This window comes from Halobellus sp. MBLA0158 (genome assembly GCF_041477585.1).
GTDB lineage: Archaea > Halobacteriota > Halobacteria > Halobacteriales > Haloferacaceae > Haloquadratum > Haloquadratum rubicundus.
Genome location: NZ_JBGNYA010000001.1, coordinates 222,454 through 276,786 on the forward strand (window position 1 = coordinate 222,454; position 54,333 = coordinate 276,786).

Below are 54,333 nucleotides of genomic sequence, written 5' to 3' on the forward strand. Positions count from 1 at the left end.
CGTCCTCGCCCTTTCCCGCCCGGTAATCGATGGCGTGGCCCGTCGAGACGTCGATCTCCGGTTCGATCTCGTAGCCCGCCTTGACGAGGAGGTGGCCGACGTTGAACTCGCCCATCGCGGCGGTCATCCGCGTGAGATCGAGGTACTCGGAGGTGCCGAGCTTGCCGGCCATCACCTCCCGCCAGTCGTCGAGCGCGCGGGTGCGGAAGAACGACTCGTAGAACTCCAGGGCCTCGTCGCGGTCGGCGTCGGGAAAGCCCGCGGCATGGTCGCGGAAGAACTCCCGGGTCGTCTCGCGGCCGTCCTTCGAGAGGAAGACGGGGAGGAAGAACCACGAGAGGTGCGGGTACGGTTCGAGCCAGGGGCTCTCCTCGTGCAGTTGGGCGGTGAGTTCGCGCGTCGCCCACCGCGAGACGTCGCTCGGGACGTGCTCGAAGCTGTACTTGTCGGTGCGCCAGAGCGCCTCGGGCGTCTCGGTGTTGCCGAGCCAGTAGGCCTCGTCGTCGGACCACAGAAAGAGAGCGACGTCGCCGTTGTCCATCTCGAAGCGCTCGCCGGTGTAGCCCTCCGGGGGACGGAACCACGGGGAGCGGCGCGTCGCGCCGAGATTCCGGTCGAGATCGCGGTAGATCTGCCCGACCACCCGGTCTTCGGTCCAGCGACCAGGGGCGTATCGAAAGCGTAGGGGGCGTGCCACGGTCGTACTAACGCGTCGACCCGTTTATACTGTCGGCTCTGCGGCCCCAGAATCGGCACCGACGTACGGAGCGGCGACACATATATGTGGGTAACACTCTCACGGTATGGTGTATCATGTCGATGGGCGCATACGACGATGACGAACACGAACGTCGTGAGCGGAAGAACGGTGCGGTCGATACGGACTTCTCCGACGACCGAACGGTGTATCGGGGATCCGTGGAGTACGAGGCCGGCGAGTCGGCGGAGGCGCTCCTCGACCAGTTCAAAGAGCTCAACGGGAGCTGAATCCGGCTCTTCTAGCCGCGCACGCGGAGCGTCGCCATCGCCGCCACGGAGACGACGGCGACGGCGACGACGTGGCCGCCGACCGCGACGAGCAGCACCGGCCGGTCCAGGAGGAACGGCACCATCGCCAACTGGAAGAGGCCGAACGCGACGTTCGTCGCGTCGAGCCGGCGGAGCTGGCGGGCGGTCTCCGGGTCGACCTCGAACCGTAGCGAGCGCCACAGCGCGACGACGGCCGCCCACCACGAGGTCCCGATCCGGTAGCAGAGGTCCCAGAGGATCAACAGCGTGAGGTACACCGCGGGCACGGGCGGCTCGGGGCCGAACAGCCCTTCGAGGAGCCCCGGTCCGGCGGTCTGCGGGTCGAAGACGAATAGGTGCGTCACCAGGGCGACGAACGCGAGCACGCCGAGGACGACCTCGATGCTCGACCCGAAGAGGAGCCGTCGGTACGGCTCGGGCAGGTCGAGTCGTCGCGTCCGCCGCCCGAACCGCCGCATCACGACGCTGCCGGCGGCGGCGACCGCCACCGCGACCGTGCCCGGGAGGACGGCGTTCCAGAGGTCGTACGCCCACGCGAGGACGAGTACGCCGGTCTCGAAAAGCACGAGCTGGATCGCCATCGCCTGCAGGTCCGTGAGGTCGACGCCGGGGACCGCGCCGACGATGCTCTCGTAGACCCAGGTCTCGCCGTACGGCTCGGCCTCCGACCGGAGTTCGGGGCGGGCCATCAGCGACCGACCCGTCCCGAGGCGCCGGCGTCGGTCTCGCGGGGCGATTCGTCGCCGAGCGCCCGCGCCACGGCCTCGTCGAACGGCGTTCGGTCGACGTCGATCAGCGACTCGATGCGGTGGTCGCGGACGACGACGGGGTTTTTCAGCCCCTCGATCAGCGGGCGCGCGACCGCGGCGGGGACGTCGGTGACGAGGTCGACCCACAGCGAGGACAGGCGCGTCGAGAGCACGGGCACCGGGAGGACGACCGGCCGCCGGCCGCGCTTGGCGCCGACCCGGAGCAGGATCTCACGGTAGGTGAGGACGTCCGGCCCGCCGATCTCGTAGGTCTCGCCCGCGGTCTCGGGGAGGGAAAGCACCCCCACGAGGTACGCGATGGCGTCGTCGACGAAGATGGGCTGGCACTTCGTGTCGACCCACCGCGGCGTCACCATCACCGGCAGCCGCGAGGAGAGTTGCCGGATCATCTCGAAACTCGCCGACCCCCGGCCGATCAGGATCGCGGCCCGGAGCGTCGTGAGCGCGTAGTCGGCGTCGCCGAGGATCCGCTCGACCTCGCGGCGCGAGCGCAGGTGCTCGGAGAGCCGGTCCCGGTCCTCGCCGAGGCCGCCGAGGTAGATCACGCGCTCGACCCCGGCCGCGGCGGCCGCGTCCGCGAAGTTCCGCGCCGCGCGGCGGTCGCGCGCCTCGAAGTCGGCGCCGGCGCGCATCGAGTGGACCAGGTAGTAGGCGGCGTCGACCTCCAGCGCCGCGTCGAAGCTCCCCGGCTCCAGCAGGTCGCCCTCGACGGTCCGAACGCCGTCGGGGGCGTCGTAGCGCCCGGCGTCGCGGACCAGGGCGGTCACGTCGTGGCCGGCGTCGAGGAGCGCCGGGACGAGCCGGCATCCGACGAACCCCGTCGCCCCCGTCACGAGCACGTCCATAGCGGCGGGAGGGCCCCGAGCCTGTTAACGGTTCTCGCCGGGGGACGGATATACGGGTATATGGGCGTCAAAAGCACTCAATAGGGCTCTTAGTTACGCTCATACGGCGATCGGTCGACCGACCCGTATGGACGCGCTCGCGGACGCACAGACCGAAGCGTCGCTCGCCGATCGGATCATCCCCTCCCGGGCCTCGATCCCCGAGGAGCCGCCCGCGGGGAACTACGTCGTCATCGACGTGACGCACTTTTCGACCACCGTGGTGGAACTGTTCGCCAACGGCGCGGAGTACGTCCACGTCACCGAAGAGCGGGGCGACGAACACGCCTTCAAGGAGTCGACGCCGCGGGCGCGGATCGGCGGCGGCAGCAGCCCCGAGTACACGCCCGAGCCGGGCTATGACTTCTTCAACTCCCCGAGCTACGTGCAGGACGTCGACGTCGAGGGGCGCCCCACGGCGATGACCTCGACGAACGGCGGCAACGCGGTCACCGACCTCAGACGGCGCGGGGGCGACGACGTCTCGATCTACGTCGGCGGGCTGACGAACGCCGCCGCGGTCGCAGACCACCTCGACGGCGCCGAGCGGACGTACCTGGTCGCCGCCGGCTCGAAGGGCAAGCCCTCGCCGGAGGACACCGTGGGCGCGACCGTGATCGCGCGCCACCTCGACGGCGATCCCCCGAGCGCGGACGAGCAGGCCCTCTACGAGCAGATCGCCTACCTCGGCAAGGCCCACAAGTACGAGCGGAAGGCCGACGTCCGGATGACCGATCTGGTCGAGTACGACCTCCGCGCCAACTCCCGGGAGATCGTCCCGGAGCTTCGAGGACAGAAGCTCTACGACGCCGCGGAGTGATGCGGGCGGACTGCCACGCGCACACGACCTACTCCGACGGGGCCGAGATGGGAGCGATGCTCGATGCGGCCGACCGGGCGGGTCTCGACGCCGTCGGCCTGACCGACCACTGCATCGTCGTCGACGACGACTTCGGCCGGCGGGAGCGGTACGACCTCGTCGAGACCTACGAGGAGCGCCGCGAGGAGATTCACCGCTACCGCGACCGGATCGACGTCGACGTGCTCGACGCCGCCGAAGTGAGCTACGTCGCCGACGCGGAGGCGGAGACGCGGCGGTTCCTCGATTCGGCGGATTTCGCGTACACCATCGGGAGCGTCCACTTCGCGGGCGAGTACGACTACACGAGCGGGTCGCAGTACGCGGCCGCGAGCGACGAGGAGCGGCGGGCGGCGGTCGAGCGGTACTACGACGCCGTCGTGTCCGCCGTCGACGCGGGGCTGTTCGACGTGCTCGGTCACCTCGACCTGCCCGAGCGCGTGCCGCAGCTCCGGGGGCACTCGGCGCGGCGCGACTACGAGCGCGTCGCCGCGGCGCTGGCCGAAAGCGACACCCTCCCGGAGATCAACGCCGGCCGCCTCCACGACTCGCTGGGACGAGTCCACCCCGATCCGGCGATGATCGAGTGCTTCCGCGCCGAGGGCGTCCCGTTCGTCGTCGGCTCCGACAGCCACGCGCCGGCGGAGCTCCGCGAGCGAGTGCCCGCGCTTCGGGCGTTTCTGGACGACGCCGACGTCTCGGTCGTCGACGTCGATGCGGTCGTCTCCGGGTGATCCGAGGGTCTACCCCTCAGAGGAACACCCACAGCGCCGCGACGAACAGCAGGGAACCGAAGACGAACGAGACGTCCCGCGGCGCGAGCTGCATATGGCCGGTGCGGAGCCGGCGGCTGTCGGGATCGCCAAGGGAGCGGGAGAACCCCTTCGTCTCCATCGCTTCCACGGTCACCCGCGCGCGCTTGGCGACGTTGAAGATCAGCGGGTAGAACGCCTTCGCGGAGAGCTTCAGGAGGTACGCGAAGTACCGCCACTTCAGGAACCCCTTCTTCTCGGGGACCTTGCTCCGGAGGCGGAAGGAGTTGATGAGGTTGTGGTACTCCTCGACCAGCAGCGGCATCATCCGATAGCCGTACGTGATCGCGAAGGTGAGCTGGCGCGGCACGCCCAGCCGGAGCATCCCCTGGCTGATCTTCTTCGGACTCATCGCCGAGAAGACGGCCAGGCTGATGACGGAGATGATCGTGAGCTTCAGGAAGAACGGCACGACGGCGCCGACGGCGTCGATACCGACCTCCTGGCTGGTCAGGGCGGTGTGGACGCCGCGGCCGACGGCCGTCGCGACGATGTCGGCGGACTCGGCGAACACGTCGGGGTTCAGCGTCACGACCGCGTCGGCGACGCGGGAGGCATTCGCGCCGACGTAGCCCACCGCCCGGACGAGGCCGCCGACGAAGGGGACCATCACGACGAAGAAGCCGACGTTCGTGAGCTGGCCGAAGAGCAAGAGCGCCAGGAGGTACTTGCTGACCTGCGAGAGCGCCGCCAGGACGAGCGCGGCCGCGAGCATCGCGACGAGCGGGAGCGTGTCGTAGAACAGCCACGGAATGATGACGAAGAGGACGCTCCAGACCAGCACGACGCGCGGATCGAACGTGTTCAAGAGCGCGTCGTCGTTGTCGTAGGCCGTCCGCATCAGATCGACCTTGATGTCGTTGATCGAGATGTCCGAGAGGGCGTCGACGTACTTCACGAGGACCCCTCCGAGAGCACCTCGACCATCGCGTCGGTCGTCAGAGCCGGCGGGGCGACGTCCAGTTCGTCGCAGAGTTCGACCACCTGCGGCGGGCGGAGGTCGGTCTCGGCGAGGAGTTCGGGGTCGTCGAACACGCGCTCCGGCGGCGCGTCGGCGAGGATCCCGCCGTCGGCCATCACGATCACCCGATCGGCCCACGAGGCGACCAGTTCGAGGTCGTGGGAGGCGATGACGACCGTCTCGACGCGGCCCTCCGCCTTCCGGAGCATCCCGGTGACCTCGCGGCGACTCTGGAGGTCGAGGCTCCCGGTCGGCTCGTCGAGCAGCACGACCGTCGGGTCGGTGGCCAGGCCGATCCCGAGCGAGGCCCGGCGCTGCTGGCCGAGGCTCATCAGCCGGCCGTCGCGGTCGGCCAGATCCTCCAGGTCCAGATACGCGATGATCTCCTCGACGCGCTCGTCGACGTCAGTCGCACCGCGGTTCCGCAGGTAGTACGCGACGTCCTTCCGGACCGTGTCCTCAACGAACATCTCCTCGGGGTTCTGGTGGATGTAGACGGTGTCGTCGGCCAGCTCCTCGGGGAGGCTCTCGCGCGTATCGTGGCCGAGGACCGTCACCGTTCCCTCGTCGGGCGATTCGAGGCCGGTGATGAGCCGCAGCAGCGTCGACTTGCCGGCGCCGTTCGCGCCGACCAGGGCGACGCGGTCGCCGGCGTACAGCTCCAGGTCGAGGCCGTCGAGCACTCGGTTGTGACCCTCCCGGAGCGTCGGGTATCCGTGACCGACATCGTCAAGCGTGACGAGCGACTCGTCGGCCGCGTTCCTCATCCCTCCGCCCTCCGCGCCGCCGTCGGCCGCCGTCCGCGGCGGGCCGTGCGTCGCGCCGGCGTCGGGGAACGCCGCTCCCGCCTCCGCGACCGTGACCGGGTACCGGCCGTCGGGGAGGGTCCCCATCTCGGACGGCAAATCGGCCGCGATCTGGGTCACCTGCGGCGGGTGGATGTCGTGTTCGAGCAAGTCGTCGAGGCGGTTCAGCCCGACCTCGACCGGCTCCGTCCAGGCGACGCCGCCGTCGGAGACGAGCGCCATCCGGTCGCAGTAGTCCGCGATGAACTCGGAGTGGTGCTCGATGACGATGATCGTCTTCCCGTGTTCGTCGTGGAGTCGGCGGAGCTGCTCGTAGGTCGCGCGGGCGTTCTGCGGATCCAGCTGGGCGGCCGGCTCGTCGATCAGGATGTACTCGGGATCCATCGCGAGCACGCCCGCGAGCGCGACCAAGTGCTGTTGGCCGCCGCTCAGCTCCCAGACGAAGCGGTCCTCGTGGTCGAGCAGGCCGACGGTCTCCAGCGCCCGCGTGGCGCGCTCGGCGTAGTCGTCGAGGCCGTGATTCAGGGGGGCGAACTCCACGTCCTCGCGCACCGTCGACTGGACGAGCTGATTCTCGAAGTCCTGGAACACGTAGCCGACCTCGCGCGAGAGCTCGGCGACGTCTGACTCGCGGGTGTCGGTTCCGTTGACGGTCACTCGGCCGTCGAAATCGCCCTCGAAGAAGTGCGGAATCAGCCCGTTGAACGTCTTGCACAGCGTCGTCTTCCCGCTGCCGTTGCCCCCGACGATCGCGGTGAACGAGCCGGACTCGATCGTGAGCGAGGCGTCGCGCAGGACGGGCTCGTCGCTGCCCGGATATCGAAACGTCAGATCGGCTACCTCGATGCTGTTGTCGCTCATAAAAACGGGAGAGGACTCAGACCTCGGTCTTCTGCTGTCGGTAGAACACGAGCCCGAAGGCCAGCAGCGCCGCGATGACGATCGGGACGAACAGGAACGACTGGCCGTAGGTCTCGACGAACTGCGGCTGGAACGTGATGAGCCCGCCGCTGGTCTCGCTGAGCGTCTCGAAGACGAACGCGACCGGCAGGAGGAGGACCCAGGCGACGAGCCGCTTCATCGCCGTCCGATCGAACATCGGGCCGTCACGACCGCTCAGCGGCTCCATCCCGAGGAGCGGCTCGATCTTCCCGCGGAGCCGCGGGTACAGGAAGTACGCCGGGACCGCGCCGAAGACGATCCCCGCGACGATGATCTGGACGAGCGCGCCCATCCCCTCGGTCGCCCAGACCGTCTCCGGGAGCCACTGGATCGCTTCGAGCTCCTCGACGCCGACGTAGAACTTCCCGACGTCGATGAGCCACGCGGCGAACTCCTCCATCGCCTTCGCGAGGAACCCGAGAGCGGCGATCTGCTTCGGGTCCGACGGGTCGGTCACGAGCGCCATCACGAAGAACCACGACGCCGTGATGACGACGAGGCCCTCGATCGCGCCCAGCGCGCTGAAGTCGCCGATCAGGATCTCCCCGAAGACGATCCCGCCGACCGGGATCGCCAGGCACGCCCAGAAGGACCGGAACAGCAGGACGACCGCCATCGCGACGAACCAGAAGGGGCCGATCGAGACCCCGAGACCGCCGATCGAGAACTCCGGGAGGAGTTCCGTGATCATACTCTGCAACCCGTGCAGGGACATCACCAGAATGAACACCATCATGTCCCTGTGGTCGAAGCTGAACACCCCGTCCGTACCGCTCGATGTATTCATCGCCATCCACGCGGGAATCGAGAAACCGACTACTTAACCGATAATATGAGTGATATTTCCGGGTCGGTTCCCGCCCCGTACGGTCGGTAGCGTTGCATACCGAACAGTAGTCTATAGACGGGTACGTTCCCGAAAGGTTCGTCGAGCCTCACCGCGCTCACTCCCCGACGGCGTCCCAGCCGGGCGTCTCCGGCGCGCCGCGGGCGACCTCGACGTCGTCGGCCGACGGCGGATCGGACGCGCGCGCTCCGACCTCGCTCGCGGCGTCGGCCCACGCCTCGACCGCGCGGCCGACCCACGAGTCGGCGTCGAGGACGTCGGCGGTGGCGGCCGCGGCGCGGTCCTCGTCGACCGCGAGCGATCCCGGTCGGGAGCCGGCGGCGATGCCGACGAACGCGGCCCGGTCGGTGGCGGTGAGGCCGTCGTTCGAGAGGCGGTCGACGACGCCGGAGAGCTCCTCGGCGTCGGGGTAGGCGAACACCTTCGCGCCGACCGCCTGAGGGCCGAGCAGGGGCCCGGCGCCATCCTCGGGGTCGTCGTCGAGGAGGCGGTCGCCGCCGAACGCGGCCTCGACGCGCTCGCACTCGGACTCGACGTCGAGGTCGAGGTTCCGCCCGGGGTAGGTCGCGCACTCGTCGGGGTACAGGTCACCGCCGTGGATCCGACACTGGAGCGTCTCGGGATCGAGGAACGCGCACGTTTCGAGCCAGCGCCGCTCGGTCCCGAACGGCGCGACCGGCTTCGGGACGTGGGCGAGCCCGACGAAGAACGCGGGCCGGCCGGCGATAGCGGCGAGGCGGACGCCGTCGACGACGACGCCCGGCGTGTCTTCGTCGACCCGCCAGAGCCGCGGTCGGAGGGCGTCGCCGAGGCCGCGCTCGACGAACCGCGCGACCTCGTCGCGGGTCAGGGGGACGAAGTTGTACGCGTCGTCGAGGGGCTCGCCAGGGCCGCGGCGCTCGTGGTCCGAGGGTTCCTCGGCGATCGGCCGCCAGTCCAGACAGCAGCCGGCACAGCCCTCGCAGTTCAGTTCCATCGTGACGTCACGTCTCCGGCGGGTCGGCGTCCGGCCCCGGGTGGGTCGGTTCGGTCGCCGCGTCGACCGGCGGTCGGTCCCGGAGGACGAGCACGGGCGCGACCGCGCCGGTGGCGACCCGCTCGGCGTCATCACCCAGGAGCGCGCCCACGATCGACTCCGCACCCTCGCGCATCGCGATGACGTCGACCTCGGCGGACCGGTCGACGATGTCGCGGAGCGGCGCGTCCGTCACCGACGTCTCGGTCGCGAGCCGCGCCCCGTCGAAACCGCGGTCGCGGAGGCGCGCGGCCGCCCGCTCGACGGCGCGCTCGGGGTCGAACTCGCTTCCTTCGGTGGCGACTCCCCAGAGCGTCACGCGCGCGTCGCCCGCCGTCGAGAGGGTCGCGATCAGGTCCGCGAGGCGGCCGTCGTCGATCGACCCGCGGATCGGGACGAGCACCTCCTCGATGGCGCCGGTCGGGTTCGGGATGAGGACCGCCGTCGCGCCCACCTCGTCGGCGACGCGGTCGATCGTCTGCCGGCGGTCGTGGGTGAACACCACCCGGGTCTCGGGGTCGCCGCCGGCGCCCCGGAACGTCTCGGCGACGTCGTCGACGGCCTCCCGAGCGCGGTCCTCGAACTGGAGGCTCGCCTGTTCCGTCGGCGTCTGCTCGGGGAGGACGTGGTAGCCGAGGACGATCACCTCCGCCGGCGCCAAGTACGCCGCGAGCGGCTCGGGGACCGTCTGGCCCTCCAGGACCGCGAGCGGCAGGAGCACCACGGGCGGTTCGCGGATCGCGAGGTCGTCGGGCTGCGTGTCGGGCATCGTCAGAGCGCCCCCTTGAGTCGGACGTCGTCGGCGTAGTACTTGTACCACCCGGCGGCCGCGAGCATTATCGCGAGCCCGATGAGCTGAGATTCCAGCTGCATAAACAGGATCAGGCCCGCGCTCGCGACCGCGCCCAGCCCCGCGACGAGCCGATAGGCGGGGACGCGGAACGCGGGGTCGTACCACGCGGGCTCGTCGCGCCGCATCGCGATGAGGGCGACGCACATCAGGCAGTACATCACCAGGTGGAGGAACGAGGCGACCTCCGCGAGCACCTCGACCTCGCCGAGCGCGACGAGCACGAGCACCGGCCCGCCCGCCATCGACAGCGCGACGTGCGGCGTCCCGTAGCGGAGGTTCATCCGCCCGGCGACGCCGGGGATGAGCGCGTCCTTGCTCACCGCGAACACGGCCCGCGAGGTCGAGAGGATCGACGCGTTCGCGCTCGAAACGGTGGCGAGCAGGCCGGCGACGAGGATCGCGATCGCGCCCGCCGCGCCGACGAAGTCACGGGCGACCTCCACGATCGCGGTCTCGCCGAACGACGCCAGTTCGGCGCTGGTGAAGGCGCTCGTCGCGACGAAGATGGTCGCGACGTAGAGGACGCCGACGATGACGACCGAGGCGACCATCGCCAGCGGGAGGTTGCGGCCGGGCTGTTTGATGTCGCCCGCGACGGTCGCGACCTGGGCGAAACCGAGGTACGAGGTGAAGACGAGCGCCGCGGTCGTGAACACCGGCGTCAGGCCGAACGGCGCGAACGTCTCCGGCGTGCTGGCGCGGCCGAACACGCCGACGGCGTCGAGGCCGCCGTAGCCGAGGAAGAAGACCAAGATGGCGAGCAGGAGGCCGACGACGTAGTTCTGGAGCGCCGCGGCGTTTTCGGTCCCGAAGAGGTTCAGCGCGGTGAGGAAGACGCCGAAGACGAGCGCCAGCGGGACCACGACGGGCACGCCGCCGACGGCGACGCCGGCCTCCGCGAGCACGGCGGCCGCGTAGTTGCCGAAGCCGACGAGGTAGAACGCGGTCGCGAACACGAGGCCGAGCCAGATGCTGATCCCCACGACCGCGCCCGGAAGCGCCCCGAGCGCCCGGGAGATGAAGTAGTAGCCCCCGCCGGACTTCGGCATCGCGGTCGCCAGCTCGGACGCCGGGAGCGCGACGAGCAGGGCGATCACCGCCCCGAGGCCGAACGAGAGCGCCGCGGCGGGCCCCGCGCGGCCGGCCGCCAGCCCCGGGAAGACGAAGATGCCCGCGCCGATCATCGTCCCGACGCCGATCGCGATGCCGCCCGAGAGACCGATCGTCCGCTCCAGTTCGGTGCCCGCCTCGGTGACCGACGGCTCGTCCGCCCCCTCGGCGGTCGTCACCGCCACCGTCTGCGGCGCCTCCCCGTCGCGGTTCTCCCCCTCGGGGGGCCTCGCAGGCTCCGAAGCTGTCATTCGATCGATCGTTCGACGTGGGGGTAGTAGAAACCCCGGGCCGACGGGTCGGGGGCGGAGCGGGATCGTTCCGCGCCGGAGGACGTTTCACTCCCGGACGCCCAGAATCGAGTATGACGAGCGAACCCTGCGAGGCCTGCGGCCGGTCGGTCCGGATCGCCGGCGGCATCGGCGACTTCTGGTCGTTCGAGGGGCAATCGAGCGGCGGGATGACGCTGGAGCTCGACGACGGCGGCGAGTACTTCCTGTGTCTGGACTGCATCGACCGCCTGCCGGACGACCGGGAAGTGACGAGCGAGGACGTCGAGTCGCTGTGAAGAAGCGGGGCAGTGACGTCCCGACGGCGTGACCGCCCGCCGTCTGAAGGGTTTTTATCCGCGTGCGGCACAGGGTCGGTGTGGACCCCGATCGGATCCCCGAGTCGTTCCCCGCCCCGAGCTTCCGCGGCACGCAAGAGCAAGCGCTCGCGGACATCCGCGACGCCTTCGCCGCGGGCAACGACGTCGTCCTCGTGCGCGCGCCGACCGGGAGCGGCAAGTCGCTCCTCGCGCGGGCGATAGCGGGCGCGGCCGCGACGACCGACGACGTGACGCCCGCCGAGGCGACAGACGCCTACTACACGACGCCGCAGGTCTCCCAGCTCGACGACGTCGCCGCCGACCCCCTGCTCGACGACCTGAACGTCATCCGGGGCAAGTCGAACTACACCTGCATCCTCAACGGCGAGACCGACACGCCCGTCGACCGGGCGCCCTGCGTCCGACAGTCGGGGTTCGACTGCTCGGTCCGGCACCGCTGTCCGTACTTCTCCGATCGCGCGATCGCCTCGAACCGCCGGATCGCCGCGATGACGCTGGCGTACTTCATGCAGACCGCCGGCTCCGACGTGTTCCGCAAGCGGGACGTCGTCGTGATCGACGAGGCCCACGGCCTCGCGGAGTGGGCCGAGATGTACGCGACCGTCGACCTGAACCCCCGGACGGTCCCCGTCTGGGACGACGTCGGCGTCCCGGACGTCGCCGGCGCCACCGACACCCTCGAACGGACGGTGCGCTTCGCCGAGACGCTCGCGGGCGTCTGCGAGCGCGCGAAGGACGACCTCCTGCGGAAGCCGGAACTGACGCCGGACGAGGCGGCGCGGCGGGACCGCCTCCAGGAACTGCGGTCCGAACTCCAGTGGTTCGTCGAGGACTACCGCGACCCCGAGAGCCCGACCACCTGGGTCGTCGACCAGCCCGACGGCGAGGGCGGCCCGATCACGATCAAGCCGCTCGATCCCGCCCGGTACCTCCACCACACGGTCTGGGACCGCGGCAACAAATTTGCCCTTCTATCGGCGACGATCCTCAACAAGGCGGCCTTCTGCCGCGGCGTCGGCCTCGACCCCGCGAACGTCGCCCTCGTCGACGTCGAGCACACCTTCCCGGTCGAGAACCGCCCGCTGTACGACGTCACCCAGGGGAAGATGACCTACGAGGAGCGCGACGAGACCCTACCCAAGATCGCGCGGACGCTCGTTCGGATTATGGCGAAGCACAGCGACGAGAAGGGGCTCGTCCACTGCCACTCCTACGCGATCCAGTCCGAACTCCGGAAGCGACTCGCCCAGCTCGGCCTCGGGGGTCGCGTCCGAGCGCACGACCGCGAGGACCGCGACGCCGAACTCGAATCCTGGAAGGCGACCGACGACCCCGACGTCTTCCTCTCGGTGAAGATGGAGGAGGCGCTCGACCTCGCGGGCGATCTCTGCCGCTGGCAGGTCGTCTGCAAGGCGCCGTATCTCAACACCAACGACTCCCGCGTGGCCCGCCGGCTGGAGGAGGGCCAGTGGTCCTGGTATCGACGGACCGCCCTCCGGACGGTGATTCAGGCCTGCGGGCGCGTCGTCCGCGCCCCCGACGACTACGGCGCGACGTACCTCGCGGACTCCTCCCTGCTCGATCTCTTCGAGCGCACGCGGGGCGATATGCCGGCGTGGTTCCGCGACCAGGTCGATCGGCTCTCGACGCCCGACCTCCCCGCGTTCGACCAGGTCGCGGCCGGCGGCCGCGGCGGACCGTCCCGATCGAACCGCGGGAACACAGGGGACGGAGGCCGGCAGGGCGCGCGGTCCCGCGGCAGGTCCGCGTCGCGCTCGGCGCGGTCCGGAGCGAACGGCAGTCAGCGCGACCGGAGCGACCGAAGCAGCGGCACCGACGGCGGAAGCGGGAGCGGGAGTGAGAGCGGGAGTGGCGGCGACGACCGATCGGATCACCCGCTCTCTGACGTCTGGGGCGATCGGTAGCGTCCGGCCGGCTCAGAACAGCAGCGCGGCGCCGTACGCGAACGACGACCCGACCATCAGGAGAACGAGGACGAGCGCGAGCAGTTGCTGGCGGTCCATACCCCCGGTAGCGGCCGCACCGATTCAATACTTTCGGCGCTCTCCGACCCCGTCGGATTGTGAGAGTACACGGGAATCGAACGAATTGCGAAACAGATACGTAATGAACGTTAATTTATGTTTACATCAGCAAACCGAATACGCGAGTAATCAACTGAACGTTTTGCATTATAGCGGATCGATATGTGTTTGGGACGGTATATCACAGAATACTTAACATCCCTAGTCGCGTTGGGTCAGGTGTCCCGCAATGTATACCCACGGGCTGAACACGGCGATGACGCTATACCAGACCGGCACACTGACACTCTCGCAGGCGGCGGCCCGCGCGGGTCGCTCGACGGAGGCGTTCGCGACGGCGCTCGAACGCCACGGGATCACGATCCGCGAAAAGCAGCTCCGGCCGGGACCGGCGAGCGGACCGGCACCGACCGACGGACCGACCCGGGCGGACTGACCGAAGGCCCGTTCTCCGGCTCTCAGGACGCGTCCGCGTCGTCAGTGTCCACCGCGTCCGCCGGGAGGACGTGGAGGCCCGCGCGGCTCTTTATCACGGGAACGGTATCGGCGTCGCCGTCGACGTACGACGGCCGTGCGATCGTTTTTGACTCGTAGGTCTCGGGGTCGAGCACCTGGATCGCGTACTCGTCTTCGACGGCGACGACGGTGGTCTCCGAAGCGTCCCCGACCGTGCCGAGCCGTCGCGCGTCGGGCGTCTCGCCCTCCTCGAAGGACGCCTCGTAGGGGTCACCGGTGGCGAGGCGGACCCCCTTGAGGTTGCCGCGGACGCTCCGGACGAGGACCGGACCGTCATCGTCGTCGGGGTCGATGACGTCGCCGGGCGTGAACTTGGGGAGGCGGACGGCGTAGGTCACGCGGTAGACCTCGTTGCCGTCGCTGTCTTCGGTCACGAGCGTCGGGTACTCCTCGACGTGGCCGCCGAGTTCGCGGACGATCCGCTTTGCGACCCCGCCGCCGATCTGGTTCGTCGAGAGCTTGATGTCGGTGCCGTCGCCCGTCTCTGTGACCTCCGAGACGAACGCGTTGCGGTCGCCGGTCGCCTCGCGCTCGGCGACGTACGCTTCGGCGATCTCGACCGCGCGCTGTTCTTCCTCGGCCGTGGGCGTCCGCTCGTCGGCCCGGATCTGGACGATGCTGGCGTAGTAGCCGCCGGCGATCCGGCCGCAGCGATCGCAGGTCTGCCGGGAGATGAAGACCGGGACGGTCACCTGCTCCTCGCGGTAGGTGTCGCGGACGATCCCCGAGAAGGTGCAGTGCATCCGGATGGTGTTTTCGTCCACCTGTTCGGGCTCGACGCCCCAGCGGACGTCCTCGGCCTTCAGGTGGACGCCGAGCGCCTCGGTCACCTGCTCGACCGCGACGTCGGTGTAGTCGCGGGCGCCGACGTCGACCCAGCGGTTGCCCTCGTGGACCGCCCCGCACTGGGAGCACACCCGGACCTCGATCCGGTCGGGGGCGTCGACGAGGTCGAAGTCCGCGAAGTAGCAGTCGTCACAGAGGACGGCGTCGCGCTCGCGGGGCTCGCCCGGGAGGGGCTCCTCGCGCTCCGGCACCGGATCCCCGCACCGCGGACAGAAGTCGCCCGAACTCATCGTCACACGTAGACGACCGAGGCGGTTAAGCGCGACGAAGCGGGGCGGTCGACGGCGACGGCGACACGAATCGGGCGCGTCCGTCGGCCCCAACACCGTTTATTAGCCCGAAGCCGTAGACGCGGGTATGGAGTGGAAATCCGACTGGGGACTCCGGGGCCGGATGGTCCTGACGATGTTCCTGCTCTTTGCCCTCTACATCGTGTTCGTCGGCGCGCTGTGGTGGACGGACTCGTTCGTCTTCCTCCCGCTTATGGGCGCGTTCGTCCTCGCGCAGTTCTTCTTCAGCGACCGGCTCGCGCTCTACAGCATGGGCGCGAAGACGGTCACAGAAGAGGAGTATCCCGAACTCCACGCGACCGTCTCGCGGCTCAGCCAGCAGGCGGACCTGCCGAAGCCGACCGTCGCCGTCGCCGATTCACGGGTGCCGAACGCCTTCGCGGCCGGGCGGTCCCAGAAGAAGGCGACCGTTTGTGTGACGACCGGGCTGCTGCGGACGCTCGACCGCGACGAGCTCGAAGGCGTGATCGCCCACGAACTCGCCCACGTGAAGAACCGCGACGTGATGGTGATGACGATCGCGTCGTTCCTCTCGACGGTCGCGTTCATGATCGTCCGGATGGGCTTTTGGTTCGGCGGCGGCCGCGACCGCCAGGGCGGGGGCGGGATCATCGTCGCGATCGTGGCCTCGCTCGTCGTCTGGATCGTCTCGTTCTTCCTGATCCGGGCGCTGTCGCGCTACCGCGAGTTCGCCGCCGACCGGGGCGGCGCGCTCATCACCGGCCAGCCCTCGGCGCTGGCGTCGGCGCTCTTGACGATCGACGGCCGGATGGACCGAGTGCCCAGGGAGGACCTCCGCGAGCAGTCCGAGATGAACGCGTTCTTCATCGTTCCCCTGAAGAGCGACTTCATCGGGAAACTGTTCAGCACGCACCCCGCGACCGAAAAGCGCGTCGAGCGCCTCCGCGAACTGGAACGGGAGATGGAGACCCAGTAACGGATGGGCCTCTTCGACACCATCAGGGCCGTCCTCGGCACGAGCGCCGAGGCGGACGCGACCCGCGACGCCGACCCCGAGGACCTCTTCGGGATAAGCACCGCCTACGTCACGATGGAGGCCGACCTCGGCTTTCGTTCCGTGGGCGCGGCGGCGCTCTGCTTTTCGGGCGTCGACAGCACCGACTTCGAGGCGACTGTCGACGACGTCGAGGCGATCCTCCGCGCCGGCGAGGAAGAGACCGGGACCACCTTCGACGTCCGCGAGGACAGCCACGGCTGGGAGTGGGTCGTCCTCCGCGACGACGACCCCGAGGACCTCGTCACCTCGGTCCACTTCGCGGCCGACGAGTTCCGCGAGCGCGGCTACGGCTCGCGCCTGCTCGCGGCCGTGTTCGGGTTCGAGCGCGAGGGCGACGGCGACCGCGCCTACTGGATCTACTCGTTCCGGCGCGGGGCGTACTACCCGTTCGCGCCCGAGCGGGGCAAAGAGCGGAATCAGCGCCTCGAATTCAAGCTCGAATCCGTCCTCGACGGAGAACTGGAACTCGAAGGCGACGAGTCCTACTGGTACCCGATGTGGCCCGACCGCGACGGCGGCCACCCCTGGGACTGACAGGCAGGGTCGCTGAAAGAGCCGACTGAGTCTCCGCGGGCTATTTACCCGTCGGACCGGTGGACAGAAGCGATGCCCTCCAGACAACAGCCGACGCGCCGCCGGCTGCTCGCCGCGGCCGGGTCCCTCCTCGGCGCGACTGCGCTCGCGGGCTGCGGCGGCAGCGGCTCGGCGTCGGGGTCCTCCCGGGTCGCGCCCGGATCCGACCCGCCCGAGGACGCGCTCGTCGACCCGCCGCACGTCAGCCTCCGGAACGGCGACAGAGAACCGATCGTGTGGAGCGAGACGCCGAGCGAGACCGAGTCCGCCGGCGCCGGCGGCGAAACGCCCGAGATCGACAGCTGGACGCATCACGTCGTCGCCAGCGACGAGGCCGCCGCGGCCCTCACCTTCGCCGACGTCGACGGCGTCGACGAGGCGCGGGCGTTCCTCGACGAGACGGACTTCGGCTCGGAGACGGTCTACGTCGAGCGGCACCTCGTCGGCGAGTGTTACCACCACCGGCTCTGTTGGGTCCGCTGGACCGACTCGGAGATCGAGACCGACTACGCGCGGGTGCTCCGCGACGCCGACGTCGCCTGCGAGGCCGACGCCCGCGACGTGGTGACGAACCTGATCCGCCTCCCCGCGACGCTGGAGCCGGGCCAGATCAACAGTTACGGTTCGAGCGGCGGCGGAGGCCGGTGCCGCCGGCCCGAGGGCGGCGAACCGACGGAGGTGGACGCGTCGTGAGCCGGGAGCGTTCGGCGATCGGCCGGCGGCGACTCCTGGCGATCTCCGGCACGGGCGCGCTCGCGGCGCTCGCCGGCTGTTCGGGCTTTCTGTCCGGGGAGAGCGAGCCGACCGTCGACGCCGACGCGCTGGCCGAGGCGGTGAGCAGCGACGCGCCGGCGGTCCCGGAGACAGTCCCTATCGACATCGAGGCGTCGTTCGTCGACGAACAGGAGTCGATCGCGCGCTCGGCGCTCGACGGCGTGCCCGCGCCGTTCGACCGCGAGGAGATCCCCAACGGCGTGATCCGCGAGCGGCTGAACGGCGTCTACGAGTCCGCGACCGAGTCGATCGACCGGGTCGACGAGGCGCTGACGCCGTACGACCGCCTCGACCGGGCGAACGGCGCCCGCGTCGACGCTCACGAGGTCCAAGCGGCGTGGCGCGCGATCGATACGGACCTGACGGTCTCGGAACTCACAGCCGAGGCGCCGGCCATCGCGGGGAGCGTCGACGAGGTCGACGCGCGGTGGTCCTACGTCGGCGACGATCCGGTCCGGGCGGTGGTCGTCCACGACGAGATCGGCACCGAGATCCGCGCCGCGCGGAACTGGCTCGACTCCCGGCACCGCCGCACCGCCCACGACGGCGGCACGGCGCTCGAAGTCGGGGCGCTCGCCTCGGACCACGAGCGCGCCCGGACGAGCGTCGCGGTCGCGTCGTACCTCTTCGATCGGTTCCGGGCGAGCCTCGACGCCAGCGCCGACCTGCGCCCGCGCTTCGAGGCGGCCCGCGCGACGCTCCGGACGCGAGTGCTCGACCGGATGGAGTCGCTGCCGCCCCGGGACGTCGACGAGCCGACGTCGCTCGTCGATCGGGACGTCGGCGAGACGGCGGGCGTGCGGGCGCTCGCCAGCCTGGGCTCGGACGCCCGGTTCCGCGCCGACAGCGTCGCCGACGCCGAAAGCGACGAGGGGCCCTCTCCCGCGAGCGACGTCCTCTCGCTGGCCGACGTCCTGGTGTACGTCCGCGCGTTCGCGTCCCTCCGCGAGCGGATCGAGGACGGCGACGACATCGCCGTCGAGGGCGTCGAGGACGTGGCCGCGGTCCGCGAATCGGCGATCGACGCCGTCGCCGAGGCTCGCGACGCGGACCGCGGAGCGCTCCTCGTCGACGCGATGCTCCCCGGGTTCGCCAGCGAGATCCGCTGGGCCGACGACCGCATGGGGCGGGCCTCGGGCACCGTCAGGGTCGATTCGGTCGCCTACGACGCCATCGACTACGTGGTCGCTGGCGCGACCTGTCGGGCGCTCCCGCCGGTGTGTGCCGAGGCCGCGACCGCGCTCCGGAACGGCTCCTCCTGAGTCTCGACCGCGCTTTTCACCGATAAACGTTCGCGCCCGCGATCGAGTCGCGTCGCCCGCGTCCGGCGCTTTCACTTTCACCACGGTGTTAACGAGGGTTTATGTGGGCGTGGGCCTCAGAGGAGGGTACGATGCCAGAAGACGATCTCGAGAGTCTCCCGGGAGTCGGCCCAGCGACAGCGGACAAACTCGTCGAAGCGGGATTCGAGAGCTACCAGGCGATCGCGGTCGCGAGCCCGGGCGAGATGTCGAACACGGCGGACGTGGGGGAGTCGACCGCCGCGGACATCATCAACGCCGCGCGCGAGGCCGCCGACATCGGCGGCTTCGAGACGGGCGCGGCGGTGCTGGAGCGACGCGAGCAGATCGGCAAGCTCTCCTGGCGGATCCCCGAGGTCGACGAGCTGCTCGGCGGCGGGATCGAGACCCAGTCCATCACCGAGGTCTACGGGGAGTTCGGGGCCGGCAAGTCCCAGGTGACCCACCAGATGGCCGTTAACGTCCAACTGCCCCCCGAACACGGCGGGCTCGGCGGCTCCTGTATCTTCATCGACTCCGAGGACACCTTCCGCCCCGAGCGGATCGACGACATGGTCCGCGGCCTCGACGACGAGGTCATCGAGGACCTGCTCGAACGCCGCGAGATCGAGGGCACTCCGGGCGACGACGAGACGATGTCGGACCTGCTCGATTCGTTCCTGGACCACATCCACGTCGCGAAGGCGTTCAACTCCAACCACCAGATCCTCCTCGCCGAGAAGGCCAAGGAGCTCGCCCGCGACAACGAGGAGGCGGAGTTCCCCGTCCGCCTGCTCTGTGTCGACTCGCTGACCGCGCACTTCCGCGCGGAGTACGTCGGCCGGGGCGAACTCGCCGAGCGCCAGCAGAAGCTCAACAAGCACCTCCACGACCTGATGCGGATCGGCGACCTCTACAACACCGCCGTCCTGGTGACGAACCAGGTCGCCTCCAACCCGGACTCGTACTTCGGCGACCCGACCCAGCCGATCGGCGGCAACATCCTGGGCCACACCTCGACGTTCCGGATGTACCTCCGGAAGTCGAAGGGCGACAAGCGGATCGTCCGCCTCGTGGACGCGCCGAACCTCGCCGACGGCGAGGCCGTGATGCGCGTCCAAGACGAGGGGCTCAAGCCCGAGTAACCGACCGGCGCACACCCACACGGGTCGTTGCAGAGCCGCGACAATCGGCGTCAGAATTTTATGATCATTATATTTATTTCCAAATATGTCGCCCGAGAACCTACAGGAGATGGTGGATGGCACCGATGACCTCGTAGGGACGTTCAGAGACCGGGACCTGGAGGCTTCGATCTGGGACTACCCGGACAAGCCCTACGACTTCCCGGCGGAGTTCAGCAACTGGATCCGCGAGCAGAAGGCCTGGCGCGAGCAGTGCGCCGTCATCGATCAGTCCTTCCACATGACCCACTTCAGGGTCACCGGAGACGACGACGAGGCCCAGGACCTCTTCGAGACGGTCGGGATCAACAGCTTCGCCGACTGGCGCGACGGCGAGCCGCCGCGGGCCAAGCAGTTCGTCGCGCTCAACCCCGACGGCTACGTGATCGGCGACTGCATCCTCTTTTGGCTCGAAGAGGGCCACTACCTGTTCGTCGGCGAAGAGCCCGTCAGCAACTGGACGACCTATCAGGCCGAGAAGGGGGGCTACGACGTCGACTGCGAGATGATCTACAATCCGCTCGGGCCGCGGGATCCGGAGTACTTCCGGTTCGAGATTATGGGCCCGAACGCGATCGACCTGATGGCCGAGGCCGTCGACGGCGACCTCCCCGAGATCCCGTTCTTCCAGATGGACGAGCTCTCGATCCAGGGCGTCGACGCGTACGCCCTGGGCCACCAGATGACGAGCGAGCGCGGGATCGAGATCTTCGGCGACTACGAGCACCACGACGAGGTGCTGGACCACATCTTCGCGGTCGGCGAGGACTACGGCCTCCGGCAGGTCGGCAACAAGGCCTACATCACCACCGGGATCGAACTGGGGTGGATCCCGCTCCCGCTGCCGGCGGTGTACGACAGCCCCGAGATGGAGGCGTACCGCGAGTGGCTCCCGATGGAGTCGATGGAGGCGAACTTCGTCCTCGGCGGGAGCTACGTCTCCGAGGACATCTCGGACTACTACGCGACCCTCGGCGGACTCGGATACGACCACATCGCGAAGTTCGACCACGACTTCATCGGCCGCGAGGCGCTCGAAGAAAACGAGGCGCTCCTCGACGGCGAACAGAAGGTGACCTTCATCATCGACGACGAAGACATTATGAAGGTCTGGGGCTCGCTGCTGGAAGAAGGCGAGACCTACAAGTTCCTGACGATGCCCGAAGTGCCGTACCGCTCGGAGCTCTCCCGGTACGACGAGATCCTAAAGGACGGCGAGACCGTCGGGATGGCGAAGCACATGGACTACAGCTACAACGAGCGTGAGTTCGCCGCCCTCGGGTGGATCGACACGGAGTACGCCGAGCCCGGCACGCGGGTCACGATGCGCTGGGGCGAGCCCGACACCGAGAAGTCCCAGATCGAACCGCACGCGATGACCGAACTCAGGGCGACCGTCGCCCCGGCGCCGTACATGAAGAAGGACCGCGAGAAGGCGTTCGCGGACTGATTCGAGCCGTTTCGAGTCTCCTGCGCACGGGTTTCCGTTTTTCGTCCGAGGCCGACGAATCAGGAATCAGGAATCAGCCGATCGGCCGCCGTTTGAACCTCCGAAGTTGAATAGGGAACTTCTATGAGAGATAGAGAAACATACATTTAGAAATACGATACTTACTGATCTATACACACAGAAATTTTATGAATACCTGGACGTATGATATACTGTATGACGCCGCTATCCAGCCTCGGCGTGTTCGTCGCACTCGCCGTCGCCGGGACCGCGATCGCAGCACACCGGGGACACGTCCCGCCGGCGAAGCAGACCCACCTCTTCGAGACGCCCGACGGCGAGCGGGCCAATCCGCTCGCGGACGTCGTGGCCGGCGCGAAGATGGCGACGGAGACCGGCCTGTGTCACCGGTGCGGCGCCACGCTCGGCGGCCCCTACGAGTACTGCGTCACCTGTCGCCCGAACGGGGCGGTCCACGCGGACTGAGCGCCCGCTCGTCGGGCCCTCCGACCGCGAGATCCGTCGAAAACGAACCGACGCTACCGAGCGATCGGAGACCGACACCGCCCGAATCCGAGCGGTGAACGCCGCCGACCGCGCCGACGCGTCAGTCCTCTTCGGTCGTCGTCCGGTCGATCTCGATGTCGCCGCGGTGGATGGCCGCGCCGTCCTGGGCCACCTGCCGGGCGAGGACGGCGCATTTGATCCGCATCGGCGAGATGTCGACGCCGAGCATCTCGGTGACGTCGTCGGTGTCCATCGCGTCGAGTTCCGACAGCGTCATCCCGCGGAGCTTCTCCGAGAGCATACTCGCAGAGGCCTGACTGATCGCACAGCCGTTCCCGGTGAACGTCACGAATTCGATGGTCTCGCCGTCGTCTTCGAGGCTGACGTTCACCGTGATCGTGTCGCCGCAGGAGGGGTTCTCCCCGGTGTGGGAGAAGTCCGGATCCGACATCTCCCCCTTGTTCCGGGGGTTCTTGTAGTGATCCAGAATCTGCTGGCGATACATATCCGAGCCCAGTCCCATTGTTGGGAGAGCGTACGACAGTCTCGCGCAAAAGGGTTCCGCCGGCCGGCGCGGGCGGTCAGAAGAGCCCGAAGCTCCGAGCGAGGTCCGCGACGGTGTTGATGACGACCCACTTCACGGCGTTGGTCGTGCCGACCCCGGAGAGCCGGATGTCGCCGGCGGCGACCGCGTCACGGAAGACGACCGCGGGGTTGTCGGCGGCGATGATCTCGTCGAACGTCTCACGGTCGAGCGACATCCGCAGGGTCGCGTCCGAGCGGGCGCCCTGGTCGAGTTCGGTCATCCGGAGTTGGCCGTCGAGGCGGAACGAGAACGTCGCCGTCGCGCCGTCGGCGTCGGTGACGACGAGGTTCACGCGCTCGTTCTCCAGTTGGTCGCCCGCGACGCCGAGGTCGACCGCCGTGATAGACTCGTTGTAGACGGCGACCATCCCCCCGAACTCCGCGAACGCCTCGTCGGCCCACTCGGGCTGGTCCGACTGGCCGACGGCGAGTCCGCTCGTGACGACGAGGAGCGCGAGGAGCGTCGCGAGCCACCGGAGAGAACCGACCGAACGTGCGGAATTCATACCCTCGGTACGCGAGCGACGGCAATAAAGCGGTAGTGAGCGGTGTTAGCACGAGACCCCTCAGGCGGGGGCCTCGGCGGCGTCGTCCGCGGCGAGGCGCGTCCACTTCTTCTCGACGTCGCGGTTCGCGACGACGACGACGTCGCCGTCGGTGTTCCGGAACCGGGTCTTCCGGAGTTCGATCGACTCCACGGTCCCAGTGACGGGGTCGGCCTTCACCTCGTCGCCGGGGTTGAAGTCAGGGTCACGGAGGAGATACACCCCGGCGACGGTGTCGGCGATCATGTTCGACAGGGCGTAGGAGACGCCGAGCGCGACGAAGCCGGCGGCGGTGCCGAGGCTCGCGGCGATCTCGCCCATCCCGAAGATGTTCAAGAGCGCCAGGGCGACGCCGAACCACAGGAACACGCTCGCGATCGTCACCCCGAGGTCGACGACGAGCCCCTGGTCCGCGGGGTAGACGGCGTCGAGCGTGCGCCGGAGCGCGCGCGTGAGCAGTTTGATCCCGACGTAGGCGATCGCGAGAAAGACGAGACCGGTGAGGAGCTTCGGGACGGCCGCCTGAATCCCGGTCGCGAACTCGCCGAGCGTCCGCTCGATCGTCTCGAAGAGGAATCGGGTCACGGTGGGCATCGCTGCCGGGAGGTCGGCGGTGAGCCACTAAGGGTTTCGGGAGGCCGAGAGAGAACGCCGCTCAGGCGAAGAGCTGCCGGGCGTCGTCGACGGCGTCGACGAGGGCGTCGATCTCCTTGGTCGTGTTGTAGATGTAGAACGACGCGCGGGTGGAGGCGGGCACCCCGAGCTTGTCGTGCAGCGGCTGGGTGCAGTGGTCGCCCGCGCGGATCGCCACGCCGTGGTCGTTGAGGATGCTGGAGAGGTCGTGGGCGTGGACGCCCTCCAGATTGAACGCGACGAGCCCGCCGCGGTCGTCGCCCGGCGGCCCGTAGATCTCGATGTCGTCGAACGCCGAGAGCCGGTCGTAGGCGTACTCCGCGAGCAGGTCCTCGTGGGCCTGGACGTTCTCCATCCCCACCGAATCGAGGTAGTCGATCGCGGCCTCCAGGGCGATGCCCTGGGCGATCACGGGCGTGCCGGCCTCGAACTTCCAGGGGAGGTCCTCCCAGGTCGAGTCCTCGTAGGTGACGCTCCGGATCATCTCGCCGCCGTAGAGGTACGGCTGCATCTCTTCGAGGAGGTGTTCCTTCCCGTAGAGCACGCCGATCCCGGTCGGGCCGAGCATCTTGTGGCCCGAGAAGGCGAGGAAGTCGGCGTCGATCTCGCCGACGTCGACCGGGCGGGTCGGGACCGACTGTGCGCCGTCGACGAAGATGTGCGCGTCGTGGTCGTGGGCGAGGTCGGCCAGGTCGGCCACGGGCACGACCGTCCCGAGCGTGTTCGAGACGTGGACGACAGAGACCATCGCCGTCGAGTCGTCGATGAGTTCGGCGGCGTGGTCCATATCCAGGCGGCCGTCCTCGTCGACGCGGACGTACTCGACGCTCGCGCCGGTCTTCTTGGCGATCTGCTGCCAGGTGACAAGCGAGGCGTGGTGCTCCATCTCGGTCAGGACGACCGTGTCGCCGGGGCCGAGTTCGGCGAGGCCCCACGCGTAGGCGACGAGGTTCATCGCCTCGGTGGTGTTCTTCGTGAAGACGATCTCCTCGCGGCCCTCGGCGCCGATGAACTCCGCGACGCGGTCGTGGGCCTCCTCGTAGGCGACGGAGGCCTCCTGGCTCAGATGGTGGATGCCGCGGTGGACGTTGGAGTTGTAGCCGCGGTAGTAGTCGACGATGCTGTCGACGACGGGCTCGGGGGTGTGGCTCGTCGCCGCGTTGTCGAGGTAGACGAGCGGCCGGGTGTCGTCGGGGCCCTCGCCCGGCGTCTCGATGTCGCCGCCGACCTTCCGGTCGAGGATCGGGAAGTCCTCCCGGATCGAGGCGACGTCGATCGGATACGATTCCTGAGTTCCCATTGGGGAGGCGTAACGGCCGCAGGACTAACACGGCTTCGGTATTGGCAGGAACGACGTCGAGCGACGACGCGGCGAGCGGGACGACGCTCCCCGCCGACTGCCTGTGTACCGGTCCGCCGTCGGTCAATCGTCGAAGAGGTGCGCGTCGTAGGCGTCGCTGGACTCCCGGACCAGCCGCTCCGTGCCGTCGTGGTCCGCCAGTTCGCCGTCGTCGAGGCCGGCGTTGATCTCCTCGATGGTGTCGGCGGTCACCTTCTCTGTGACCTCGAACTCCTCGACGGGGCGGAGGAGCCCCCACATCGCCCCCACGGAGTGGAGGACGACGGCCACGGGCGTGAGCACGAGGTACAGCGGCCACAGCACCGGATGCTTCTTGTAGGCGACGACGCCGAACAGCATATACACGAACAGAATGCCGAGAAGCCCCGTCGAGAGCAGGCTGTAGAGGTCCATCCCGGGTGCGGTTCCGGGCAGGAGGTACGAGGCGGCCACGAGCAGGGGGACGAACGGCGAGAACGACCACGCGACGACGCGGGTGAAGTACAGCGGCCGGTACCACGGCGGCAAGAGATGGTCGTCGCCGATCGTGCCCGACATCCACCGTCGCCGCTGCTTGAACATCGCCCACAGCGACGGCGGCGCCTGATTGCGGAAGCGCTTGTCGACCAGCTGATACTCCAGGTCGTACCTGTCCGCGGCGCGCCAGATGAGGTTCGTGTCCTCGGTGATCGTCGCCACGTTCCAGCCGAGTTCCTCCTCTATTTCGCGACGGATCGCGAAGCCGCCGCCCCACGCGTAGAGCGGGTAGCTCAGCCGGTGGAAGCCGAGCTGTTCGAACTGATAGCCCGTCCGGAAGATCTCACAGAGGTAGGTGAGCCGCGAGCCGGTGTAGATCGGCTTTTCTGTGAACTGCACGAAGTCGGCGTCCGGCAGCCCGGTCAGCCCGGTCACGAGCGTGTCCTCGTCGAGATAGAGGATGTACTCCGTGTCGCAGGCGACGTGTCGCCGCGCCCACTCGACGGCCCGGCCCTTGTTCGTCGCCTTGCAGTCGAACTCCTCGGGGACGACGTGGACGGTCGCGCCCTCGACGTCGATGTCGCGCTCGGCGACCACCCGAACGTCGGCGATCCCCTCCGGGAGCGCGTCGACGGTCTGCTGGACGACCGCGGCCGCGTCGATCGTGAGAATCCGGACCTGAATGTCGTCGAGCCCCCACGCCTCGTCGGTGGCGGGCGCCCAGTTCCGCGAGAGGAGCGCGGTCTCGACGAGCCACCAGATCGCGGAGAGACCGTAGACGGCGAGAGCGGCCCACAGGAGCACCGAGAGGACGGTCTGTGGCGACGTGAGATCGACCACGTTCCGACTCGCCCCCGGACCGAAAAAGGTCTGTCCGTTCGATCGCTCCGGCCCCGCCTACATCCAGAGCAGCTGCGCGTGGTAGGTGCCGTCGACGACGAGCACGCGCTCCTCGTCGACGATGCCGGCCTCGACCGCGACGCCCACCGCGCGCTCGCCGACGATGTTGGCGACGCTGGCGCGGGTGAGGCTGTCGATCACGGTCTCCGCGTCGGCCTCGGCGGCCTCCTCGCCGCCGTAGAAGTCCTCTGTGACCTCCAGGGAGACGTCGCCGTCGACGTAGGTCTCGCCGAGGCACTCGGGGTCGCAGACCGAGACGAGCAGGCCCTCAGGCGTCTGTCGCTCGCGGAGTAACATCACCGCTCTCGCTGTCTGTCGAGGGGCTCCTGGGCGTCCTCGACCAGGTCACCCAGGCCCTGCGGCTGGCCGCCCTGCTCTGGCTGGCCGCCCTGACCCTGCTCCAGCAGCTCCTGTTCGCGCTCCTCGCGCAGTTCGTCGGCCTGCTGTTGGGTCCGTTCGGCCTCCTCGTCGCGGCCGAGCTCTTCGAGCGCGCGGGCTTTCTCTTCGAGGACGTCGGCGGTGCGCATCCCCAGGCGGATGGCGTTGTCGAAGGCGTTGACCGCGTCCTCGTTGAGGCCGCGCTCGTGGAGGAAGAAGCCGCGGTTGTACCACGCCTGCGGGAAGCGCGGGTCGATCTCGACCGCGCGCTCGGCGTGGTGGAGCGCCTCCTCGACCTCGCCGGCGTTCCAGAGCGCGTACGCGAGGTTGGTCTCCGCGGAGGCGGCGTGCTCGGAGTCGTCGTCGATGCGGAGCGCCTCGCGGTAGGCGCCGATGGCCTCGTCCCACTCCTCCAGTTCGGCGTGGGCCGCGCCCTTGTTGACCCAGGCCTCCTGGGCCTCCAGGGAGTCCTCGTCGCCGAACCGCGCCGCGCGCTCGAAGGTCTCTGTCGCCTCCTCGAAGCGGTTGATCTGCATATACGAGAGCCCGACGTCGATGAGCTTCTCGACGTCGACCTGGTCGGAGGCGATGTTCCGTCGGTCGAGTTCGTCGGTGACGACGCGGGAGTCCACGGGGTCGACTTTCGTCGGGTCGACCTTCAGCTCCGGCGGGTCGAGGGTGAACTCCTCGTAGTCCTCGTCGAACCCCTGGCCGGAGGAGAACTCGTGGTCGTCGCGCTCGCCGTCTGTCATACCGTTCGATTCACGGTCAGGACGGTTAAGCACTACGTCACGGGAAGCGCCAGCGAGAACGCGAGCGCGCGGCGAGCCGGGCGCTCCGTCTATCGGGCGCTCCGACTACCGCTCGGCGTGCTCGTCGACGACGAGGACGGGCACCTGCGTCTCCCGCAGGACGTGCTCGGCGACGCTCCCGAGCAGCGCCCGCGAGAGGCCCGAGCGGCCGTGCGATCCCATCACGACGAGGTCGATGTCGTTCTCCTCGGCGAACTTCCGGATCGCACGGGCCGGCTGACCGGCGCGGACGTGCTCTTCGACCGTCAGACCGTGTTCGGCGGCCGCGTCGGCGACCTGGCCGGTCGCCCGCTCGGCGCTCTCTTTGACCTCGGGCATCTCGTCGAGGTGGCCCTGACGGATGCGGTCGACCTGTTCGGTCCCCAGCGAGTAGCTGGTGGCGTCGACGTCGATGACGTAGAGCGCGTGGATCGTCGCGCCGTACTTCTCGGCGAGGTCGATCGCGTGGTCGACGGCGACCTCGGCGGTGTCGCTTCCGTCGGTCGGAACGAGGATGGTGTCGTACATCAGTCGTCACCGGGGGCGTGACCCCCGTCTGTCGCCGCGACGTCTTCCGCGCTCTCGGTTCGGGACATCGGCTCGGGGCTGTGACACTGCCGGACCAGCCGCTTCGTCGACTCCGGCGGGTCCTCTGTCACGTACGAGACCGCGATCGTGATCGCGAACACGAGCGGCGTGCCGACCAAGGCGGCGCCGATCGCGGGGAAGACGTCCCCGAAGGCCTGGCTGAACGGGAGGATGAGGTCGTTGACGACGGCCGCGATCCAGATCGCGAGCCCGACGGACATCCCCGCGAGGGCGCCCTGGCGGTTCGTCTTCTCCCACCACAGCCCGAGGAAGAACATCGGGAACAGCACGATCGCCGCCAGCGAGAACGCCAGGGCGACGAGCTGACCGATGAGGGCCGGCGGGTCCAGCGCCGTGACCGTGACGATGACCCCCAGGAGGACGATCGTCCCGCGGCCGACGAGCACCTGCTCGCGCTGGGTCGCGTCGGGGTTGATGATGTTGGTGTAGATGTCGTGAGAGACCGCCGAGGAGGCGGTGATGAAGAGCCCGGCCGTGGTCGCGATGGCGGCGGCGATGCCGCCGGCCGCGACGAGGCCGACGAACCACGTCGGGAGGCTCGACAGCTGCGCCGCGAGCACGACGATGAGGTCGCCCTCGCCGCCGGACATCCCGCCGGAGGCGGCGTAGGTCGGGCCGTACTGCGAGGCGTCGTAGAGGTCGACGCCGAAGGCCGCCAGCGCCGGCGCGCCCCAGTACAGCAGCATGATGAAGAACAGCCCCCAGACGGTCGAGTGGCGGGCGGTCCGCTCGTTCTCGACCGTGTAGAAGCGGACTAAGACGTGCGGGAGCCCGCAGGTCCCGAAGACGAGCGAGAACGCGGTCGCGATCCACAGGAAGTACGAGGCGTTGGCGAACGGCTGGGAGAACTCGGCGTTGAGGTCGCTGATGAGCGCGCCGTACTCGATCTGCGGCAGGACGGTCGAGTAGCCGTTGACGATGCCGACGACGTAGACCGCCGCGAGGAAGGCGACGATGAGGATGACGTACTGGACGGCCATATTCTTCGTCGCGCCCATCATCCCCGAGAGGGTCAGGTAGGCGACGGTGATCGCCATCATCACGACGACCATCGTGACGTAGTCGGTCCCGAAGACGTAGAGGCCGACGAGGCCCATCCCGCGCGCCTGCCCGACGGAGTAGACGAACCCGATCAGGATCGTCGTCGCCGCGCCGAGCGCGCGGGCCGTATCGGAGTTGAAGCGGTCGCCCACGAAGTCGGGGGCGGTGTACTTCCCGAACCGGCGCATCTGCGCCGCGAGGAAGATCAGGAGGACGAAGTAGCCCGCGGTCCAGCCGATGATGAACGCCAGGCCGTAGAAGCCAGACAGCGCCACCAGCCCGGCCAGACCGAGGAACGACGCCGCGGACATCCAGTTCGCGCCGATGGCCATCCCGTTTTCGATGTTCCCGATCGAGCGGCCGGCGACCCACATCCCCTCGGTGTCGGCGACCTTGAACAGGTAGCCGACCACGAGGAACAGCGCCAGCATCGCGACGACCATCACGGCCGGGATCGGCTTGAACGAAATGTCGAGCGCCTCCGGCAGGAGATCGCCGGACTGCAGCAGGACCGACGCGGCGGCGCTCACTGCACCTCACCCCCGTCGGCGGCGGCCGTCTCGGCGTCGGCGTCGCCGCCCGCGTCGACCTCGGCGGTCGAGTGGTCGATGCCGTACTTCTCGTCGAGCCTGTCGCGCCGGCGCGAGTAGATGAACGCCAAGACCAGCGAGCTCGTCGGCGCGAGGAACGCGACCGAGAAGTAGTGCGCCGGGAAGTCGATGATCGGGATCGGCTGGGTCATCAGCCCGGGCGCCAGGTACGTCGCCGTCACCGGGCCCCACGTGAGGACGACCCAGGCGAGAAATCCCGCCCAGACCTGCTTCAGGTGGTCGCGCATAAACGGCGTGCTCGGCTTCAGGAGGTTGATTTCGGCCTCCAGGTAGTCGACGTCGCCGTCGGCGACGCCGCCGTCGGGGACGGCCCGGCCTCGGTCGTCGGTTTCGGTGCAGTCGTCCGTCGCGTCTCCGGCCCGGTCCGCCGCTACGCCCCCGCTGGGAGCGCCGGCCGCGCCGTGAGTGTCTGTGTCTGTCATAGATTCGCTCTCTCGGTCAGTCCTGTACCTGTACACGGATCTCCTCGACGATCTCGGGGTTGCGGAGCGTGGAGGTGTCACCCAGTTCCTCGCCGTTGGCGATGTCCTCCAGGAGCCGCCGCATAATCTTCCCGGACCGGGTCTTCGGGAGTTCGGGCGTGAAGATCACCTGCTCGGGGCGGGCGATCGGGCCGATGGCGTTCTCGACGCCCGCGACGATCCGCTCGCGGAGGTCGTCGTCGCCGGCGTGGCCCTCCTCGGTGATGACGTAGGCGTAGACGGCCTCGCCCTTGACCTCGTGGTCGCCACCGACGACGGCGGCCTCGGCGACGCCCTCGACGCCGACGATGGCCGACTCGATCTCCATCGTCCCCAGGCGGTGACCCGAGACGTTGATCACGTCGTCGACCCGACCCAGAACGGTGATGTAGCCGTCGTCGTCGATCTTCGCGCCGTCCTCGGGGAAGTACACCCACTCGTCGGGGTCGTCGCTGTCGGTGTCGGAGTACTCCGCCCAGTACTCCTCGATGTAGCGCTCGTCGTTGCGGTACAGCGTCCGCAACATCCCCGGCCAGGGCTTCTGGACGGTGAGGTAGCCCGCGCGGCCGGCGCCGACCTCCTCGCCCTCTGTGTCGACGATCCGGGCGTCGACGCCGGGGAGCGGCGGCCCCGCCGACCCGGGCTTCATATCCTTCACGCCCGGGAGGGTGGTGACCATCATCCCGCCCGTCTCGGTCTGCCACCACGTGTCGACGATCGGGCACTGCTCGTTCCCGATGTGCTTGTAGTACCACTTCCACGCGCGGGGGTTGATCGGCTCGCCGACCGTGCCCAGCAGACGGAGGCTGGAGAGGTCGTGCCGTTCGGGGTACTCCGAACCCCACTTCATAAACGCCCGAATCGCCGTCGGTGCGGTGTAGAGCTGCGTCGCCTCGTACTCGTCGACGATCTGCCAGAGGCGGTCCTTGTCGGGGTGGTCCGGCGTGCCCTCGTACATCACCGTCGTCGTGCCGAGCGCGAGCGGCCCGTAGACGATGTAGGAGTGGCCCGTGATCCACCCGATGTCCGCCGAGCAGAAGTACGTGTCATCGGGCTCGATGTCGAGGACGGCCTGGGACGTCCAGGCGGCCCACGAGAGGTAGCCCCCCGTGGTGTGTTTGACGCCCTTCGGCTGACCCGTCGTCCCCGAGGTGTACATCAGGAACAGCATGTCTTCGGCGTCGCGGGCGACGGGGTCGACCTCGGCCCCCTGGTTGGCGGCGACGAGGTCGCCGTAGTCGTGTTGAGTGCCTTTGAGATCGTGGCCGAAGCCGTCGCCGTTCGGGCCGAGACGGTCGACGACGACCGTCGCCTCGACCTCGTGGTCGACGCCCGCGAGGCCCTCGTTCGCCTTCTGGAGGTGGTCGAGCGGGTCGCCGCGGCGGTAGTACCCGTCGCAGGTGATCAGGTACTCCGAGTCCGCGGCGTTCATCCGGGTCGCGAGCGCGTCCGCCGAGAAGCCCGCGAAGACGACCGAGTGCGGCGCGCCGATCCGGGCGCACGCCAGCATCGCGATCGGCAGCTCGGGGATCATCGGCATATACATCGTGACCACGTCGTCCTCGCCGACGCCGAGGTCGCGGAGCGCCGCGGCGAACTCGTTCACCTCGCGGTGGAGCTCCGCGTAGGTATAGGTGCGGTCGTCCTCCTCGACCGGTTCGCCGACCCACTCGATCGCGGCCTCGTCGCCGCGCTCGTCGAGGTGGCGGTCCAAGCAGTTCGCCGAGGCGTTGAGTTCGCCGCCCGTGAACCACTCGTAGAACGGCGGGTTCGAGTCGTCGAGGACGGTGTCGTAGTCGTCGTCCCACGAGAGCAGGTCCGCGGCGGCCTGCCAGCACTCCGGCCAGTTCTCCTCGAACTCCTCGTAGATCGCGTCGTCCGCGACGTTCGCCTGTTCGACGAACGCCTCGGACGGCTCGAAGACGTCCTGTTCGGCGAGCCGCGCTTCCAGTTCTACGTCGTCATCTCCCATGGTCTATCACTCACAATCGGACACCCCCACATAAACGGCGGTTCTAAATATGCCAATTATTCACGCGGGAAAACGGGCCACGGGGGCTAACTGTTGCAAAGCGGGCGTCGCCTCGCCGCCCGGTTACAGCTCGGAGCGCGGCGCCGCGTCGTCGAAGAACGCCGTCAGAAGCTTCTGCTGGGCCTTTCGGAGGTGATTGTGGAGCGTCGGCGAGGAGACCTCAAGCGAGTCCGCCAGCTCCTCGGCGGTCGAGCCGCGGGGCCACTCGAAGTAGCCGCTGTGGTAGGCCGCCCGGAGGACGGTCGCCTGCCGGTCCGAGAGCCGGTCGGCGAGCCGCTCGCGGAAGCCCACGTCGGTCTCGACGGGGCGGTCCTCCTGCCGCTTCGCCGACAGCGACACCCCCGGGTACGCGTCGGTCACGGCGTCGACCGCCGCGCGGACGTCGGCGTCGCCGGGGATCTCGCCCGTGAGCGTCGCCGCGCCGTCCTCGGCGACGAGCGAGCGGACCCGCGCGCCGCGGTCGACGAGCGCCAGGGCGGGCGCGTCGGTCACGACGACCTCGACGGCGGCGCCGTCGCCGTAGTCCTCGATGAGCCGCGTGTCGGCGACGGCGTCGGCCGCGTCGGCGTGCGACAGCACCGGATCCGCGCCCGCGCCGCGCGTCACGAGGTAGTAGAGCAGCGACCCGTCGCCGACGGGGACCGCGCCGGAGAGTTCGACCCGGCAGTCGAGCGCCCCCGAGAGGTCGGCGACGAACGACGACGCCGCGGGACAGCGGAAGTCGAGTTCGACGACGGTGTCCGCGAGGAGGAGGCGCTTCCGCTGGACCGCCGCGAGCGCGTGACCGACCTGCGTCCCGAGGACGGCGAGGGCGTCCCGGCGGGCGTCGCCCACCGGCCGCCGCACGCCGATCCCGAGCACGCCCCAGCGGGTGTCGTCCCGACGGACCGGGACCAGCGCCAGCGGGCCGCGCTCTGACTCGCGGACGCGCACGTCCCGCTCGTCGCGGGCGCGGGCGTCCGGATCGTAGCCGTCGAGCGCCGTCTCGGCGGCGGCCGCGTCGACGCCGACGGCCTCCCGCACGGCGAACGCCTCCCCGGTCCGCTCGGCCAGCCAGGCGAAGCGGACGCCCTCGGCGTCGGCGAGGCACGCGCACGCCGTCCGAGCGGTCTCGTCGACCGTGGCGACGCCGAGCAGTTCGGCGCCCAGGTCGGCCGCGAGCGCGACGTCCCGTCCGAGGCCGTCAAGCGCCGTCGCGGCGCCGTCGAGCGCGGCCGCGACGGCCTCGCGGTCCGGGTCCGACAGGAGCGGCGCGAGGCGCTCCAGCCGCCAGCCGCCGAGCGCACAGACCACGCGCGGGGGGACGCCGTCGTCTATGAGTTCGGCCGCGAAGTGCCACCGGAGGTCCCGGGAGGAGGCGTCGACCCCGTCGACGCGGTCGGCGACCTCGCCCACGAGCATCTGGAGGCGGCGGGGCGACACCGTAAGTAGGGGATCGTCCTCGCCCGCGCCGACGCTGCCGGCGTACTTCCGGAGGTCGTGTTCCACGCCCGCGGGCAGATAGGCGTCGCGGGCGACGTCTCCGTCCGCGTCCCTGACTGCGAGGAAGTGCGTGCCGTCGTGCGATTCGACGTCCGCGAGGCGGACGCGCGTCATCTCGCCGGGGCGGAGTCCGACCTCGCCGCCGAGTCGCAGCACGAGGTCCTCGCGGTGGGTTTCGGTGGCCCGTCGGAGCCGACGGTACTCGCTGGCGGCCGGGGGATCCATCTGTCGTTTCGGGAGATCGTAACAGTGCGAAATAAATCTGTGCGTGATAGCGATCTTATTTCCCGTAACGAACTTTCAGGGCTGTAACCGAGCAAAAAGCCGTTTCGGAATTCGCTTTTTCCCGAAACTACTTGTCGTGGGTCCGCGATCGGAGTTCGCCGAGGATCTCGGGGTTGCGGAGCGCGGAGGTGTCGCCCAGGTCCTCGTCGTTGGCGACGGCGCGGAGCAGCCGCCGCATCACCTTCCCCGAGCGGGTCTTGGGGAGGTCGGGGGTGAAGACGACCGCCGCCGGGATCGCGACCGCGCCGATGGCGTCCTCGACGGCGTCGCGGATGCGCTGTCGGAGGTCGGCCTCTGGGGCGTCGCGCTCGGGGGCGACGTACGCGTAGATGGCGGTGCCGGTCGACTCGTCGTCGGCGCCGACGACGGCGGCCTCGGCGACGCCCTCGACGCCGACGATGGTGGACTCTAGTTCCATCGTGCTGAAGCGCCGCCCGGCGACGTTGACCGCCTCGTCGATCCGACCGAGGAACGTGAGGTAGCCCTCTGCGTCCGCGACGGCGCCGTCCTCGGGGTGGTACCGCCAGGGGCCGGCGTCGGGCGACTCCGAGGGAGCGACCGAGTCGGACGAGTCGGCGTCGGCCGCCGTCCGCCGGCCGTCGCGCGCGCCCCAGCCGGTCCCGTTCGCGAGCGCCCGCGGCATCCCCGGCCAGGGCCGGGTGAGCACGAGCTCGCCGGACTCGCCGGGGTCGACGGGCTCGCCGCCGGCGTCGACGACGGCCGCGCCGATTCCCGGGAGCGGCCGGCCCGCCGAGCCGGGCTTCATCGGGTCGACGCCGGGGAGCGTCGAGACGAGGATCGCGCCGGTCTCGGTCTGCCACCACGTGTCGACGACGGGGCACTCGCCGCCGCCGATGTGCTCGCGGTACCACCGCCAGGTCGGCTCGTCGATGGGCTCGCCGACCGTGCCCAGGAGTCGGAGGCTGGAGAGGTCGTGGCGGGCGGGGTGCTCCTTCCCCCACTTCATGAACGCGCGGATCGCCGTCGGCGCCGTGTAGAACACGTCGACGGCGTGGCGGTCGACCAGTTTCCAGAGGCGGTCCTTCTCGGGGTGGTCGGCGGTGCCGCCGTAGAGGACCGTGGTCGTGCCGAGCGCGAGCGGCCCGTAGACGATGTAGGAGTGGCCCGTGATCCACCCGATGTCCGCCGAGCACCAGTGGGTGTCCTCCGGGCGGATGTCCAGCACCGAGCGCGCGGTCCAGGCGACGTGCGCGAGGTACCCGCCCGTCGTGTGGGTGACGCCCCGCGGCTCGCCGGTCGTCCCCGAGGTGTAGATGCGGAAGAGCGAGTCGGCGGCGTCGCGGGCGACGGGGTCGACTTCCGCGCCCGCGTGATCGGCGACGAGGTCGCCGTAGTCGTGGTAGCCCGGGCCGAGGTGGACGCCCTGGCCGAGGTGGTCGAGCACCACGACCTCGACGTCGTGGTCCAGCGCGAGCCGCGCGTTGTCGGCCTTGTTCTTCTGGGCGATGGCGTCGCCGCGGCGGTAGTAGCCGTCGCAGGTGACGAGGTACGCCGAGTCCGCGCGGGCCATCCGCTCGGCCAGGGCGTCCGCGGAGAAGCCCGCGAAGACGACGTTGTGGATCGCGCCCAGGCGGGCGCACGCGAGCATCGCGACGGGGAGTTCGGGCACCATCGGGAGGTACAGCGTGACCACGTCGTCCTCGCCGACGCCGAGGTCGCGGAGCGCCGCGGCGAACTCGTTGACCTCGCGGTGGAGTTCGAGATAGGTGTAGCTCCGGGAGTCGCCGAGCGGGCCCTCCCAGACGAGCGCCCGTTGGTTCTTGCGCTCGTCGAGGTGCCGGTCGACGCAGTTGTAGGAGGCGTTCAGACGACCGTCGGGAAACCACTCGAAGGGCGGCGTCTCGCCGCCGCGGAAGACCGTCTCGGGGTCGTCGTCCCACGAGAGCAGGTCGCCCGCCCGGCGCCAGCAGTCGGGCCACTCGGACTCGAACGCGTCGTACACGTCGGGATCGGACACGGTGGCCTGCCGGCGGAACCACTCCGGCGGCGGGATGCGCTCGCCCCCCAGTCGGGGCCGACCCGAGCCCTCTCCTGTCATCGTCTCATCGTCGGTGCCGGTACGGGCATAAGCCTCCCGCTCGCGGCGGGAACCGCGGGGACGTCCGGCGCTCGCGGCGGCGCCGGCCGCGCGTCCCGTCGCATTTTCACCGCCGGCGGACGTGCCCCCCGATATGCGACTCTTCGTCAGCATCGACCTCCCGGACCGGCTGGCCGACGCGGTCGCGGCGGCCCAAGAGCGGTTCGCCGGCGCCGAGGGGCTCCGGTTCGTCGATCCCGAACAGGCGCACCTGACGCTCTTCTTCCTCGGCGAGGTCGACCCGGGGCGGCGCGACGAGATCGAGGCCGCGCTCGACCGCGCCGTCAACGGCGCCGGCGTCGATCCTTTCGAGCTCCGCGTCGGGGGCTTCGGCGTGTTCCCCGCGATGGACTACATCAGCGTCGTCTGGGCCGGCGTCCGCGAGGATGGGGGTGCCGCGGCGACGACTCGGCTGGCCGCCGCGGTCGAAGACGAGCTCACGGCGCTCGGCTTCGAGGCCGACGACCACGACTTCACGCCGCACGTGACGCTCGCGCGGATGGACGACGCGCGCGGGAAGGCGCTCGTCCAGGACGTCGTCCGCGACGCCGACCCCGACCTCGGCGCGTTCACCGTCGAGGAGATCCGACTGAAGGAGAGCACCCTCCGCGACGACGGGCCGGAGTACGAGACGGTCGCGTCGTTCCCGCTGTGAGCGGGAGGCGGGCGCGGCGGGGGACAGCGAATCAGTCGGCGGCGGTATCGGGACCGGGCCGGTCGCGCCACCGCCGCAGTTCCGCGCGGATGGCCGCCCGCTTGACCAGGACGAACCCCACGAAGATGACCGCGAAGCCGGCGACAGTCGTCGGCGCGAGCGACTCGCCGAGCGCGAGCCAGCCCGCGAGCGCGGCGAACGTCGGGATCACGTATTCGAGGAGGCTCACCTCGATCGGCCCGACGCGCCGGAGGAGCCAGAAGTACAGCGCGAAGCCGCCCGCGCCCGCGACGACCGCCAGGTAGAGGAGCGACGCGACGGCGGCGGGCGTCCAGACCGCGTCGCCGAGGGACTCCCAGGGGAGGGCCGCGCTCGTCGCGTGGAGGACCGCGGCGCCGACGAGCATCATCCAGGCCTGCTCGGCGACGGTCGGCATCGTCGTGGGGGCGTCGTGGGTGAGGACCGCCCCGAGCGCGAACGCGAGCGCGGAGGCGAAGACGAGCCCCACGCCGAGGAGGTCCGCGCCCGCCAGCGCCGTCGGATCGGGGTCCGCGATCGTGACGACGCCGGCGAAGCCGAGGAGGACGCCGACGAGGGAGACGGGCGAGAGCCGCTCGCGGGCGGCGGTGAGGCGGGTCAGCGCGGGCGTGACGACGGGGATCAACCCGAGCAGGACGGCGGCGACGGCGCTCGTGACGTAGAGCTGGCCGGCGAACAGGAGCGCGTGGTGAACGCCGACGAGGAGGACGCCGCCGGCGGCGATGGGGCGCCACTCCGCGCCGGCGGGTCGGAGGCGGTCCCCGCGCCAGGCGGCGAGCGCGAAGAGGAGCGCGGCCGCGACGTCGAAGCGGACCGCGGCGAGCAGCGCCGGCGGAATCGACGCGAGGGCGACCTTCGTCACGGGGAAGGCGGTCCCCCAGACCGCGGCCACGAGGAGGAACGCGAGGATCGTGCGGCGACGCATACCGCCGCGGAGGCGGGGTGCGGAGTTGAATGGCTCGAATCCGTTCGGTGATGTCCGCGGGCGGACGCGTCGCCGACGGTGCGGGGGCTGAGAGGCGCTCGCACGCCCCGGCGGCGAAGGAACAAGATTTTATGCGGTCCGGGGATAGAGGCGAGCACTATGAGCAAGAAGTCCAAGGCCAAGAAGAAGCGCCTGGCCAAGCTGGAGCGTCAGAACACGCGCGTTCCCGCCTGGGTGATGATGAAGACTGACATGGAAGTCACGCGCAACCCCAAGCGCCGCAACTGGCGGCGAAGTGACACGGACGAGTAAGGATGAGCGCCAGCGACTTCGAGGAACGCGTCATCACGGTACCGCTCCGGGACGTCAAGGCCGAGCCCGCTCACGCACGCGCGGGCAAGGCGATGTCCCTGATCCGCGAGCACCTCGCACAGCACTTCTCGGTCGACGAGGGCGCCGTCCGCCTGGACCCCTCGCTCAACGAGACGGTGTGGGCCCGGGGGGACCAAAAGCCCCCGAGCAAGCTCCGGGTTCGCGCCGCCCGGTTCGACGAGGACGGCGAGTCCATCGTCGAGGCGGAGCCCGCCGAATAGCGTGCTCCGCGCCTCCTTCGCCGGGTCGCCGTACGTCGGCGTCTTCGCCCGCGCGACGGATCACGTCCTCATCGTCCGTTCGGACGCCGACGACGATGTCGTCGACGCGATGACCGACGAGCTCTCGGTCCCGGCAGTGGCCACCACGGTCGGCGGCTCCGGCACCGTCGGCGCGCTCGCGGTCGGCAACGAGAACGGGATCCTCGTGACGAGCCAGGCGACCCGGAGGGAGAGAGAGGCGATCGAGTCGGCGGCGGGCGTCCCCGTCGCCGAGCTCGCGGGGCAGATCAACGCGGTCGGCAACGTCGTCCTCGCGAACGACTACGGCGCGTACGTCCACCCCGACCTCTCGGACGCGGCCGTCGAGACCGTCGAGGAGGTCCTGGAGGTGCCCGTCGAGCGCGGGAACCTCGCGGACGTCCAGACCGTCGGGACCGCCGCCGTCGCGACAAACGAGGGCGCGCTCTGTCACCCCAAGTCCCGGGAGCCCGAACTGGAGGCCCTGGAGGAGCACCTCGACGTCCGCGCGGACATCGGGACGGTGAACTACGGCGCGCCGCTGGTCGGCTCGGGGCTCGTCTGCAACGCCGCCGGCTACGTCGCCGGCGAGGACACGACCGGCCCGGAGCTGAGCCGGATCGAGGACGCGCTCGGCTACCTGGAGTAGCGCGCTTTTCTCCCGCCGCGCGGATTCCGTCCGCGAGACGCGTTCGCGGCCGATTTTCCCCTCCCGCCCGAAAGCCCGAGTAGGAAGATACTTCCCGCTCGCTCGGGAATCCGAGGGTATGAGTCAGTACGCAGTGAGCGGCCGGTTCCAGAGCCGCGACGGGTTCAGCGAGTTCAACACGGTCGTCGACGCGCCCAACGAGGACGTCGCTCGCGAGCGCGTCTACGCGAACATCGGGAGCCAGCACGGCCTGAAGCGGACCCAGATCGAGATCGACGGCGTCGCAGAGGAGGCCACAGCATGATGGGCGGCGGCCAGCAGCAACTCCAGCAGCTCTCCCAGGAACTGCAGGCGATCGACGAGGAGATCGAGGAACTGGAGTCCCAGGTCGAAGAGCTCCAGACCGAACAGACCGAGATCGACGAGGCGATCGAGGCGATCGGGTCGCTGGAGACGGGCTCGACCGTCCAGGTCCCCCTCGGCGGCGGCGCGTACGTCCGCGCGGAGGTCCAGGACATCGACGAGATCATCGTCGGCCTCGGCGCCGACTTCGCGGCCGAGCAGTCCGCCGACGACGCCGTCGAGGCGCTCGAAACCAAGCGCGACGCGCTCGACGACCGCATCGCGGACGTCCGCGAGGACATCGCCGAGCTCGAAAGCGAGAGCGACGAGCTCGAACAGCAGGCCCAGCAGATGCAACAGCAGATGCAGCAGCAGCAGATGCAGCAGATGCAGCAGCAGAGCGGCGACGACGAGTAAGCGCCCCCAGCGCCGAGTCGGGCCGGATCTCCGGGCCGGCGCGGCGCAAACGCGGTACACGCGGTAGATCACTATGTTCGACGGACTGAAGAACAAACTCAACAGTTTCCGCGAGGACGTCGAGGAGACCGCCGAGGAGAAGCAGGCCGAGGCCGACGAGACCGCGGCCGCCGAGACGGCCGAGGCAGACGCGGACGTCGCGGCCGACAGCGGCGAGGCGACCGACGCCGACGCGGCGGCTGCGGCCGATACCGACGCCGACGCCGAGACGGACTCCGAGTCCGAACCGACCGACGGGGCGGGCCTCGCGTCCGAGGAGGCGGCCGCCGCGCTCGACGAAGAGCGCGAGGAGGACGCCGGTCCCGGTCGGCTCCAGCGCGCCGCCGCCTTCGCCACGGGGAAGGTCATCATCGAGGAAGACGACCTCGAAGACCCCCTCTGGGAGCTGGAGATGGCGCTCTTAGAGAGCGACGTCGAGATGAACGTCGCCGAGGAGATCCTCGACACCGTCCGCGAGAAGATGGTCGGCGAGACCCGCGCCCAGGTCCAGACGACGGGCGAGCTCGTCGAGGAGGCGCTCCACGACGCTCTCTACGAGGTAATCAGCGTCGGTCAGTTCGACTTCGACGAGCGGGTCCGGTCGGCCGAAAAGCCCGTGACCATCGTCTTCACCGGCGTCAACGGCGTCGGCAAGACCACGAGCATCGCGAAGCTCGCGCGCTACCTCGAAGACCGGGGGCTGTCGGTCGTGATGGCGAACGGCGACACCTACCGCGCCGGCGCGAACGAGCAGATCAGGAAGCACGCCGACAACCTCGATCAGAAGCTCATCACCCACGAGCAGGGCGGCGACCCCGCCGCGGTGCTGTACGACGCCGTCGAGTACGCCGAGGCCCACGACGTCGACGTCGTCCTCGGCGACACGGCCGGACGGCTCCACACCTCCAACGACCTGATGGCGCAGTTGGAGAAGATCGACCGCGTCGTCAACCCCGATATGACGCTGTTCGTCGACGAGGCGGTCGCGGGCCAGGACGCCGTCGAGCGCGCCAAGAAGTTCAACGACGCCGCCGAGATCGACGGCGCCGTCCTCACGAAGGCCGACGCCGACTCGAACGGCGGCGCGGCCATCTCCATCGCGTACGTCACCGGCAAGCCGATTCTCTTTCTGGGAACGGGCCAGGGCTACGACGACCTCGAACGGTTCGACCCCGAGCGGATGGTCGACCGCCTGGTGGGCGAGGAGCCGTAGTCGGGCGCCTACGCGTCCCCGTCGGACTGGAACGGCTCGCCGACCGCCGACCGGGGAAGCAGACTCAGGAACTCCAGTTCGAGGTCCTCGCTGGAGGCGAAGCGGTCGGTGTGGGAGTCCCGAAGCACCTCGTCGACGGTGACCGACCCGTCGGCCAGCCACACGGTCACGTCGCCGCACTCGCGGGCCGCCCGCGACGGCGAGAGCGGGAAGGAAAGCCCCGAGAAGACCGTGCCGATTCTGTTGAGTCTGATCGATTCTGTCATAATCACCCCGTGTACGCTCGATAACATAATAAATGTATATGATATACTTCGGTCGGGCGGCGTCCCCTCAGACAGAACGGAAGCGCGGAGAGACGGGTCCGCGGCGGCGACAGCGACCGCGGGCCCGGACGGCGCTCACCGGTCGGCGGGCGGCCGCTGGACCTCCTCGGCGATCGGTTCGTCCAGCGAGAGGTGCATCGAGAGGTTCGACTGGGTCCGCTCTGTGACCTCGAAGTCGACGTTGCGGTAGACGGAGATGGCGCGGCGGTTCCCCTTGGCGACGTCGAGCCGGAGCGCGTCGTGGCCCCGGTCCTCGGCGTACGCGATGAGGTGCCGGATCAGTTCGGAGCCGACCCCGCGGTTCTGGTAGTCGTCGTGGACGAAGATCACGAACTGGGGCTCGTCGGTCCCGGCCGGGACGACGCCGACGTGGCCGGCGATCCGGCCGTCGTCGGCGGCGACCAGATTCCAGCCCTCATCGGTGAGCCTGATCAGCCACTCCTCGATCTTGGTCCGACTCCCCGGCGGCAGCCCCATCGTCCGGTTCGTCGCGTCGATGTCTTCGTACATCTCCACGAGCGCGTCGAAGTCGGCCTCCTCGTAGGGCCGCACGAGCAGCGGGACCGCCTCGCCGTCGACGAAGCGGGGGCACCGCGGCGGACACATCGCCGTCCCGGTACACTCCGACGGATCCCAGTAGCGACACTCGGTGTCGATCGCGGTGTCGGTCTCGATCTCGGGATCAGTTCCGGCATCGACGTCGATCTCGGTCTCAGGGTCAGCGCCGGAGTCGAAGTCGGGGTCGGGGTCGTTGGGGCCGGTGTCGGTCATAGCCCGTCCCCTCCGTCACCGCACGGGCGGGCGTCCCCGGATCTACGCCGTCCCGCCGCGGGAGCGCGTCGGGGGCACGGGACGGGACCGCCGCGGATCGCTGTCGCCGGCGACGGCGGGCCCGCTGGGAGGTCGCGACCCCGGACGTGGGCTCGAACGTCGGTCATTGCAGAGGAATACGTCCCTTGGGGACATGTATCTTACTTCGAATACCTTCGGACGCGTCGGAGGCGACGCGCCCGTGCGAACGGCGGCTCGGGCGAAGAGAGCGTCACTCGACCGCCAACGCGGCGCCGAGCGCGATCATCGCGCCCCCGCCGAGCCACGAGAGCCGGGCGGTCGTCGTCGACGACGACAAGAGCGCGCCGACGCGGCCGGACGCGACCGCGACGCCGCCGAGGTAGACGGCGGTCAGCGCGGCGTACGTCGCCCCGAGGAGCAGCATCCGAACCGGGGAGTCGGGGCCAGCGCCCGCGAATCCGGGGAGGAACGCGAGGAAGAACAGCGCCACTTTCGGATTCAGGGCGTTGACGAGGACGCCCCGGCGGAAGCTCCCGGCCGCCGGCTCGGCCGCGGCGTCGCCGGCGCCGAATTCGTCGTTTCGGATCGCCTGCACGCCGAGGTAGACGAGGTAGACCGCGCCGGCGTACTTCACCGCGCGGTACGCGACGGGCGCGGCGCGGAGGAGCGCCGCCAGCCCGAGCGTCGCCACCGCGGTGTGAAAGAGGACGCCGGTCGAGATGCCGAGCGCGGAGCGGACGCCCGCGGCGCGGCTCTGGATCCCGCGGGTGAGGACGTACATCGTGTCGGGGCCCGGAGTGAGGATGAGCGCGACGGCGGCGGCGCAAAACGCGAGGAAAGTGGGGAGCTCGGGAAAGAGCGCCATCGGCTCGGACTCGGTCGCGCCCGCAGAAAAAGCCTTTACCCGGGCGGCGGCGTAGAGAGGGGTAATGGTACTCGATAATCTCGGGAGTTCCCTGCGCTCCAGTCTGGATAAACTGCAGGGGAAGTCCCGCCTCGACGAGGAGGACGTCGAGGAGATCGTCAAGGAGATCCAGCGCTCGCTGCTCTCTGCGGACGTCGAAGTCGATCTCGTGATGGACCTGTCCTCGTCGATCGAAGAGCGGGCGCTCGAAGAAGAGCCCCCGGGCGGGACGTCGGCGCGGGACCACGTCCTCAAGATCGTCTACGAGGAGCTCGTCGACCTCGTCGGCGAGTCGACGGATCTCCCCCTGGAGTCGCAGACGATCCTGCTCGCCGGCCTCCAGGGGTCCGGCAAGACCACGAGCGCCGCCAAGATGGCGTGGTGGTTCTCGAAGAAGGGGCTCCGCCCCGCGGTCATCCAGACCGACACCTTCCGGCCCGGCGCCTACGACCAGGCCAAGCAGATGTGCGAGCGCGCCGAGGTGTCGTTCTACGGCGACCCCGACGAGTCGGACCCGGTGACGATCGCCCGCGAGGGCCTCGAAGCGACGGAGGAGGCGGACGTCCACATCGTCGACACCGCCGGCCGCCACGCGCTCGAAGACGACCTCATCGACGAGATCGAAGAGATCGAGTCGGTCGTCGACCCCGACCGCTCGCTCCTCGTCCTGGACGCCGCGATCGGCCAAGGCGCCAAGGAACAGGCCCGCGAGTTCGACTCCTCGATCGGCATCGACGGGGTCGTCGTCACCAAACTCGACGGGACCGCGAAGGGCGGCGGCGCGCTGACCGCCGTCAACGAGACCGGCTCCTCGATCGCCTTCCTCGGGACCGGCGAGACCGTCCAGGACATCGAGCGCTTCGAGCCCAACGGCTTCATCTCCCGGCTCCTGGGGATGGGCGACCTCAAGCAGCTCTCCGAGCGCGTCGAGCGCGCGATGGCCGAGACCCAGGAGGAAGACGACGACTGGGACCCCGAGGATATCATGGAGGGGTCGTTCACCCTCAAGGATATGCAAAAGCAGATGGAGGCGATGAACCGGATGGGGCCCCTGGACCAGGTGCTCGACATGATCCCCGGACTGGGCGGCGGCTTCAAGGACCAGCTCCCGGACGACGCGATGGACGTCACCCAGGACCGGATGCGCGCTTTCGACGTCATCATGGACTCGATGACCGACGACGAACTGGAGAACCCGCGCTCGATCGGCGCCTCCCGCGTCCGCCGGATCGCCCAGGGGTCGGGCAAGGACGAAGAGACCGTCCGGGAACTGCTCGAACAGCACAAGATGATGGAACAGACCATCCAGCAGTTCCAGGGGATGGGCGACGGCGACATGCAGCGGATGATGAAGAAGCTCCAGAACCAGGGCGGCGGTGGCGGAATGGGCGGCCTCGGCGGCGGGGGCGGCGGCCTCGGCCCGTTCGGCGACTGATCGGCGCACGGACCCCGACCGCGCGCCCGACGCGTCCGATTTTTTACCCCTCGCGTTCTCGCCTCTCGTATGACCGTCCGGGAGGCCGCGCGAGAGGCGTATCGCGAGGCGCTCCCGGCGCTCGCCGCGAGCCTCGTCGGCGGGCTGATCGCGGGCGTCGTGCTCAGCGGGATGCGCGCCGAACTCCGCGACGTCTCCGGACTCTTGGTTCTGGTCCCGGCGCTCCTAGCCACCCGCGGGAACGTCTACGGCTCGCTCGGCGCGCGGATCTCGACGGCGCTCCACCAGGGCCTCGTCGAACCCCGGGTCCGCGGCGGCGACGAGCGGCTCCGGTCGGCGGTCGCGGCCGCGCTCGCGAACGGCCTGCTCGCGTCGGCGTTCGCCGCCGTCGCGGTCTTCGCGATCCTCACGGCGCTCGGCAGACCGGTCGCGTCGCTCCCGACGCTCGTCGCCATCGCGCTCGTCGCGGGGCTGCTCTCGGGCGTCGCGCTCTCGGCCGTCGTCGTCACCGCGGTCTTCGCCGGCTACCGCCGCGGCCGCGACCCCGACACGCTCGTGGGGCCGCTCGTGACGACCACCGGCGACGTCTTCGGCGTGTTCTTCCTGCTCGCGGCGGTCAGGCTGGTGCTCCGCCTCGCGGAGGTGGTCTGAGTGTCGACCGAGTGGACCGTCCGCGCGATCTCGCGGGCGATGCTGCCCGTGCTCCTCGTCCTGACGCTCGTCGAGGTCGGGAGCGGGCTCGTGCTCGGGAGCTTCGAGGCGCAGTTGCTCGAATACCCGACGCTGCTCGCGCTCGTGCCCGTCACGATCGGGACCGCCGGCAACCTCGGGAGCATCCTCGCGGCCCGGCTCTCGACGGCGTTCCACCTCGGGACGCTCTCGTTCGATCCGCGCGACGAGACCCTCGCCGGCAACGCGGTCGCGACGCTGGCGCTCGCGGTCTCGATCTTCCCCGTCGTCGGGATCGGCGCCTGGGGGCTCACCGCGCTGGCCAGCGGCGTCCGGCTGGCGCCCGAGACGGTCGTCGCCATCTCGCTGACCTCGGGGATCGCGCTGGCGGTCCTGGCGGTCGGCGTGACCCTGACGGTGACGTACGTCGCCTACCGCTTCCGGCTCGACCCCGACGACGTGGTGATCCCGATCGTGACGAACACCTGCGACGTGCTCGGCGTGGTGGTGCTGTTCGCGACGGTGCAGTTGCTGTTGTGACGTCAGCTGCTGAGCCGACCGTCGGGCCGAACGCCGTGCCGCAACCGACGCCGATTAGTCCGCGGACGTCCGAGACGAACGCGTGCAACTGCCGGGAGCCCTCGACGCCGTCTGGCCGGTGCTCGTCGAGGTAGCGCCGCGTGTCGCCCGCATCGCGGTGTTCATCGGAATCGGCGTCTTCCTCGCGAACGTCGCCGTCGGCTTCGGGCTCGTCGAGAAGATCGCGGCGTTCTCGAAGTACCTCACCCGGCCCGCGAACCTCCCCGACGAGGTCGGGACCGCGATCGTCACGACCGCGGCCTCGACGACCGCCGGCTACGGGATGCTCGCTGACTTCCGGGAGTCCGGGCGGCTGAACGACGCCGAGACGCTGATCGCGGTGACGATGAACACCTTCTTCGGCTTCGTCCAGCACATTTTCACGTTCTACGCTCCCGTGTTGATCCCGATCTTGGGCCTCGAAGTCGGCCTGCTCTACGTCGGCGCCCGCGCCGCGATCGCGCTCGGGATCACGATCGCGGGCGTCCTCGCCGGGGCGATGTTGCTCTCGCGCGGCCCCGCAGGCGACCGGCCCGCGACCGCGGCGGTCGACGGCGGCGTCGAGACGCCGGACGACGGCTCGGTTCCCGACCACGATATCGACGACGGCGACGACGAGGAGTCGCCCGCGGCGGTGGTCCGCACCGCGGCCGAGAAGACCTGGCCGAAGCTCAAGCGGATCGTCCCGCGGCTCGCGCTCGTCTACGTCGTCGTGACTCTCTTGGTCCGCACGCAGGACCTCCGCGCGGTCACGGGCATCGCCGAGCCGCTGACCGCACTGCTGGGGCTGCCGGGGGCGTCGCTGCCGGTGATCGCCGTGTTCGCGTTCGACACCACCGCCGGCGCGGCGACCATCGCGCCGATGATCGGCGGGACGTTCACGCCGCGGACCGCGGTCGCGACGATGCTTCTCGGCGGGATCGTCTCCTTCGCGGTCTCGACGTTCAAGCGCTCGATCCCGTTCCAGTACGGGATCTGGGGGCCGGCGTTCGGGTCGAAGGTGATCGTCGTCAACACGGCGCTGAAGGTCGTCTTCATCGCCGCGGCGCTGGCCGTGTTGCTCGTGCCGGTCTGAGGCAGGGATCGCGACCGCCGGGACCGAATTACCGCTCTCCCTCGTCGAAGTCGATCGGTTTTCCTTCCTCGGTCGGCGGCGCGACGTGGTCGATGTACGAGTCGACGTCGGGCTCGTGGACGGTGACGTGGACCTCGATGTCGCCGAGTTCGTCGGGGTTGCCGACGGCGAAGTTGATCGTGCCCTTGAACGCGGCCTGCTTCTTCAGCGAGAAGGAAAAGCCCTCCTCGTCGGCGCGCTTTGCGAACTCCCGCCGGGCGGTGTCGAGGATCTCCTGTTCGTGCAGCCGCTCGGAGAAGCGCTCCAGCGAGTGGGTCGCGCCGACGAGCTCCTTGTCTCGGTGTTCGAACTCGACGTTCGGGAACAGATTCCGCACCGCGTCCTCGACGCGGTCTGTAACCTCGGTGTCGCGCACGGGGGCGACGATGCGGGCCTCGACGCGGTAGATCACGGCGCACCACCCGCCGTTCGGACCTGGACGTAGTCGTCGCCGCCGATCCGGTCGAGGTCCTCGTCGAGGATCGCGCGGACCCGCTCGCGGAACGCTTCCAGGGAGTCCGTGTTCCGGACGACGACGTCCGCGCGGTCCATCACCTCGCCCATCCCGAAGCCGAGTTCGCGCTCCTCGCGCTCGCGGAGGGCCTCGCGGTCGAGGTCGGTGTCGTCCCGGCCGCGTTCGAGCAGGCGGTCCGCGCGGGTCTCGAACGGCGCTTCGACGCTCACGAGGTGGAAGTCGTCGCCGAACGCCTCGCGGAAGCGGTCGAGTTCGACGTCCGAGCGGAGGCCGTCGACGAGGACGACGTCGCTTTCTTCCAGTTCGGACTCGATCATCGGGAGCGACCGCTCGGCGATGGCGGCGGGGCCGTCCTCCTCGCGGAGCGTCTTCGCCATCTCGCCGTGGTGCTCTGCGGGGTCGAATCCGCGCTCGCGGCAGGCCTTCCGGATCACGTCGCCCATCGTGACGACCGGGACGCCGGCCTCGCGAGCGACCGCGGCGGCCTCGCCCTTGCCGCTCCCGGGCAGTCCGACGGTGCCGATGACCTTCATTACGCGACGGTTCTCGGTTGCGGACCTTACGCGTTCCGCTCCCTGCGCGTTCCGGCCGGCGCTCACGACGTCATCCACATTCCTTTTTACCGCCCGCCGACTGCCTTCCGACGAGGGCGCGTAGCTCAGTCGGACAGAGCGTCGGACTTCTAATCCGATGGTCGCGGGTTCGAATCCCGTCGCGCTCGTGCAGCGAGGAACGAAGTGACGAGCGAACCAGCGCGCGGGATTCGAATCAGGGAGCGAACGGAGCGAGCGACCGTGGTTCGAATTCCGTCTCGCTCGTTCGGCCTTCGGCCTCACTCGCCCGACGTACTCCCGATCGCTTCGCTCTCGGGAGTCCCGTCGCGCTCTTCATCCCGACGAGTAACCGCGAGCGGTGAGAACAGCGTCGACGCGCTTGATCGAGAGGATTCGGTCGCGGCGGAGTAAGTAACGTGTTGTAACCGGGTTTCTGTGGGTAATCGTTATCAGCCTCGCCGCTGCAATGGCCGGTATGGCCGAGAGCACCGGTGAATCGGACGCCGCGATGGAACTGGAGGTGTGGTGTGCCGGCGAGGACTGGTGCCCGGTGACGACGACCTCGTCGCTCATCGGCAAGAAGTGGCACCCCGTCATCATCCATCGGCTCCTCGAACACGGGCCGAGCGGCTTTAACGAACTGAAAGACGACGTCGACGGGATTTCGAGCAAGGTCCTCTCGGAGAGCCTGGAGGACCTCGGCGAGAAACAGCTCGTCCGCCGAACGGTCGTCAGCGAGAAGCCGTATCGGGTCGAATACTCACTCACAACCCACGGCGAGTCCCTCGAACCGGTGATCTACGCGATGCGCGACTGGGGGCTCGAACACCTCACTGAGCCGACCGATGAGAACGACGCGAACGGCTGACTCCGAGGCTGTCTCGGGTGGGATCGGCGGAGGGACCACACGATGAACCCGACGAAGCGAGTCCGGCTCGGCGGGCTCTTGATCGCGGTCTCCGGCTTCGGGATCACCCGGCTGTTCGTCGCCGAGACCGTCCGGGTCGATATGCCGGTGCTGTTCATCCTCGCGGGCCTCCTCCCGCTGATCGTCGGGCTGGTGTTGACCGCCTACGGCGTCGCGCTGGCGGTCGGTCCCTTCGGCGCCGAGTACGTGAACACGGTCGCGCGCTGGCACCTCCTCGGCGTCGGCGGGATGGCGATCGTGTTCGCGATCACGGGGCTCGATCAGTTCGTCCGCACCGGCACCGTCGCCGTCGGCAGCGAGTCGCCACTCCTCGTCGCGAACGTGCTCCTGGGCGGGGCCGTCGGCGGGACGCTCACGGGAATCCACGCGGGGACCTCGCGCCGCCAACAGCGCGAGATCAGCCGATCGGCCAACCGGGCGCTCCTCGTCAATCGCCTCCTCAAGCACGAGGTGCTGAACGCGATCACGATCATCGACGGCCACGCCGACCTCCTGAGCGACGGCGACGGGGACCGCCCGGAGTCGATGTCGGCGATCCGACGGGCGGTCGAGCGGATCCGGTCGACGATCAGAGACGTCGGGACGGTCGCTCGTGACCGGGGCGGGGGCGCCGGGGTCGACCTCGAACGGATCGTGCGCGAGGAAGTCGCCGCCGCGGGCGACGCCCACGATGCGGCCGTCGACCTCGCCGTACACACGGCCGACGCGTCGAGCACGGCCGACGAGCGGATCGCCATCGTGGTCCGCGAGCTGCTCGAAAACGCCGCGATGTACGGCGGCGACCGCGGCGTCTCGGTGTCGCTCGACGAGGCGTCGGGCGCGGTCGAACTGTCTGTCACCGACGACGGACCGGGACTGCCGGAGCGACAGCGAGCTCTCTTGGAAGAGGGTCAGTTCCCCGAGTACGACGACCCCGCCGCGGGGTTCGGCCTCCAGATCGTCCGCCTGCTCGTGACCCAGTTCGGCGGGCGGATCCGCGTCGAGGACGCCGCCGAGGGCGGAACGCGGATCACCGTCGTGCTCCCGCGCAACGACGAGACGGCCGTGAACGCGGCGACCATCGGGCTCTCGTTTCCGAACCTCACGGGCGCGGTCGTCGGCGGGGTGCTCGGCGGGGTCGCGATGGGCGTCGTGTTTCAGGCGTCGACCGGACTCCTCCCGGTGATCGGCTCGCTCTACGGGATCGGGAGCCCGCTCGTCGGGTGGGTCACCCACCTGTTCCACAGCGCGGTCTTCGGCCTGCTCTTCGCGGCGGTCACCGCCGCCGCGCCGGTCGCGCGGGTCGCCTCCGGGACCGTTCGCTGCGCCGTGCTCGGGCTCGTGTGGGGGGTCGTCCTGTGGCTCGTCGCCGCCGGCGTGGTGATGCCGCTGTGGCTCTCGCTCGTCGGCGTGCCCGCCTCGCTGCCGAACCTCTCGCTCGTCGGCCTCGTCGGCCACGCTGTCTGGGGCGTCGTCCTCGGGGTGGCCTACGATCGGTTGATCGAGATGGCGCTCGTCGAGCGGCTGGGGCGACGGGCGCGCGTTCGGTGAGAACCGCTATTCCGGGTTACCTCGGGGTTAGGGCGCGCTTTTGGGAACCGATACCATACGTCGAGTATGGATCGAGCGCCGACCCGCAGAGCGTTCCTCGCCGCCGTCGGCGTCGCCTCGCTCGCGGGCTGTCTCGGCGGGCGGACGCCCGGCGGAGCCCTCGGTTCCGGCGACGAGACCGGCGTCAGTACGACAGCAGAGAGTCAGGAATTCCCGTTCCCGACCACCGGCGAGACCCGCCCGCTGCCGGCGACGCCGTCGTCGATCCGGGAAGACGCGGTCTCCGGCGGCCCGCCGAAGGACGGCATCCCCTCCATCGACGATCCGGCGTTCGTGTCGGCCGAGGCCGCGGAGGGACTGCGACCGGGCGACCCCGTCTTCGGCGTCGCCCGCGGCGGCGATCGGAAGGCCTACCCACAGTCGATCCTCGTCAAGCACGAGATCTGCAACGACGTCGTCGACGGGACGCCGGTCAGCGTCACGTACTGTCCGCTCACCGGGACCGCGATGGGGTTCGAGCGCGGCGAGACGACCTTCGGGGTGTCGGGGCGGCTGGTGAACAACAACCTGATTATGTACGACCGGGCCACCGAGACCTGGTGGCCGCAGGTGCTCGCGACGTCGATCCCCGGGCCGTGGAACGAGGCGCCCCCGACGCGGTCGCTGTCGGAGTTCCGGGTCGTCTGGACGACCTGGGAGCGGTGGTCGGAGACGCACCCGGACACGGCGGTCCTCTCCCGCGACACGGGCTTCGCCGACAACTACGACCAAGACCCGTACGGAACGTACAATCCGCGTTCGGGCTACTACGCCCCGGCGTCGGCGCCGATGTTCGAACCGCTGTCGCGGGACGACAGGCTCCAGCCCAAGCGGGTCGTCATCGGCGCGCGGACCCCCGCCGGCGCGGTCGCCTTCGGGAAGAACCGCCTCCGGCGCGAGAAGGTGCTCCGCGGGGACCTCGGCGGGACGCCGGTCGTCGCGGTCTACGAGCCGACGCTCGATACGGGCTACGTCTACCGCGACCCCGACGAGACGCGCTACGAGTACCGCGAGGGGCGGATCGTCGACGGGTCGGGAGCGGAGCACGATCCGGCGTCGCTCCCCCGCGATCGCGTGCTGGCGTTCGACGCGATGTGGTTCGCCTGGCGCGGGTTCTACCCGGAGACGACGCTCTATGCCTGAGACGCCGGTCGCGGACGGGCCGCGGCGGATCCTGGGTCGGACGGCCGCAGCGCTCGGAGCCGCCGGACGGCGCCGGGACGCTGCGGGCGTCTTCCTCGTCGCGGGCGCCCTGTACTTCCTCGCGTACCTCTACACCCTGGGCGACCTCGCCGTGGGCGGCGGCTCCGGCGTGACGATCCGCGTCGCTGACGACCTCTCGCGGGCGTTCGCGAGCCTCGGCTTCTTCCGGTTCGGCGCCGTCGCTGTCGTCAACGCGGGTCCGGTCACCTACCTGTTCTCGCCGCTGAACGCCCTGCTGGCGCTCTGTCTCGCGACGCTCGTCGGCGCGAACCTCTCGCTCACGTACCTCGGGGTCGTCCAGCCGCGGGCCTGCGGCCTGGAGAGTTCCGCGGGGGTGCTCGCGGGCGTTCCCGCGCTGCTCTCGGGCGCCGCCTGTTGCGGGCCGACGATCCTCCTAGCGGTCGGCGTCCAGGCCGGCGCGGCGATCGTCTCGGGGTTTCAGCTCCTCGTGCCTGTCGCGGTCGCGATGCTCGTCGGGAGCCTGCTGTTGATCGGGCGGAACGTCGATCCGGCGCTGGCGTGACCCGGGGGACGATGACACGCCCGTAACCCGGTTACTGGTCGGTTCGCGTGCGCTTTTCACCCACCGGGATCAAACGCGAGCGCAATGGCGAACGCAGCAGTCGTGATCCTCGCGGGCACCGAATCGCACGCCGACCTCGGGCGGCTCGTCAACGGCCTCGAAGCGGCCAAGGAGTTCGCCGAGACCGAGGGCGACGAACTCGAACTCATCTTCGACGGCGCGGGAACCCAGTGGATTCCCGAGCTCGAAGACGAAGACCACAGCTATCACGAGCTCTACCGGGCCGTCCGCGACGAGACGTCGGTGTGTGACTACTGCGTCGGGGCGTTCGACGTCGACGACGCGGTCGAGGACGCCGGCGTACCCACCCTCGACGACCACGAGGGCCACCCGAGCGTCCGATCGCTCGTCGACGACGACTACGAGATCATCACGTTCTGAGGCGACGGCGACCCATCGCCGACGCGCGTGCGGACGGCTTCCGAAGCGTTTAATCGAATTCCGACTCCTTTCTCATCCGATATGACGAAAGTCAGCATCGTCGGCGCCGCCGGGACGGTCGGCGCCACCGCCGGGTACAACCTCGCGCTGCGCGACGTGGTGGACGAACTGGTCTTCGTCGACATTCCCGACAAGGAAGACGAGACCGTCGGACAGGCCGCGGACGCGAACCACGGGATCGCCTACGACTCCAACACCGAGGTCGTCCAGGGCACCTACGAGGACACCGCGGGCTCGGACGTCGTCGTCATCACCGCGGGCATCCCGCGCCAGCCCGGCCAGACCCGGATCGACCTCGCGGGCGACAACGCGCCGATTATGGACGACATCGGCTCCTCGCTCGCCGAGCATACCGACGACTTCGTCTCGGTCACGACCTCGAACCCCGTCGACCTGCTGAACCGCCACCTCTACGAGTCGGGCGACCGCGACCGCCACAAGGTGATCGGCTTCGGCGGCCGCCTCGACTCCGCGCGCTTCCGCTACGTGCTCAGCCAGCGCTTCGACGTGCCCGTGAAGAACGTCGAGGCGACGATCCTCGGCGAGCACGGCGACGCCCAGGTCCCGGTCTTCTCCAAGGTGCGCGTCGACGGCGCCGACCCCGACTTCGCCGCCGACGAGCGCGAGGAGATCCTCGGCGACCTCCAGGAGTCGGCGATGGACGTCATCGAGCGCAAGGGCGCGACCCAGTGGGGTCCGGCCACGGGCGTCGCCCACATGGTCGAGGCGATCCTCCGCGACACCGGCGCGGTGCTCCCCGGCTCGATCGTCCTCGACGGCGAGTACGGCTACGAGGACACCGCCTTCGGCGTTCCGATCAAACTCGGCTCGGACGGCGTCGAGGAGGTCGTCGAGTGGGACCTCGACGACTACGAGGCCGACCTGATGGACGACGCCGCCGAGAAGCTCAGCGACCAGTACGACAAGATCGCGTAAGCGCGTCAGCGGACCCGCGTTTTCTCCTCTCGATCGCCGCTCAGTCGGTCACGACACCCGCGACCGACGGGATCGCGTCCACGACGCCGGCCGCGACGCCGTAGGCCGCCAGCGCGTGCGCCCGCGGCCAGTTGTCGAGGATGTCGGTCTCGGTGAGGTAGCCGTCGCCCTTCGAGAGGTAGTAGCCCGCCGCGCGCAGGAGCCACTGCTCGAACGCGTTGCCGGTCGCGGCGATCCGGTAGGTCCCGTCGACCGCCCGGCGTTTCACGTCCAAGAGCAGCGACTGCGGGACCGACGAGCGACCGCGGAGCCGCTCGACCGCGGCCTCCCCGGTCGAAAAGCCGTGGAACTTCGCGAGCGCGGTCGCGAGCGTCGTCGTCTCCAGGCCGTCGAGGCCGTCTCGGCGGGCCCACTGGGCGTCTTCGAGCGCGCCCTCGCCAGGTTCGAGCGCCAGCAGCCGGTTCCAGGCGGTGTCGCGCGGCGTCTCCTCGCGGACGCGCCGGGAGTCGTACCACTCCTCGCCGCGGGCGAACTCCTGCACCCGCGACCGGTACGTCTCGCGAGCGGACGCGAGGTCGACCCGGACCGGCACGGACTGCCGCGCACCGAACGTCCGGTGGAACTGGCGGGCGTCGTCGAGGTAGCGGACCGAGCGCTCGTGGTTCCGGACCGCACGGGCCAGCGCCT

General features: G+C 69.6%; 60 protein-coding genes and 1 tRNA gene (2 of these 61 cut by a window edge). 31 read left to right on the top strand and 30 right to left on the bottom strand.

Features of this window, described 5'->3' with window-relative positions; all coding sequences use genetic code 11:
- Positions 1–697: the 5' portion of a DUF5784 family protein gene (locus tag OS889_RS01070; RefSeq protein WP_372386630.1), read on the bottom strand. 293 nt of this gene lie to the left of the window's left edge; the window shows 697 of its 990 coding nt (coding positions 1–697); its start codon is at positions 695–697; its stop codon lies off the left edge, out of view.
- A 116-nt stretch (positions 698–813) separates the two neighbouring features.
- Between OS889_RS01070 and OS889_RS01075 the strand changes: the two genes are divergently transcribed.
- Entirely contained in the window at positions 814–987 is a 174-nt protein-coding gene (locus OS889_RS01075; protein ID WP_372386631.1) for a DUF5786 family protein, read from the top strand.
- An 11-nt stretch (positions 988–998) separates the two neighbouring features.
- Here OS889_RS01075 and OS889_RS01080 read toward each other — a convergent pair whose 3' ends face one another.
- On the bottom strand, positions 999–1,718 hold the full coding sequence (locus OS889_RS01080; protein ID WP_372386632.1) for a DUF7530 family protein: 720 nt from the start codon (positions 1,716–1,718) through the stop codon (positions 999–1,001).
- Complete coding sequence (locus tag OS889_RS01085; RefSeq protein ID WP_372386633.1) at positions 1,718–2,644, bottom strand: NAD(P)H-binding protein; 927 nt, start codon at positions 2,642–2,644, stop codon at positions 1,718–1,720. Before OS889_RS01085 ends, OS889_RS01080 begins: the two co-directional genes overlap by 1 nt.
- Positions 2,645–2,771: 127 nt before the next feature.
- Here OS889_RS01085 and OS889_RS01090 point away from each other — a divergent pair, with 127 nt between their 5' ends.
- Positions 2,772–3,503 (top strand): 2-phosphosulfolactate phosphatase, encoded by a 732-nt coding sequence (locus OS889_RS01090; protein WP_372386634.1) that lies wholly within the window; start codon positions 2,772–2,774, stop codon positions 3,501–3,503.
- Positions 3,503–4,276, top strand: a complete 774-nt coding sequence (locus tag OS889_RS01095; RefSeq protein ID WP_372386635.1) for a PHP domain-containing protein — start codon at positions 3,503–3,505, stop codon at positions 4,274–4,276. Before OS889_RS01090 ends, OS889_RS01095 begins: the two co-directional genes overlap by 1 nt.
- 16 nt (positions 4,277–4,292) lie before the next feature.
- Here OS889_RS01095 and OS889_RS01100 read toward each other — a convergent pair whose 3' ends face one another.
- From OS889_RS01100 to OS889_RS01125, 6 genes are all read right to left on the bottom strand, one after another.
- Positions 4,293–5,252 (bottom strand): energy-coupling factor transporter transmembrane component T, encoded by a 960-nt coding sequence (locus tag OS889_RS01100; RefSeq protein ID WP_372386636.1) that lies wholly within the window; start codon positions 5,250–5,252, stop codon positions 4,293–4,295.
- Positions 5,249–6,982, bottom strand: coding sequence for an ABC transporter ATP-binding protein (locus OS889_RS01105; protein ID WP_372386637.1), 1,734 nt, complete (start codon positions 6,980–6,982; stop codon positions 5,249–5,251). The genes OS889_RS01100 and OS889_RS01105 overlap by 4 nt, the downstream gene beginning before the upstream one ends.
- Positions 6,983–6,998: 16 nt before the next feature.
- Positions 6,999–7,856, bottom strand: a complete 858-nt coding sequence (locus OS889_RS01110; RefSeq protein WP_372386638.1) for a DUF8171 family membrane protein — start codon at positions 7,854–7,856, stop codon at positions 6,999–7,001.
- Between the two features lie 151 nt (positions 7,857–8,007).
- Positions 8,008–8,886 (bottom strand): YkgJ family cysteine cluster protein, encoded by an 879-nt coding sequence (locus OS889_RS01115; protein ID WP_372386639.1) that lies wholly within the window; start codon positions 8,884–8,886, stop codon positions 8,008–8,010.
- A 7-nt stretch (positions 8,887–8,893) separates the two neighbouring features.
- A complete protein-coding gene (locus OS889_RS01120) occupies positions 8,894–9,694 on the bottom strand; it encodes a putative universal stress family protein (RefSeq protein ID WP_372386641.1) in 801 nt (266 codons plus the stop codon).
- Positions 9,695–9,696: 2 nt separating this feature from the next.
- Entirely contained in the window at positions 9,697–11,139 is a 1,443-nt protein-coding gene (locus OS889_RS01125) for an APC family permease (RefSeq protein WP_372386642.1), read from the bottom strand.
- 113 nt (positions 11,140–11,252) lie between these two features.
- Between OS889_RS01125 and OS889_RS01130 the strand changes: the two genes are divergently transcribed.
- The 3 genes from OS889_RS01130 to OS889_RS01140 all read left to right on the top strand — a co-directional run bounded on the left by OS889_RS01130 (position 11,253) and on the right by OS889_RS01140 (position 13,979).
- A complete protein-coding gene (locus tag OS889_RS01130; protein ID WP_372386643.1) occupies positions 11,253–11,456 on the top strand; it encodes a DUF7561 family protein in 204 nt (67 codons plus the stop codon).
- Between the two features lie 80 nt (positions 11,457–11,536).
- Complete coding sequence (locus OS889_RS01135) at positions 11,537–13,423, top strand: helicase C-terminal domain-containing protein (RefSeq protein WP_372386644.1); 1,887 nt, start codon at positions 11,537–11,539, stop codon at positions 13,421–13,423.
- Between the two features lie 349 nt (positions 13,424–13,772).
- Entirely contained in the window at positions 13,773–13,979 is a 207-nt protein-coding gene (locus OS889_RS01140; RefSeq protein ID WP_372386645.1) for a DUF7317 family protein, read from the top strand.
- A 22-nt stretch (positions 13,980–14,001) separates the two neighbouring features.
- Here the strand turns inward: OS889_RS01140 and OS889_RS01145 are convergent, their stop codons facing one another.
- Complete coding sequence (locus OS889_RS01145; RefSeq protein WP_372386646.1) at positions 14,002–15,135, bottom strand: 60S ribosomal export protein NMD3; 1,134 nt, start codon at positions 15,133–15,135, stop codon at positions 14,002–14,004.
- 127 nt (positions 15,136–15,262) lie between these two features.
- Here OS889_RS01145 and htpX point away from each other — a divergent pair, with 127 nt between their 5' ends.
- The 7 genes from htpX (at position 15,263) to OS889_RS01180 (ending at position 21,960) form a co-directional block, all read left to right on the top strand.
- Positions 15,263–16,132: a zinc metalloprotease HtpX gene (gene htpX / locus OS889_RS01150; protein ID WP_372386647.1), complete on the top strand. Its 870-nt coding sequence runs from the start codon at positions 15,263–15,265 to the stop codon at positions 16,130–16,132.
- A gap of 3 nt (positions 16,133–16,135) precedes the next feature.
- Positions 16,136–16,747 carry a PspA-associated protein PspAB gene (gene pspAB / locus OS889_RS01155; protein WP_372386648.1) on the top strand — a complete coding sequence of 204 codons (612 nt, stop codon included), beginning with the start codon at positions 16,136–16,138 and terminating at the stop codon, positions 16,745–16,747.
- Positions 16,748–16,819: 72 nt separating this feature from the next.
- Positions 16,820–17,479 (top strand): hypothetical protein, encoded by a 660-nt coding sequence (locus OS889_RS01160; RefSeq protein WP_372386649.1) that lies wholly within the window; start codon positions 16,820–16,822, stop codon positions 17,477–17,479.
- Positions 17,476–18,822, top strand: a complete 1,347-nt coding sequence (locus OS889_RS01165) for a hypothetical protein (RefSeq protein WP_372386650.1) — start codon at positions 17,476–17,478, stop codon at positions 18,820–18,822. Before OS889_RS01160 ends, OS889_RS01165 begins: the two co-directional genes overlap by 4 nt.
- A 131-nt stretch (positions 18,823–18,953) precedes the next feature.
- Positions 18,954–19,985 (top strand): DNA repair and recombination protein RadA, encoded by a 1,032-nt coding sequence (radA, locus tag OS889_RS01170; protein WP_372386651.1) that lies wholly within the window; start codon positions 18,954–18,956, stop codon positions 19,983–19,985.
- A gap of 85 nt (positions 19,986–20,070) precedes the next feature.
- Complete coding sequence (locus OS889_RS01175) at positions 20,071–21,474, top strand: aminomethyl transferase family protein (RefSeq protein ID WP_372386652.1); 1,404 nt, start codon at positions 20,071–20,073, stop codon at positions 21,472–21,474.
- Between the two features lie 216 nt (positions 21,475–21,690).
- On the top strand, positions 21,691–21,960 hold the full coding sequence (locus tag OS889_RS01180; protein ID WP_372386653.1) for a hypothetical protein: 270 nt from the start codon (positions 21,691–21,693) through the stop codon (positions 21,958–21,960).
- Positions 21,961–22,081: 121 nt separating this feature from the next.
- Here OS889_RS01180 and sufU read toward each other — a convergent pair whose 3' ends face one another.
- From sufU to OS889_RS01245, 13 genes are all read right to left on the bottom strand, one after another.
- Positions 22,082–22,504: a Fe-S cluster assembly sulfur transfer protein SufU gene (gene sufU / locus OS889_RS01185; RefSeq protein ID WP_372386654.1), complete on the bottom strand. Its 423-nt coding sequence runs from the start codon at positions 22,502–22,504 to the stop codon at positions 22,082–22,084.
- 58 nt (positions 22,505–22,562) lie between these two features.
- On the bottom strand, positions 22,563–23,072 hold the full coding sequence (locus OS889_RS01190) for a hypothetical protein (RefSeq protein ID WP_372386655.1): 510 nt from the start codon (positions 23,070–23,072) through the stop codon (positions 22,563–22,565).
- A 60-nt stretch (positions 23,073–23,132) separates the two neighbouring features.
- Positions 23,133–23,705, bottom strand: coding sequence for a mechanosensitive ion channel family protein (locus tag OS889_RS01195; protein ID WP_372386656.1), 573 nt, complete (start codon positions 23,703–23,705; stop codon positions 23,133–23,135).
- 61 nt (positions 23,706–23,766) lie between these two features.
- Complete coding sequence (gene sufS / locus OS889_RS01200; RefSeq protein WP_372386657.1) at positions 23,767–25,044, bottom strand: bifunctional cysteine desulfurase/selenocysteine lyase SufS; 1,278 nt, start codon at positions 25,042–25,044, stop codon at positions 23,767–23,769.
- Between the two features lie 123 nt (positions 25,045–25,167).
- Positions 25,168–26,400 (bottom strand): glycosyltransferase family 2 protein, encoded by a 1,233-nt coding sequence (locus OS889_RS01205; RefSeq protein WP_372386658.1) that lies wholly within the window; start codon positions 26,398–26,400, stop codon positions 25,168–25,170.
- A 57-nt stretch (positions 26,401–26,457) separates the two neighbouring features.
- The gene (locus OS889_RS01210; protein WP_372386659.1) at positions 26,458–26,757 is read right to left on the bottom strand and encodes a DUF424 domain-containing protein; all 300 of its coding nucleotides are present in this window, start codon (positions 26,755–26,757) and stop codon (positions 26,458–26,460) included.
- Complete coding sequence (locus OS889_RS01215) at positions 26,757–27,590, bottom strand: tetratricopeptide repeat protein (RefSeq protein ID WP_372386660.1); 834 nt, start codon at positions 27,588–27,590, stop codon at positions 26,757–26,759. Before OS889_RS01215 ends, OS889_RS01210 begins: the two co-directional genes overlap by 1 nt.
- Positions 27,591–27,695: 105 nt before the next feature.
- Positions 27,696–28,157: a universal stress protein gene (locus OS889_RS01220; RefSeq protein ID WP_372386661.1), complete on the bottom strand. Its 462-nt coding sequence runs from the start codon at positions 28,155–28,157 to the stop codon at positions 27,696–27,698.
- The gene (locus OS889_RS01225) at positions 28,157–29,722 is read right to left on the bottom strand and encodes a VC_2705 family sodium/solute symporter (protein ID WP_372391503.1); all 1,566 of its coding nucleotides are present in this window, start codon (positions 29,720–29,722) and stop codon (positions 28,157–28,159) included. The genes OS889_RS01220 and OS889_RS01225 overlap by 1 nt, the downstream gene beginning before the upstream one ends.
- 83 nt (positions 29,723–29,805) lie before the next feature.
- A complete protein-coding gene (locus OS889_RS01230; RefSeq protein WP_372386662.1) occupies positions 29,806–30,312 on the bottom strand; it encodes a DUF4212 domain-containing protein in 507 nt (168 codons plus the stop codon).
- Between the two features lie 16 nt (positions 30,313–30,328).
- Positions 30,329–32,323, bottom strand: coding sequence for an acetate--CoA ligase (gene acs / locus OS889_RS01235; protein ID WP_372386663.1), 1,995 nt, complete (start codon positions 32,321–32,323; stop codon positions 30,329–30,331).
- Between the two features lie 123 nt (positions 32,324–32,446).
- Positions 32,447–34,090, bottom strand: a complete 1,644-nt coding sequence (locus tag OS889_RS01240) for a bacterio-opsin activator domain-containing protein (protein ID WP_372386664.1) — start codon at positions 34,088–34,090, stop codon at positions 32,447–32,449.
- Between the two features lie 127 nt (positions 34,091–34,217).
- Positions 34,218–36,209, bottom strand: coding sequence for an acetate--CoA ligase (locus OS889_RS01245; RefSeq protein WP_372386665.1), 1,992 nt, complete (start codon positions 36,207–36,209; stop codon positions 34,218–34,220).
- Between the two features lie 133 nt (positions 36,210–36,342).
- Between OS889_RS01245 and thpR the strand changes: the two genes are divergently transcribed.
- On the top strand, positions 36,343–36,903 hold the full coding sequence (gene thpR, locus OS889_RS01250; RefSeq protein WP_372386666.1) for an RNA 2',3'-cyclic phosphodiesterase: 561 nt from the start codon (positions 36,343–36,345) through the stop codon (positions 36,901–36,903).
- A 31-nt stretch (positions 36,904–36,934) separates the two neighbouring features.
- Here thpR and OS889_RS01255 read toward each other — a convergent pair whose 3' ends face one another.
- Positions 36,935–37,867, bottom strand: a complete 933-nt coding sequence (locus tag OS889_RS01255) for a DMT family transporter (protein WP_372386667.1) — start codon at positions 37,865–37,867, stop codon at positions 36,935–36,937.
- Positions 37,868–38,026: 159 nt separating this feature from the next.
- On the opposite strand from OS889_RS01255, the gene OS889_RS01260 reads away from it, so the two are divergent.
- From OS889_RS01260 to ftsY, 6 genes are all read left to right on the top strand, one after another.
- Positions 38,027–38,179, top strand: a complete 153-nt coding sequence (locus tag OS889_RS01260) for a 50S ribosomal protein L39e (protein WP_049985609.1) — start codon at positions 38,027–38,029, stop codon at positions 38,177–38,179.
- A 2-nt stretch (positions 38,180–38,181) separates the two neighbouring features.
- Positions 38,182–38,460 carry a 50S ribosomal protein L31e gene (locus tag OS889_RS01265; RefSeq protein WP_372386668.1) on the top strand — a complete coding sequence of 93 codons (279 nt, stop codon included), beginning with the start codon at positions 38,182–38,184 and terminating at the stop codon, positions 38,458–38,460.
- Between the two features lies 1 nt (position 38,461).
- A complete protein-coding gene (locus OS889_RS01270; RefSeq protein WP_372386669.1) occupies positions 38,462–39,127 on the top strand; it encodes a translation initiation factor IF-6 in 666 nt (221 codons plus the stop codon).
- A 118-nt stretch (positions 39,128–39,245) separates the two neighbouring features.
- Positions 39,246–39,431: a 50S ribosomal protein L18Ae gene (gene rpl18a / locus OS889_RS01275; protein ID WP_372386670.1), complete on the top strand. Its 186-nt coding sequence runs from the start codon at positions 39,246–39,248 to the stop codon at positions 39,429–39,431.
- Complete coding sequence (pfdA, locus tag OS889_RS01280; protein ID WP_372386671.1) at positions 39,428–39,886, top strand: prefoldin subunit alpha; 459 nt, start codon at positions 39,428–39,430, stop codon at positions 39,884–39,886. The genes rpl18a and pfdA overlap by 4 nt, the downstream gene beginning before the upstream one ends.
- Before the next feature lie 73 nt (positions 39,887–39,959).
- Complete coding sequence (gene ftsY, locus OS889_RS01285; RefSeq protein WP_372386672.1) at positions 39,960–41,138, top strand: signal recognition particle-docking protein FtsY; 1,179 nt, start codon at positions 39,960–39,962, stop codon at positions 41,136–41,138.
- A gap of 8 nt (positions 41,139–41,146) precedes the next feature.
- On the opposite strand, the gene OS889_RS01290 is transcribed toward ftsY, so the two are convergent.
- The 3 genes from OS889_RS01290 to OS889_RS01300 all read right to left on the bottom strand — a co-directional run bounded on the left by OS889_RS01290 (position 41,147) and on the right by OS889_RS01300 (position 43,121).
- Positions 41,147–41,404 carry a DUF5789 family protein gene (locus OS889_RS01290; protein WP_372386673.1) on the bottom strand — a complete coding sequence of 86 codons (258 nt, stop codon included), beginning with the start codon at positions 41,402–41,404 and terminating at the stop codon, positions 41,147–41,149.
- 135 nt (positions 41,405–41,539) lie between these two features.
- Complete coding sequence (locus tag OS889_RS01295) at positions 41,540–42,235, bottom strand: GNAT family N-acetyltransferase (protein ID WP_372386674.1); 696 nt, start codon at positions 42,233–42,235, stop codon at positions 41,540–41,542.
- A 271-nt stretch (positions 42,236–42,506) separates the two neighbouring features.
- Positions 42,507–43,121 carry a LysE family translocator gene (locus tag OS889_RS01300; RefSeq protein WP_372386675.1) on the bottom strand — a complete coding sequence of 205 codons (615 nt, stop codon included), beginning with the start codon at positions 43,119–43,121 and terminating at the stop codon, positions 42,507–42,509.
- A gap of 64 nt (positions 43,122–43,185) precedes the next feature.
- On the opposite strand from OS889_RS01300, the gene OS889_RS01305 reads away from it, so the two are divergent.
- From OS889_RS01305 to OS889_RS01320, 4 genes are all read left to right on the top strand, one after another.
- On the top strand, positions 43,186–44,595 hold the full coding sequence (locus OS889_RS01305) for a signal recognition particle protein Srp54 (RefSeq protein ID WP_372386676.1): 1,410 nt from the start codon (positions 43,186–43,188) through the stop codon (positions 44,593–44,595).
- A gap of 69 nt (positions 44,596–44,664) precedes the next feature.
- On the top strand, positions 44,665–45,246 hold the full coding sequence (locus OS889_RS01310) for a magnesium transporter (protein ID WP_372386677.1): 582 nt from the start codon (positions 44,665–44,667) through the stop codon (positions 45,244–45,246).
- Positions 45,247–45,804, top strand: coding sequence for a magnesium transporter (locus tag OS889_RS01315; RefSeq protein WP_372386678.1), 558 nt, complete (start codon positions 45,247–45,249; stop codon positions 45,802–45,804). It abuts the gene before it with no gap.
- A gap of 82 nt (positions 45,805–45,886) precedes the next feature.
- Entirely contained in the window at positions 45,887–46,918 is a 1,032-nt protein-coding gene (locus tag OS889_RS01320) for a nucleoside recognition protein (protein ID WP_372386679.1), read from the top strand.
- 28 nt (positions 46,919–46,946) lie between these two features.
- Here the strand turns inward: OS889_RS01320 and OS889_RS01325 are convergent, their stop codons facing one another.
- Both OS889_RS01325 and OS889_RS01330 read right to left on the bottom strand, forming a co-directional pair.
- Positions 46,947–47,369, bottom strand: a complete 423-nt coding sequence (locus tag OS889_RS01325; RefSeq protein WP_372386680.1) for an RNA-binding domain-containing protein — start codon at positions 47,367–47,369, stop codon at positions 46,947–46,949.
- Positions 47,366–47,965, bottom strand: coding sequence for an AAA family ATPase (locus OS889_RS01330; protein WP_372386681.1), 600 nt, complete (start codon positions 47,963–47,965; stop codon positions 47,366–47,368). The genes OS889_RS01325 and OS889_RS01330 overlap by 4 nt, the downstream gene beginning before the upstream one ends.
- A 114-nt stretch (positions 47,966–48,079) precedes the next feature.
- Between OS889_RS01330 and OS889_RS01335 the strand changes: the two genes are divergently transcribed.
- From OS889_RS01335 to mdh, 7 genes are all read left to right on the top strand, one after another.
- A tRNA-Arg gene (locus tag OS889_RS01335) sits at positions 48,080–48,153 on the top strand.
- Between the two features lie 308 nt (positions 48,154–48,461).
- Complete coding sequence (locus OS889_RS01340) at positions 48,462–48,854, top strand: winged helix-turn-helix transcriptional regulator (protein ID WP_372386682.1); 393 nt, start codon at positions 48,462–48,464, stop codon at positions 48,852–48,854.
- A gap of 42 nt (positions 48,855–48,896) precedes the next feature.
- Positions 48,897–50,444, top strand: a complete 1,548-nt coding sequence (locus OS889_RS01345; protein WP_372386683.1) for a sensor histidine kinase — start codon at positions 48,897–48,899, stop codon at positions 50,442–50,444.
- Positions 50,445–50,510: 66 nt separating this feature from the next.
- The gene (locus OS889_RS01350) at positions 50,511–51,626 is read left to right on the top strand and encodes a DUF3179 domain-containing protein (RefSeq protein WP_372386684.1); all 1,116 of its coding nucleotides are present in this window, start codon (positions 50,511–50,513) and stop codon (positions 51,624–51,626) included.
- Positions 51,619–52,209, top strand: a complete 591-nt coding sequence (locus OS889_RS01355; protein WP_372386685.1) for a hypothetical protein — start codon at positions 51,619–51,621, stop codon at positions 52,207–52,209. The genes OS889_RS01350 and OS889_RS01355 overlap by 8 nt, the downstream gene beginning before the upstream one ends.
- A gap of 84 nt (positions 52,210–52,293) precedes the next feature.
- Positions 52,294–52,650, top strand: a complete 357-nt coding sequence (locus OS889_RS01360) for a hypothetical protein (protein ID WP_372386686.1) — start codon at positions 52,294–52,296, stop codon at positions 52,648–52,650.
- 81 nt (positions 52,651–52,731) lie between these two features.
- Positions 52,732–53,646 (top strand): malate dehydrogenase, encoded by a 915-nt coding sequence (gene mdh, locus OS889_RS01365; RefSeq protein ID WP_372386687.1) that lies wholly within the window; start codon positions 52,732–52,734, stop codon positions 53,644–53,646.
- 40 nt (positions 53,647–53,686) lie between these two features.
- Here the strand turns inward: mdh and OS889_RS01370 are convergent, their stop codons facing one another.
- On the bottom strand, positions 53,687–54,333 hold the 3' portion of the coding sequence (locus OS889_RS01370) for a hypothetical protein (protein WP_372386688.1). The gene runs 622 nt beyond the window's last position; 647 of the gene's 1,269 nt are visible here — the last part of the coding sequence; its start codon lies beyond the right edge, outside the window; its stop codon occupies positions 53,687–53,689.

Excerpts from the sequence above, each read along its gene's own strand:
- OS889_RS01190 (WP_372386655.1), bottom strand. The coding sequence starts at position 23,072 with ATGAATTCCGCACGTTCGGTCGGTTCTCTCCGGTGGCTCGCGACGCTC.
- OS889_RS01145 (WP_372386646.1), bottom strand. The coding sequence starts at position 15,135 with ATGAGTTCGGGCGACTTCTGTCCGCGGTGCGGGGATCCGGTGCCGGAG.
- OS889_RS01115 (WP_372386639.1), bottom strand. The coding sequence starts at position 8,886 with ATGGAACTGAACTGCGAGGGCTGTGCCGGCTGCTGTCTGGACTGGCGG.
- OS889_RS01220 (WP_372386661.1), bottom strand. The coding sequence starts at position 28,157 with ATGTACGACACCATCCTCGTTCCGACCGACGGAAGCGACACCGCCGAG.
- radA (WP_372386651.1), top strand. The coding sequence starts at position 18,954 with ATGCCAGAAGACGATCTCGAGAGTCTCCCGGGAGTCGGCCCAGCGACA.
- ftsY (WP_372386672.1), top strand. The coding sequence starts at position 39,960 with ATGTTCGACGGACTGAAGAACAAACTCAACAGTTTCCGCGAGGACGTC.
- OS889_RS01130 (WP_372386643.1), top strand. The coding sequence starts at position 11,253 with ATGACGAGCGAACCCTGCGAGGCCTGCGGCCGGTCGGTCCGGATCGCC.
- OS889_RS01290 (WP_372386673.1), bottom strand. The coding sequence starts at position 41,404 with ATGACAGAATCGATCAGACTCAACAGAATCGGCACGGTCTTCTCGGGG.
- OS889_RS01195 (WP_372386656.1), bottom strand. The coding sequence starts at position 23,705 with ATGCCCACCGTGACCCGATTCCTCTTCGAGACGATCGAGCGGACGCTC.
- OS889_RS01345 (WP_372386683.1), top strand. The coding sequence starts at position 48,897 with ATGAACCCGACGAAGCGAGTCCGGCTCGGCGGGCTCTTGATCGCGGTC.
- OS889_RS01180 (WP_372386653.1), top strand. The coding sequence starts at position 21,691 with ATGACGCCGCTATCCAGCCTCGGCGTGTTCGTCGCACTCGCCGTCGCC.
- OS889_RS01360 (WP_372386686.1), top strand. The coding sequence starts at position 52,294 with ATGGCGAACGCAGCAGTCGTGATCCTCGCGGGCACCGAATCGCACGCC.
- OS889_RS01075 (WP_372386631.1), top strand. The coding sequence starts at position 814 with ATGTCGATGGGCGCATACGACGATGACGAACACGAACGTCGTGAGCGG.
- OS889_RS01225 (WP_372391503.1), bottom strand. The coding sequence starts at position 29,722 with ATGGTCGTCGCGATGCTGGCGCTGTTCCTCGTGGTCGGCTACCTGTTC.
- OS889_RS01080 (WP_372386632.1), bottom strand. The coding sequence starts at position 1,718 with ATGGCCCGCCCCGAACTCCGGTCGGAGGCCGAGCCGTACGGCGAGACC.
- OS889_RS01330 (WP_372386681.1), bottom strand. The coding sequence starts at position 47,965 with ATGAAGGTCATCGGCACCGTCGGACTGCCCGGGAGCGGCAAGGGCGAG.
- OS889_RS01245 (WP_372386665.1), bottom strand. The coding sequence starts at position 36,209 with ATGACAGGAGAGGGCTCGGGTCGGCCCCGACTGGGGGGCGAGCGCATC.
- OS889_RS01210 (WP_372386659.1), bottom strand. The coding sequence starts at position 26,757 with ATGTTACTCCGCGAGCGACAGACGCCTGAGGGCCTGCTCGTCTCGGTC.
- OS889_RS01350 (WP_372386684.1), top strand. The coding sequence starts at position 50,511 with ATGGATCGAGCGCCGACCCGCAGAGCGTTCCTCGCCGCCGTCGGCGTC.
- OS889_RS01265 (WP_372386668.1), top strand. The coding sequence starts at position 38,182 with ATGAGCGCCAGCGACTTCGAGGAACGCGTCATCACGGTACCGCTCCGG.
- mdh (WP_372386687.1), top strand. The coding sequence starts at position 52,732 with ATGACGAAAGTCAGCATCGTCGGCGCCGCCGGGACGGTCGGCGCCACC.
- OS889_RS01160 (WP_372386649.1), top strand. The coding sequence starts at position 16,820 with ATGCCCTCCAGACAACAGCCGACGCGCCGCCGGCTGCTCGCCGCGGCC.
- OS889_RS01095 (WP_372386635.1), top strand. The coding sequence starts at position 3,503 with ATGCGGGCGGACTGCCACGCGCACACGACCTACTCCGACGGGGCCGAG.
- OS889_RS01085 (WP_372386633.1), bottom strand. The coding sequence starts at position 2,644 with ATGGACGTGCTCGTGACGGGGGCGACGGGGTTCGTCGGATGCCGGCTC.
- OS889_RS01215 (WP_372386660.1), bottom strand. The coding sequence starts at position 27,590 with ATGACAGACGGCGAGCGCGACGACCACGAGTTCTCCTCCGGCCAGGGG.
- pspAB (WP_372386648.1), top strand. The coding sequence starts at position 16,136 with ATGGGCCTCTTCGACACCATCAGGGCCGTCCTCGGCACGAGCGCCGAG.
- OS889_RS01340 (WP_372386682.1), top strand. The coding sequence starts at position 48,462 with ATGGCCGAGAGCACCGGTGAATCGGACGCCGCGATGGAACTGGAGGTG.
- acs (WP_372386663.1), bottom strand. The coding sequence starts at position 32,323 with ATGGGAGATGACGACGTAGAACTGGAAGCGCGGCTCGCCGAACAGGAC.
- thpR (WP_372386666.1), top strand. The coding sequence starts at position 36,343 with ATGCGACTCTTCGTCAGCATCGACCTCCCGGACCGGCTGGCCGACGCG.
- sufS (WP_372386657.1), bottom strand. The coding sequence starts at position 25,044 with ATGGGAACTCAGGAATCGTATCCGATCGACGTCGCCTCGATCCGGGAG.
- OS889_RS01105 (WP_372386637.1), bottom strand. The coding sequence starts at position 6,982 with ATGAGCGACAACAGCATCGAGGTAGCCGATCTGACGTTTCGATATCCG.
- OS889_RS01305 (WP_372386676.1), top strand. The coding sequence starts at position 43,186 with ATGGTACTCGATAATCTCGGGAGTTCCCTGCGCTCCAGTCTGGATAAA.
- OS889_RS01295 (WP_372386674.1), bottom strand. The coding sequence starts at position 42,235 with ATGACCGACACCGGCCCCAACGACCCCGACCCCGACTTCGACTCCGGC.
- OS889_RS01230 (WP_372386662.1), bottom strand. The coding sequence starts at position 30,312 with ATGACAGACACAGACACTCACGGCGCGGCCGGCGCTCCCAGCGGGGGC.
- OS889_RS01140 (WP_372386645.1), top strand. The coding sequence starts at position 13,773 with ATGTATACCCACGGGCTGAACACGGCGATGACGCTATACCAGACCGGC.
- pfdA (WP_372386671.1), top strand. The coding sequence starts at position 39,428 with ATGATGGGCGGCGGCCAGCAGCAACTCCAGCAGCTCTCCCAGGAACTG.
- OS889_RS01355 (WP_372386685.1), top strand. The coding sequence starts at position 51,619 with ATGCCTGAGACGCCGGTCGCGGACGGGCCGCGGCGGATCCTGGGTCGG.
- OS889_RS01260 (WP_049985609.1), top strand. The coding sequence starts at position 38,027 with ATGAGCAAGAAGTCCAAGGCCAAGAAGAAGCGCCTGGCCAAGCTGGAG.
- sufU (WP_372386654.1), bottom strand. The coding sequence starts at position 22,504 with ATGGGACTGGGCTCGGATATGTATCGCCAGCAGATTCTGGATCACTAC.
- OS889_RS01120 (WP_372386641.1), bottom strand. The coding sequence starts at position 9,694 with ATGCCCGACACGCAGCCCGACGACCTCGCGATCCGCGAACCGCCCGTG.
- OS889_RS01300 (WP_372386675.1), bottom strand. The coding sequence starts at position 43,121 with ATGGCGCTCTTTCCCGAGCTCCCCACTTTCCTCGCGTTTTGCGCCGCC.
- OS889_RS01090 (WP_372386634.1), top strand. The coding sequence starts at position 2,772 with ATGGACGCGCTCGCGGACGCACAGACCGAAGCGTCGCTCGCCGATCGG.
- rpl18a (WP_372386670.1), top strand. The coding sequence starts at position 39,246 with ATGAGTCAGTACGCAGTGAGCGGCCGGTTCCAGAGCCGCGACGGGTTC.
- htpX (WP_372386647.1), top strand. The coding sequence starts at position 15,263 with ATGGAGTGGAAATCCGACTGGGGACTCCGGGGCCGGATGGTCCTGACG.
- OS889_RS01125 (WP_372386642.1), bottom strand. The coding sequence starts at position 11,139 with ATGACAGCTTCGGAGCCTGCGAGGCCCCCCGAGGGGGAGAACCGCGAC.
- OS889_RS01240 (WP_372386664.1), bottom strand. The coding sequence starts at position 34,090 with ATGGATCCCCCGGCCGCCAGCGAGTACCGTCGGCTCCGACGGGCCACC.
- OS889_RS01175 (WP_372386652.1), top strand. The coding sequence starts at position 20,071 with ATGTCGCCCGAGAACCTACAGGAGATGGTGGATGGCACCGATGACCTC.
- OS889_RS01310 (WP_372386677.1), top strand. The coding sequence starts at position 44,665 with ATGACCGTCCGGGAGGCCGCGCGAGAGGCGTATCGCGAGGCGCTCCCG.
- OS889_RS01110 (WP_372386638.1), bottom strand. The coding sequence starts at position 7,856 with ATGGCGATGAATACATCGAGCGGTACGGACGGGGTGTTCAGCTTCGAC.
- OS889_RS01255 (WP_372386667.1), bottom strand. The coding sequence starts at position 37,867 with ATGCGTCGCCGCACGATCCTCGCGTTCCTCCTCGTGGCCGCGGTCTGG.